Source organism: Mesonia ostreae, assembly GCF_031845265.1.
In the GTDB taxonomy this organism is placed as follows: Bacteria; Bacteroidota; Bacteroidia; order Flavobacteriales; family Flavobacteriaceae; genus Mesonia; species Mesonia ostreae.
The window spans coordinates 1-57671 of the sequence record NZ_JAVRBG010000002.1 but is presented as its reverse complement, the minus strand read 5'-3'; the positions used below and the strand labels follow the sequence as shown (position 1 = coordinate 57671).

The window sequence follows — 57671 nt, the reverse complement described above, 5'->3', positions numbered from 1 at the left end:
GCTCAGAGAAAACACCCGTAATCGTAGTTTTTCCAAACTGAAGCTGCGTTTTCACTCCAAATAAACTCTGCGCGCCCTGAATTAAAGAACTATTAAGCGGCATACTTACGTTACCCACTTCAATTTTTCTTACAATATCATCTTCATCTGGCGTGTAATCTAATTTAATTTGATTCTGAAAATCAAACGTAGATTCTGTATCGTAGTTTGCGTTTACCTCCAAGCGTGTTCCCACTTTTCCCAACAAACTCAAGCTAATACGCTGATTAAAATCGAAGGTAAAACTGCTTCGGTTACGAGGAGAAAGCGCAGGATTATCTTGCTTGGTATATAAAACCCCTAAATCTACTTCTACAGATCCTTGAGGAATTACTTCTATTTCACTTCCACCAAAAATGCTCTCAAAAAAGCTATTGTTTACATAGAAAATAGGCAACAAGTTTCTTTGCTCTTCTTCGGCGTTTTCAGTTCTTCCCGCAATAGCATCCGATTTTTGTTTAAAATAATCTTTCATCTGCGACTGCAAAATCAAGTCTCTATACTCGTCTGGAGTTAAAACCATTGGGTATTCTACATTTACCCGACCAATTTTTTCGGTATAAATATAGCGGTCTAGAATAGGATCATAGGTATACTTTTGCTCTATACTACTAGGATTTGGCAATTGCACATTTCCGGTAGAATATCCTGTTTTTGTAGAATCTTGAGAGGTTTCTTCTTGACTGAACACTAGGCTACAGCTCAATAAGAAAAAAATAAGTATATAAGTACTTCTATATCCTTTATGGTGGGAGTAAATATTTTTCAATTTATATTAAAGGTTTTTTAAAGCAAGCTTAATTATCGTTTCTACGGAAGCACTTTCATCACTTTTAATGATTTTCGAAACTAATTTTTCAGATTGTTTTCTGGTATATCCAAGTGTTTCTAATGCTGATAACGCTTCATCTTTATGGCTATTGCGTTGGACTGTAGAAATTTGCCCCGAAGCTTCAATTTCTCCCAACTTATCTTTCAAATCTATAATAACTCTTTGGGCTGTTTTTGCTCCAATTCCTTTAACGCTTTGAATCTCTGGCACATTTTCTGTCGTTATGGCTTCTACAATCTGGGCAGGACTCAAAGAAGAAAGCATGGTTCTCGCGATACTTGCTCCAATTCCCGATACAGAAATGAGCTTTTTGAACATTTCTCGCTCAGATTTTTCCATAAACCCAAATAGCGTATGCGCATCTTCTCTTACCTGTAAATAGGTGTAGATAAGAATATTCTCATTTTCTGGTAATAAAGAAAAAGTATGCAAAGATATATTTAAGAAATACCCAACTCCTCCGCATTCTACAGTTACATCTGTAGGATTTTTCTGGGTCATTTTTCCTTTCAGGTATTCTATCATAAGTTAAGCAAACGTTAAAACTTCAAATGTAGGAAATTTATTAAGATAGCGAAACCCTAATCTCTTAGTTTAACAATCAAATTACTCTATACTTAATTCGGCTTGCCTTTTTTTATCTTTTTCTTGTGCATCGATTACGGCAACAGCTGTCATATTCACCATCTCTTCTACACTTGCTCCCAATTGTAAAATATGTGCGGGCTTCTTTAAGCCCATCATAATAGGACCAATAGAATCTGCCTTATTAAGTTCTTTAATGAGTTTATAATTAGAATTAGCCGAATCTAAATTAGGAAAAATTAATGCGTTCACTTTTCTTCCTGCCAGTTTTGAAAACGGAAATTTGCTTTGTAGCATCTCCTTATTTAAAGCAAAATCTACTTGTAATTCTCCATCCACCAGTAACTCTGGACTTTTGGCATGAAGAATTTCTACAGCATCTTTTACTTTCCTAGCTTCAGGGTGATGTGAGGAGCCGTAATTGGCGTAAGAAATCATGGCCATTACAGGCTCCATTCCAAACATTTTAAGAATATAACTCGTCATCTTTGCAATACGTGCTAAATCTCCTGCGGAAGGATTAATGTTAATGGAGGTATCACTAATAAATAATGGGCCTCTCGAAGTATTCATCAAGTTCGTGGCTGCAATTCTAGAAACACCTTTAGCCATTCCAATTAAATCTAAAATGGGTCTTACCACGGTAGGATACGCCCTAGAATAACCAGATAAAAGTGCATCTGCATCTCCTTCATTCACCATCATCGCTGCAAAATAATTACGCTCTCTTAATAGTTTTTGAGCTTCGTATAAAGTAACTCCTTTCCGCTGACTCGTTTCCCAGTATTTTTCCGCGTAAGCGTTTACCTGTTCTTTTTGCTCATCAGATTTTGGATCGATAATCACAATATCATCTCCATTCTCAAATTCAATTTCTTGCATCAATTCAAGAATAACTTCTCTTCTTCCCAACAAGATAGGCTTACAAACGCCTTCATCTCTACTTATTTGAGCAGCTTTTAGCACATCTAAATGATCTGCTTCTGCATAAACCACCCGCTTCGGATTCATTTTAGCTCTATTGAGAAGCAATCTCGTAATTTTATTATCACCTCCTAAACGCTCATACAATTCATCCTCATAACGCTGCCAATCTTCAATAGGTTCTTTGGCTACACCGCTTTCCATTGCTGCTTTCGCTACCGCTGGAGGCACTTCTGTCAACAAACGAGGATCAAAAGGTTTGGGGATTATATATTCTCTACCAAAATTAAGTTTGGTTTCTCCGTAGGCGATATTTACCTGTTCTGGCACTGCTTGTTTAGCTAAATTTGCTAAGGCTCGCACTGCCGCTTTTTTCATTTCTTCGTTGATCTTACTTGCTCTCACATCTAACGCACCTCTAAAGATAAATGGAAACCCAAGCACGTTGTTTACTTGGTTAGGATGGTCGCTTCTTCCTGTAGCCATAATAAGATCTTTCCTCGTATTTACCGCCAAGTCATAATCGATTTCTGGATCTGGGTTGGCCATAGCGAAAACGATAGGATTATCTGCCATACTAAGCAACATCGCTGGCGTTACAATGTCTGCAACAGAAAGTCCTACAAACACATCGGCATCTTTCATCGCATCATCTAAGCTATCTATAATTCTATGAGAAGCAAACTCTCTCTTTTCATCTGTTAGATTTTCTCGATCACTCCTAATAACACCCTTACTATCAATCATGACCATATTTTCTGCCTTGGCTCCAAAAGATTTATACAATCTAGAGCAAGATACTGCAGCAGCACCGGCTCCACTTACCACAATCTTTACCTCTTCCATCTTTTTACCTGCCAGCTCTACTGCGTTTAATAGCGCTGCCGCGGAAATAATTGCGGTCCCGTGTTGGTCATCGTGCATTACAGGAATGTCTAACTCTTCTTTAAGCCTACGCTCTATTTCAAAAGCTTCTGGAGCTTTAATATCTTCTAGGTTAATTCCGCCAAAAGTAGGTGCAATGCGTTTTACTGTAGCTATAAATTCTTCTACATCTTTGGTATCTACCTCAATATCGAATACATCAATATCAGCAAAAATTTTAAACAAAAGTCCTTTTCCTTCCATTACGGGCTTAGAGGCTTCAGGACCTATATCTCCTAATCCTAAAACGGCTGTTCCGTTAGAGATTACCGCCACTAAATTACCTTTAGAAGTATACTTATAACTGTTATTCTTATCTTTTTCAATTTCTAAACAAGGTGCAGCCACTCCTGGGGAGTAAGCTAATGCTAAATCTCTTTGGGTTGCATATTTTTTGGTAGGCACCACTTCTATCTTTCCTGGTTTTGGCTTAGCGTGATATACTAATGCTTCTCTTCTCTGTCTTTCGTTGCTGGGCATCTCGTTATTTTTTTCTTTCCTACAAATATAGCAAGCTTTGTTTTTCGAGGTAGCTAAAAACAGAATACTTTTTACGAAATGAAGAGAAAGTGAGAGTATAGACTTTATATCAACTCGTAAACATACATGTGTAAGTCTTCATTCCGAAGAAAATATCACAAATACCTACTTTACGGAAGTCTTTCTCTTCCCAGAAAAAATGAATCCTGACTTCAAAGCAGTTAGTTTTTTAATCTTTCATTAACTCTTCCATATCTTCAATCGTACTTTCTAATCTCTCCAACAAGTTTCCATACATCATTTTATTACTAAGCTTGTAGCCAGAAATAGCAACGATAGAAAAAAACAAGGCCAAGCCTGCAACGAGCATCATAGCTAAAATAGAATCCATTTCTTGGAGCTTTATCATAACCTTGGTATCTTGAAAAAAGACCCAATAGGCGGGAATAATGACCATCGGAAAACCTAAGCCCGCTATCAAAGTGGAAGATTTTATAATCTTCTTGACTTGCTTTTTATAATTGAGAAGATAGTAGTAAGTGTTATCTTGTATGTTGATAGAATTAAGGTCTCTTAGCATTTTTTTATTGGCAAAGAACAAGGCTACAATTAATACGGCATTGTAAATAGCTAAAAAAAACTCTCCCATAAATACCAAAATGGCAGATATTATAAGAGCCACGGGAAGAAGACTTAAATTATCTTTTTTGGTGCGTTTATTAATCTTCTGCGTAATTAATTTAGATTTTTTATCGTAAAAATTGGCTATAGCAGGTGCGCTAAGTTTTGTTTCCGCCTCAAAACCTTCTTTCCAAATGTTTTCAATAGACTTTTCCATGAAGTAATGTTTTTAGTTTTTTCTTAATTCTGTTGATTTTAACGCCGATATTGATTGGAGATAATCCCATGATTTCGGCAATTTCTTGATAGGATTTTTCTTCTAAATAAAGTAAAATGATTGCGCGATCTACTTCTGAAAGTTTTTTGATGGCTTGGTAAAGCATTTTTAAAGACTCATCCTGAAAAGGATCTGATGCAGCCTCTACTTTATCTTCTATAGCTGGCAACTCTACACTTTTTTTACTGATTTTCTTATCTTTTCTCAATAGCGAGAGGGAAACATTAAGAGAAATGCGGTACACCCAAGTAGACCATTTGGATTCACCTTTAAAATTATCTCGGCTTTTCCATAGCTGAAGACATACCTCTTGGTAATAATCTTGAAAATCTTCTTCATTATCTGTATAAGCCCTACAAATTTTAATTATGATGCCTACATAAGGTAAAATAAACTGTGTATAAAAATCTCTACTCAAAACTTCCTTTTCTTAGTTAGTGATAGAAAGATGAATTTATTACAAGTTTTTTTGTAAATCTTTTTAATCGGGAGAAAATACTGTTGTATGATTTATCTAATTCTTCATGAGATCCTGAAATAAATTCAGGTTGACAGTTCTTTTCTAGAATTTTGTATCGAAACCTCGTTTTTCGTTTTTTGTTGTTGGTTTATAGTTTTTCGTGTATTCGTAATATGCGATCTTAAAATCATGGGTCAAAGAGTATTGGGTCGTGGGTCAAAGAGTCGTGATTCTAAAAGCACTTTCTCTAACTTAGTCTTTTAAAAAATCGATATTCCTTTTTAATCCTGAGAACTTTGTCCGCTTGACGGCAGATTTTTGGAAAATCTTCCCAAAAGTCTCTTGCGTGAGTTCTTCCCAATCCTTTTTATCCATCTCTAGTAAATCTGGATGCGGATCAAACAGCGGTTCATTGTGAGATTTAGAAAAGCGATTCCACGGACAAACATTCTGGCAGATATCACAACCAAACATCCAATCGTTAAACTTCCCTTGTTCTGAAACGGGAATTTCATTTTTTAATTCAATGGTATAATACGAAATACATTTGCTGCCATCTACTTTATAAGGCTCATAAATCGCATCAGTTGGGCAGGCATCTATGCAGGCGGTACAGTTTCCGCAATGGTCGGTTACTGGAGTATCATATTCTAAGTCTAAATCGATAATCAATTCGGCTACGCAATAAAAAGAGCCTGTTTTTTTTGACAATAACAGCGTGTGTTTGCCAACCCAGCCTAAACCACTTTTTGCCGCCCAAGCTTTATCCATTACGGGAGCAGAATCTACAAAAGCGCGTCCTCCCACCTCTCCAATTTCTTCGCGGATGTGGGAAAGCAAAGCTTTAAGTTTATCCTTAATTACAAAATGATAATCTCTTCCGTAAGCGTATTTACTAATTTTATACGTGTCGTCATCTTGTTGTTCTTCGGGATAATAATTCAGCAACAGCGACACCACACTTTTGGCTCCAGGTACGAGCAGAGTTGGATCTAGTCGCTTGTCAAAATGATTTTCTAACCATTTCATCTCTCCGTGTCTGTTATTATTCAAGTAATCTTCTAAACGTGGCGCTTCTTCTTCTAAAAAGCCCGCTTTGCTTATACCGCAAGACATAAATCCCAAGCGTTTTGCTTCGGCTTTAATGAGTTTAGAATATTTTTCGGTGTTAGACAAAGGTTTGAAATTTTTTGTGCTAAGTTCACAAAAGTACGGACAAATTTTTGGAATTTGAATTTACAAGCCATCTCCCTGAGTCAAATTTTGATGAATTCTATACGCTATAAAACTGCATATGTATTAGAAATGCCCTTAACCAATCATATAATCCTTATTGAATTAACTGTAAACAATCAAAATCGAGACTTTATGTGTATACGGAGCATAAAAAGTTAGTGCATCAACGTGAATGGCTTTCAATCCACAGCTTTTAGCAGACTCATAATTACTATGCATAAACTTGAGGAAGAGGTAAAATGAATGGTTTTTAAATCTTAATTAAAAACAGGCTACATCATCCTTACTTTTGTCGTGCCGCATTAATTTTACGATGTCAAAAAACTAACTTGCATATCTTTTACCATATTTATATTTTTTGCAAAGAAAAAAAATTTAAAAACTTATAACAGACTCGGATTATATTCTAGATTAATATCAATTTCTTCAGAAGTATTAGAGTTTACATAGATTTTAGAAGGATAATTGAACTCATTATAGTCGTAAGCAAAAGTTTTTACCACTATTCCATTAAGCTTGTATTCAATTGGATTGTTTTCATTTTGATGATTAAAATGAGGATAGTATTTAATTTTATCTTGAAATTGTTCCTCTAAATATAATAATCCCCCGCAATCTAAGAAACTATACATACTACCTCCCAATAAAAAACTAGAATAGGTATGCAAATTTTTCTTGTCATCATAGGAAATTACCAAGGTTTCTTCGTCTAACTTAATTTCAACAAGATTTCCTGCTGAATAAGTAAATGCCATCACGATAGTTTCTTGTGTTTCTAAATTGGTTTCTATAACATTTGTTAATCGATTATTATTCATTATAAAATTGATTGCTTTTTCATATATCAATTCTTCTGAGTAATCACCTCCAAATGTATTGATCAAAGTTTTAGACAAATTATAGGAATCATCGGTAAAATCACTAAATTCATATTTATTAAAAACATCTGAATCCCCTTCCCTTATTTTTATATCATTAAATTCTCCATTAGAATCAAAGAAGATATTAGCACGCGTAAATGAATTTAATTCTTGTACTTCTTTCAAATTGTTTTGTTCATTATAAAAATACTCATAACCTTTCCTAAAAATTGCAGGAACTGCTAAGAATTCTCGTCTTACCAATTGTTCATTTGTATTATATTCTAATTCTATAGTATCGTTAGAAGAGTTATTATGATTAAATATATATTTGCTTAGCACTAAATTCCCACTCGAGGAAGTTTCAAATTCCTTTTGAAGGCTTGAGGTCAGGTTGTTAACATTGTCATATTCCAAAACAACGGTATAGGATGTAGACGCACTCAAATCTTCTAACAAATAGGAGTTTTCAAAAATTTGATTTGATAATAATGAATCATTTAGATAAAGAGAATAGGGAGTACCCTCAAGTTTTTCTATTGTATTGACGGTCCAGTTAATTTGAGCAGAAGTAAAAGTGATGTCTGAAATTTCTAATTTCGAGGGTTCTATTGTAGTAGTGTCATCATTTACTACTGAGCCATTATCATCGTTACTACACGCATAAATACCTAAGCAACAAACAATAATAATAATTGATTTTGAAAAAAAATTCATAGTTATAAAATTTGGATTGTAAGTCACACATGTAACCGCAACGTTCAATACTAGTTTGTGTCTAGTAAATATAAGTTTTTTACTTGAACAATGAGGTTTATTCTCCTAGCATTTAAAGATGCTTGTCTTACCAATGGATTTACCTAATTTCAAGAGGCTGAGACTATCCAATTAAAGAAATAGAATTTATCAACATCAACGGATTCCAATCTATCGCTTTTAGTAGACTTGTCAAAACTATGCATGAGCTTGATGAAGAAGTGGAAGGATTTACATTTCAGCAAAAATGAAAGAAGAATTAGATGATCATTATTTTTATGAAGTAAAAACTGAAAATTTACCCAATCGCTTTTCTAAAACCTTCTATTTCTGAAACTCCCCCTTGTACGTAGAGTAAATCATTTTGTAAGATCTTCTCATCTGCTCCAATATTAGAGACCATTACTCCGTCTCGTGCTACCGCTATCACATTTATATTATATTTTGAACGTAAATCCAAATCTTTTAAACTTCTACCAACTGGGGAACCGCTGTCTTTATACACTCGCAAACAAGTGATATTAAAATCTGGAACTTGGTCACTTTTAAAAGTTCTTGGAACTTTAGCTTTATCTTGAAAAAGGTTATAATTATCTGATCGAATTGAATCTAGGAAATTAGTAATTTCATCTTCTGGAACTAAAAAATTATGAAGAATGCGCGAGAATATCTCAACCGCAGCCTCAAGTTCTTCAGGGATTACCTCGTCTGCTCCTATTGCTTTTAAATCATTGATTTCTCTAACGTATTTTGTTCTTACCAGTAAATAAATAGACTGAGTGATGTTGCGCACCGCTCTAACAATATCTTTAGACGTTTTCAATTCGGTTACAGCAACAACGATAGCTCGCGCGTGAAATACATCTACGTGATTTAAAATGTGATCGTCTGCGGCATCCCCAAAAATAATAGGAACTCCTTTCTCTGCTTCTTCTCGCACGGTTTCGGCATTGAGCTCTAACACCACATAAGGAATATTGCTAAATTCTGCAGCTTTGGCCAAACTTCTTCCATTAATACCGAAGCCAACAATAATTAAGTGATTTTTAAGAACCAAGGAGTCGTCTACTGGTTCTGGTTGCACAGTATTTTTTGTCTTAGACTTACCAGATAAAAATATTCTAATCAGGAAATTACTCATTTGCTCTGAATAAATGATGACAAAAGGAGTAAGCAGCATAGAACAGATAGAGATTGCCAAAAAGTATTGGTAAACATTATCGTTTAATAAGTTATTATCCATACCAATCGTAGCCAAGATAAAGGCAAATTCCCCAACTTGAGATAAGGCTAATGCGGTAAGCAAAACGGTTTTTATGGGATACTTTAAAACTACCACGGCAATGGCAGTCGCCAAAGTTTTTAACACCATCACTCCCACTACAAGCAGCAATACCATTGATACATTCTCTACAAAGAAGCCTATATTTAATAGCATTCCTACAGAGATAAAGAAGAAAGAAGTAAAAAGCTCTCTAAACGGTAAGATGATGCTTGTTGCCTGATGACTATATTCAGATTCTGAAATAATAAGCCCTGCCAAAAAAGCGCCTAATGCTAGAGAAAGTCCAGCCATAGAGGTTAAATAAGCAACGGCAAAACAAATAGTAATTGTGGTAAGTATAAACAATTCTTTACTTCTTGTTTTGGCGACCAAATACATTAATTTTGGAACTACATATCTTGCTAAAACATAAGTTATGGCCACTACAATTAGTGACTTTACTAACAAACCTATAATACTGCCTGTAATATCGTCAGAATTTCCAGCCATGATGGGGGTTACCAACATCATGGGGACCACAATTATATCTTGAAAAATGAGAATACCCAGCGCATTACGACCGTGAGCTGCAGAAATTTCATTTTTATCTTGCAAAACTTTTAATACAATAGCGGTACTAGAGAGAGAAACCAGAAACCCCATAAAAACTGCTTTATCCCAAGATGCTCCAAATACATTAGCCGCAAGGGCTGCTATACCAACTGTGAGACTCACTTGCAGAAGGCCTCCAATAAAAACTGTTTTTTTAATCAGTATTAATTGTTTGATAGACAATTCTAGACCAATCACAAATAGCAAGAGTATTACTCCAATTTCGGCAAAAATTTCTACTTGGTGAACTGCTGTCACCAAACTTAGTCCATACGGACCAATGATAATACCAGTAATCAAAAAACCTAAAATAGAGGGCAACTTCAGTTTTTGCAATAAAAATACAATCATGACCGAAAAGCCAAGTAGAATAAGAACGTCTTGAAAAAGGGTTGACTCCATGCAATTGTATTTTAGCTACAAAGATATTTTTTTTAATGGATTTGGAACGTTTCTCAAGGCATTTAGGTTTTATTTTGCGTTTTCTCTAGCAATAGATAGACTTGATATTTCGATTTAGGTTAAAACATCCCTATAAATATGACTTCTAATTTTAAAATATTTTCTTCGGAAGTAAAAATAGTTTGTAGCGCGAGGTTTATAGAATGATAAAACACTGCCAAATCCGCCTTCATTTCTACGATGAAATTTTGTCCCGTATAAGACGTTTAGAAAATGCCATCCTAATTGAATTTATTCTAGCAAGGAGAAGAAGAATAAAACAAAAACACTTCAACCCCAGCCAAACTTAAGTACCGGATACAATGAACATTTGCTATTGAAAAAATAAACCATCAACAAAACCTATAAATTATACTCCTAGTACAGCGCCGTAAAGCATTTGGTAGAAACAAGTTTTTATGCGGTAGATCTCTGTTCAAACTTTAACACCGCGTTCTTAGGTTTTAAGGTTATAAGTGGTAAGATCTCTATTGAGTTATTGGTAGGTTTAATTTTAAAACGAGAAACCACTTCCGCAATAGCTAAAACCATTTCATACATCGCAAAATTATTGCCTATACATTTTCTAGGTCCCGCTCCAAACGGATAGTAAGCGATAGATTTTTTGGTTTCTAAGGTCGAAAATCGATTTGGATCAAATTGCAATGGATTTTTCCAATAATTTTCATGTCTCTGTATTTCATAAACAGACAGTAAAATACTGGCATTTTTTGGAATAATCATCCCATTGCATTTGTCTTCTTCCAAACTAATTCTATCTATAAAATATGCAGGCGGATATAATCGCATGGCCTCTTCAATAACTTGTGCTGTATAGGGACTGGCTTGCAAAAAAGCCATTAAATCATTTTTTAGATGCGCGTTAGTCTTAACTTCTTCATAAATCTTTTCTTGCTCTTTAGGATGTCTCGCTAATAACTCACACGTAAAAGTTAGGGCATTTGATGTAGTTTCGTGCCCTGCGGTGAATAGAATAAGAATCTCATCAAGAAGTTGTCGTGTATCCATCTCGCTATAATCATCATAGCGAGTGTCTAAAAGCATGTCTAATAAATCATCTTCCCGCTTGCCAGAAGCTTTTCTTTTCTCTACTACTTTATTTAAAATCTCTCGTGCCTCTTCAGTTAATTTTAAATGCGCTTGTATTTGTCCGCTCCACCTAAACCACCATACTTTAAACGGTTGTCGTAATTCTCTTACCAACATTTTTTGTGCAGCTTCTGTAATATACTGGAGCCTATTTATTTCTTGTTGTCCAACTTCACTACTAAAAAGCGACTTCACCACCGTCTGAAACGCCAAATCATTAAAAATAGGAAAAACGTCTATGGGTTTTTCAGTAGTAATGTTATCAACTTCAGTAGAAATAGCCGTTTGCATAGTATCTAAGAGCAGCGCTAATTGCTTTTTATGAAAAGCAGGCTGAATCATTTTACGTTGCCTTGCCCATTGTTCGCCGTTGGTAGTTAAAAGTCCATTACCTACATACTTTGCCAAATCTTTTGTTTGGATTGGTGACTTATGGTAGTTCTTCTGATTTTTTTGTAAAATGTGCTGTGCTAGTTTAGGATCTCTAGAAAAAATCACATAATTACCTAAACCAATTTTTAACTTAAACGTATCCCCTAAGCGCTCAAAGTTACGCTCGTGGAACGGCAAAGGGTTTTTTAAAATTCTGCTACCGTGCTTTAGGAATTTTAAAAAAGAAACTTCTGGTATATTTTTGTAAACGCTCATCTAAAATAAACCTCCCTGAAGGTCGGTTTTGGTTCTTCCTAAATGCTTGTAAGCGGCATCGGTTACTTCTCTTCCTCTAGGTGTTCTTATAATAAAACCTTGCTGAATTAAGAAGGGTTCATATACTTCTTCAATAGTTTCTGAGCTTTCGCTAACTGCTGTAGAAAGGGTGGTAAGCCCTACGGGACCTCCTTTAAATTTATCGATAATCGTGGTTAAGATTCTATTGTCCATATCATCCAAACCGTGCGCATCTACATTTAAAGCATGAAGTCCGTATTTAGAGATTTCCATATCTATTTTACCGTTTCCTTTAATCTGCGCAAAATCTCTTATTCTTCTTAAAAGGGCATTAGCAATTCTGGGAGTTCCTCTACTCCTACCTGCTATTTCTATGGAAGCATCTTCGCTAATTGGAACTCTCAAAATTTCGGCACTTCGTTGAACGATACCTGATAACAATTCCGTAGAATAATATTCCAATCTGCTGGAAATCCCAAAACGGGCGCGCATAGGCGCAGTTAACAATCCAGAACGAGTCGTGGCACCGACCAAAGTAAAGGGATTGAGATTAATTTGAACCGATCTAGCATTGGGACCAGACTCAATCATAATATCAATTCTAAAGTCTTCCATCGCAGAATACAAGTATTCTTCTACAATGGGACTTAACCTATGAATTTCATCAATAAATAATACGTCTCGCTCTTCTAGATTGGTAAGTAATCCCGCTAAATCCCCAGGCTTATCCAAGACCGGACCAGAGGTCATCTTAAGACCAACTTCCAACTCATTGGCTAGAATGTGTGCCAAAGTAGTTTTCCCAAGCCCCGGAGGACCGTGAAAGAGCGTATGATCTAATGCTTCTTCTCTTAAATTTGCCGCTTGCACAAAAATTTGAAGATTTTCCAAAACTTTTTGTTGTCCTGCAAAATCATCAAAAGAAAGCGGGCGCAAAGCTCTTTCTATATCCAACTCCTCTGGCGTGAAGTTTTCTCCTGTAGCATCTAGATTTTCATTCATAAAACAAATATAAAGAAAAAGCCTTCTCTATAACTAGAAAAGGCTTTGTATCGTAAAGTAAGCAATCAATTAGTGATTTAACTCTTCTTCGTTCTTTTGCAGAGGTACGTTTTGTGGGATAAAATCTTGTCCCGGTATCACGTAATCTGTTCCGTCCTCATTCATTTTACTATAATCATAAGACCAACGGTACACAGCTGGGATTTCTCCAGGCCAGTTTCCGTGAACTGGATGAACTGGTGTAGTCCATTCCAAGGTGTTCGATCTCCAAGGATTTCGTGTTGATTTTTTCCCATAGAACATAGAATGAAAGAAGTTATACATAAATACTAATTGAACCAATGCGGTCATAATTGCAAACACAGTGATTAACACATTCGTATCTGCTAAATCATCAAAGTAAGGAAACGCCGTGTTGGTATAATAACGTCTAGGAAGTCCTGCCAATCCAATAAAGTGCATTGGGAAGAAAACCCCATAAGCTCCTACGACGGTAACCCAAAAGTGAATATAGCCTAAATTCTTATTCATCATTCTACCATACATTTTAGGGAACCAGTGATAAACACCAGCAAAGAACCCGTAAAGTGCAGATATTCCCATTACTAAGTGGAAGTGAGCAATTACGAAATACGTATCGTGTACGTTTATATCTAAGGTACTATCTCCTAAAATAATTCCTGTTAATCCTCCTGTAATAAAAGTAGAAACAAATCCTATAGACCACAGCATTCCTGTATTCATCTGCAGGTTACCTTTCCATAAAGTAGTAATCCAGTTAAAAGCTTTTACTGCGGAAGGAATTGCAATTAATAAGGTTGTAAATGTAAATACAGATCCTAAGAATGGATTCATCCCTGATACAAACATATGGTGTCCCCATACAATCGTAGAAAGAAATGCAATCCCTAAAATGGAAGCTACCATCGCTCTATAACCAAAAATTGGTTTTCTAGCGTTACTGGCCATCACTTCGGATACTAATCCCATCGCTGGAAGAATTACAATATATACTTCTGGATGTCCTAAGAACCAGAATAAATGCTCAAATAATACGGGAGAACCTCCTTGGTGCGCCAATACTTCTCCTTTAATATAAATGTCACTAAGGAAGAATGAAGTTCCAAAACTTCTATCCATTATCAACATCAAAGCTGCCGATAATAGTACTGGGAAAGATACCACCCCAATAATAGCAGTTACAAATAAAGCCCAAATAGTTAATGGAAGTCTAGTCATAGACATTCCTTTTGTTCTTAAGTTAATTACCGTTACAATGTAATTTAATGAACCTAATAAAGATTGTGCAATAAAGAACGCCATAGAGATTAACCATAGTGTCATTCCCATTCCAGACCCTGGAATAGCTTCTGGTAAGGCACTTAAAGGGGGATAGATCGTCCATCCTGCAGAAGCCGGTCCCGACTCTACAAATAAGGAAGAAATCATAATTATACAAGAGATGAAGAATATCCAATAAGATACCATATTAAGGAATCCTGAGGCCATATCTCTTGCTCCAATTTGTAAGGGAATTAAAAAGTTACTAAATGTACCACTTAGACCAGCTGTGAGTACGAAAAAGACCATAATTGTCCCGTGAATAGTCACTAAAGCTAAATATGCTTCGGCAGTCATTACTCCACCTGGAGCATATTTCTCTCCTAAAAACCATTCGAATATCATAAAGGATTCTTCCGGCCATGCAATCTGCATTCTAAATAAGACCGACATTAAAATTCCCAAACTACCCATTAACAGACCCGTAATGAGGTATTGCTTGGCAATCATTTTATGATCCTGACTAAATATATATTTAGTAATAAAGGGTTCTTTATGATGATGTCCATGATCACCATTATCGTGATGATCTTGAGCTAAAGTTGCGTTTGCAGTTACTGACATATCTATACTATATAACTTTTAAATAATTATTTTTTATTTATCCTTTTGCTTCGCCATAGTTTCACCAAAACTCTCTTGTTCGGCTAACCATTGCTTATAATCTTCTTCACTTTCTACAACAATTTTCATCTGCATATTATAGTGAGAAACTCCACAAATCTTATTACATAATAAGTAATATTCAAACTCATAAGGATCTAAAGCCATATCTCCGTTAGCCACTAGTTCTTCACTATTTTCTTTACGGATTTCATTGATGGTTTTAACCTTATCTATCATATAGTCTGTATTTCTCATCTCTTCGGAAGTAATAGTTGGTGTAAATCCGAATTGAGTAATCATACCAGGAACAACATTCATTTGAGCTCTAAAGAATGGGAAATATGCCGAGTGTAACACATCTTGAGATCTCATTTTAAAAAGAACTTTCTTATTTACTGGCAAGTGTAAAGAACCAACGATTTTGTCATCCATAGCGTAGGTATCACTTTCATCCACACCTACTGAATTTATACCTTTAATGAAACGAACATTTGCCTTACCCAAGGTATTATCTTCTCCTGCATATCTAGCTTTCCAACCAAATTGATAGGCATATAATTCTATAACTATAGTATCTTCGTCTTCCTCTACATTCATAATATCTGACCAAGTAAATAATCCGTAGATAATCAATCCTGATAAAACAAGAACGGGAAGAATAGTCCAAACAAATTCTAGTTTATCATTATCTGCGTAAAAGTAGGCTCTTCTACCCTTTTGGCCTCTGTAAATAAAAGTAAAATAATGCAGCAAGAACTGAGTAATAAATTGAACAAATATAATAATCCCTAAGGATAGGAACATTAGATTGTCAAATTGCACCCCATGGGCTGAAGCTGCTTCTGGCAAATAAAATCTTGAATATTCCCAGAAATTATATAGCATAAATAAATTAAACACGATGAGAAAACCCAACATCATGTACCCTTGGGTTTTGTTGTCGTTTTCTGTCGCAATGCTAGGATCTTCCGAGCTATGTGATTTAGATAGCTTTAAGATCTTTGACATTTGCCAAAGCGTAATTCCTAAAAGCGCTATAACTATGATAATTAAAAATACAGTCATTTTATATAATCTTCTTTAAACTAATTATCTTAATAATGAAATTGTTCACTTTCCTTTAAAAAAGGATTTCTTTTTGTTATTAAAGGTGCTTTGGTTAAGGCACTGAATACGATTAACAAAAATAAACCTCCAAAGAAAAGCAAAGCACTAATCTCAGACACTCCAATAAACCAAGATTTACCTACTGTTGCTGGCATAACCATGGTATAAATGTCTAAGTAATGACCAAATAATATAATAACTCCTGTCATTACCACAAACCAATTAATTCTTTTGTAATCGCTATTCATAAGCATCAGCACAGGGAAAATAAAGTTAAGTGCAACCATGCCAAAGAAAGGTAAATTATAATCTTCAATTCGGGTTATATAGTAAGTTACCTCCTCTGGAATATTTGAATACCATATCAACATAAATTGAGAGAACCATAAATAAGTCCAAAAAATACTCATTCCAAACATAAATTTAGCAAGGTCATGAATATGGCTATCATTTACCGTTGGTAAATAACCTCTAGACTTTAAAAACATAGTAACTAAAGCAATTACCGTAATTGCAGCAACAAACAAACTAGAGAATAAATACCAGCCAAATAACGTACTAAACCAATGCGGATCAAAACTCATAATCCAATCCCAAGACATCATAGATTCACTAACCATAAAGAATACCAAGAATCCAGCTGATAGTTTAAAATTTGCTTTATAATAACGATTATGATCTACTTCATCATGCCTTAAAGAATTTCTTCTTAAAAAGAATCTAAAAATATTCCATCCTGCTATATAGATTGCAGCTCTTATTAAAAAGAACGGAACATTCAAGTACGACTCCTTCGCTTGTATGATGGAATCATTTGCCACAACCTCTGGATCCATCCATATAAACAGATGATTTAAGTGCACTCCAGAAAGAACAAGTAAAACAAACATAATAATACTTCCTGGCAATAAATAAGCAGTAATAGCCTCCATTACTCTAAATAAAACTGGCGACCATCCTGCCTGTGCTGCGTATTGTACCGCATAAAAAGCCAATGTACCCAGAGCAATCATAAAAAAGAAGAATGCTGCTACATATGTGGCAGCCCAAGGTTTATTTTGCAATTGGTGTAACATATGCTCTGCGTGCGTATCCTCATCGCTGTGGGCATCAGATGCTTGTTCTCCTGTCGCAGCAACTACTTTTGAATTCTCAGCATCCACTCCATCAACCTGATGAGTCGTTTCTTCAGCTGCAGCGTGTCCTTCCCCGTGAGCTTCATGAGAGGCAATAATTTCTTTTACATCTTCGATGGAAGATGGAGCAGATAAGAAACCATAAATAAGTCCTATTGCCCCAACAATCATTAAGATTATTGCTGTTATTTTTAATTTACCAGATAGCGTGTACATATTAAAATATATAATGCGGTTGATTCTTAATTTTGTTCTTGGTTTAAGCTATTGCTCTCTTCCGTTTCTGTATTATCGACATCTACAGCATCCTCTTCCTCCACCATTTCAGTCTTCGTTAACAGAGACTCCATTTTCATCTTCTCTGCTTCTTCTTCTGTCAAAAATTCTCTTTTAGGATTTCCTTCCAATTCATCTTTCAAATCCATCACATAATGATCAATTTGCCAACGCTCTTCTTCATTGGTTTGTGAAGCGTAAGATCCCATAGTATTTCTTCCGTAGAACATCACGTGATATACAGAACCTTCTGTAATCGCTCTACCTTGATCATCATAAGAAGGCACACCCAGTATTTTTTCTCTTTCTACTAAAGTTCCTTTTCCGTCACCTTTATCCCCATGACAAATTGCGCAATATACTGTAAACAGAGCTCCACCTTTATTTACGTTATCTTCTGTGTAAGGAAGTGGATTCTTTAAATTGGCTTTAGCATCATCATATCCATCTAGATTATTTTCATAATCATATGGCATCCAACCCCTAGGAATAGAACCCTCCACAGGCAATTTGGCTTCCTGTCCCTCTACAAAGATATCGTACTCCCCATAAGTTTCATAACCAACAGATTCATACATATCAGGAAAATATTGATAATTCCTATCGTTTTCATTAAAACAGGATACTGCCAATAAAGACACTAAAGTTACACCTGCTATTCTAAATAAACTTTTCATAGGTTTATTTGTTTATTAAATTCACTTCTAAAGCGCCAGTGTCGCTTAGAAACTTAGACATTAATTCTACACTATGATTGGCCACACTCACTTCCATCAAAAAATGATCATCTGTGGTTCTTACATCTGGATTTTCTGCTTGCTTAAAAGGCCATAGTTTACTTCTTAAATAAAAAGTAATAACCATAAGGTGCGCTGCGAAAAATACGGTTAACTCAAACATAATAGGCACAAAAGCCGGCAAATTTTCCAAAAAACTAAAACTTGGTTTACCACCAATATCTTGAGGCCAATCTTGGATCATAATAAAATCCATCATCCAGATGGCGAACGCTAAACCTACCAAACCATATAAAAAAGAGGTAATTGCAAGTCGTGTTGGCTCTAATCCCATTGCCTTATCAAGACCATGCACCGGGAAAGGAGTATAAATCTCCTCAATGTGGTAATTGGCCTCTCTCGTTTGCTTTACGGCTTGCATAAGCAAGTCATCGTCCGTATAAATAGCGTGTATAACTTTTGAAGACATTCTTTACTTATTATAAGTTTATATTATTATCTGAGTCTGAATTTGCATCCTTAGCCTTGTTCTTCTCGTGGCTAATATTTGCTGCTGGCTTTATAATAGACCCTCCATACAATGCTACATCATCTCCATGTTGTGCTCTTAATTTTTTATACTTTTCTCCCGAAGATTTCAAAATAGTTTTGATCTCTGCTTGTGCAATTACCGGGAATGTTCTTGCATATAATAAGAATAATACAAAGAAGAAACCTATAGTTCCAATAAAAATTCCAATATCTACAAAAGTTGGAGAGAACATCGTCCAAGAAGAAGGTAAGTAATCCCTGTGCAGCGAAGTTACAATAATTACGAAACGCTCAAACCACATTCCTGTATTTACAACAATTGAAATAAAGAAAGAGAACATAATACTTCTTCTTAATTTCGGGAACCACATAAATTGAGGTGAAATCACGTTAAATGACATCATACACCAATATGCCCACCAGTAAGGTCCTGTAGCTCTGTTTAAAAATGCATACTGCTCAAATTCTACACCAGAGTACCATGCGATTACCAGCTCGGTAATATAGGCGACCCCAACAATAGATCCCGTAAGCATAATTACAATATTCATCAATTCAATATGCTGTACCGTAATGTAGTCCTCTAAATTAGACACCTTACGCATAATGATTAACAATGTGTTTACCATGGCAAACCCAGAGAAAATCGCTCCTGCAACAAAATAAGGAGGAAAAATCGTGGTATGCCAACCTGGTATTACAGAGGTTGCGAAGTCAAAAGATACAATCGTGTGTACAGAAAGTACCAAAGGAGTAGCCAAACCAGCCAGTACTAAAGATACTTCTTCAAAACGTTGCCAGTCTTTTGCTCTACCAGACCATCCGAAAGAAAGTATAGAGTAAATTCTCTTCTGAAAAGGTTTTACCGCTCGGTCACGAATCATAGCAAAATCAGGAAGCAAACCTGTCCACCAGAACACTAAAGATACCGAAAGATACGTAGAAATTGCAAAAACATCCCAAAGCAGCGGAGAGTTAAAGTTTACCCATAACGAACCAAACTGGTTGGGAATAGGCAATACCCAATATGCCAACCAAGGACGTCCCATGTGTATAATAGGAAATAATCCTGCCTGCACAACCGCAAAAATAGTCATCGCTTCTGCAGATCGGTTAATAGACATTCTCCACTTTTGCCGGAATAATAATAGTACAGCTGAGATAAGTGTACCAGCGTGGCCAATACCTACCCACCATACAAAGTTGGTAATATCCCAAGCCCAACCTACGGTCTTGTTTAATCCCCAAGTACCAATACCTGTTGCTACCGTATAAGTGATACATCCTAACCCCCAAACAAAAGCGATAAGGGCTATAGTAAATGCAATCCACCAAGACTTATTGGCTTTTCCCTCTACAGGAGCCGCAACGTCTAAAGTAACATCATGATAGGACTTATCTCCTGTAACTAAAGGCTTTCTAAAGGGTGCTTCGTAATGAGACATAATGCGTTATAATTAATTCTTTAAATAAACTATTAAACTTTTGAAGTGTTTCTAACTTTAGCGTGATAAAAAACGTTTGGTTTTGTACCTACATATTCTAACAAGTGATACATTCTATCGTCTTGTTTCTTCTCATACACCACACTCTCCTTATCATTGATATCGCCAAACTGAATAGCACCAGCACTACACGCACTAGAACAAGCGGTTTGGAATTCTCCATCTTTAATTTCTCTTCCCTCGCGTTTCGCATCAAGAATTGTTTTCTGTGTCATTTGTATACACATAGAACATTTCTCCATCACCCCACGAGATCTTACCGTTACATCTGGATTCAACACCATTCTACCCAAATCATTATTCATATGGTAGTCAAACTCCTCATTCTTGTTGTACAAGAACCAGTTGAAACGACGCACCTTATAAGGACAGTTGTTAGCGCAATATCTTGTTCCCACACAACGGTTATAAGCCATTTGGTTTTGACCTTGACGTCCGTGAGATGTTGCCGCTACTGGACAAACAGTCTCACAGGGCGCGTGATTACAATGCTGACACATTACTGGTTGAAATACCACCTGAACATTTTGGGTTGCAGCGTGCTCTAACTCTCCAAACCCACCTAACGAACCATTGTCTCCAAACAAGCCAGAAAAGTCATCTTTCTTATCTGTATCTTCTAAGAAGGTTTCTTCCGAAGAATAATAACGGTCAATACGCAGCCAGTGCATATCTCTACTACGTCTAATTTCAGACTTACCAACTACTGGCACATTATTCTCACTATGACAAGCAATTACGCAAGCCCCACATCCAGTACAAGCATTCAAATCTATAGAAAGATTAAAATGATGCCCTATACTTCTGTCGAAAGAATCCCAAAGATCTACTTCTGGAGAAGTCACTGGAGTTTCTTCATGATTTAAAGATACCATAGGAACACTATTCCATTCCTCCTTATCTTTGGTATTAAATATTTCTAATGTAGTTTCTTTAACAATTTCGCCTCTACCCATTAAGGTGTTCTGCAATTGCACACAAGCAAATTCATGTTCTCCTGCGGCTTTCTCTATCGTTACATCTTGTACATTATTAAAATTCTTATATAAAGGGTAAGCATTTACACCTACCTGCATTTCTTCCTGTATCGCTTCTTTTCTACCATAACCTAATGCTAGTCCAACAGATCCTCTTGCCTGTCCTGGCTGAATAATTACAGGTATACCATTTACCTCGGTATTTCCCAATTTGAGATTTACATAACTACCATTTAATCCACCATTAGCCACGTGTCTGTTACTCAATTCTAATGCATCCGCATCAGCTTTAGAGATGGTTAAATAATTATCCCAAGAAGCTCTAGTAATAGGATCTGGCATTTCTTGCAACCAAGGGTTGTTTGCTTGCTCTCCATCTCCTAAAGCCACTTTAGTATAAAGCGTTAACTCTAATCCTTTTGATTTTTCAGTCTGACTTAATTTCCTAGCGGAAGAAGAAGCAGATAAAGCTGCAGCTGAAGACTCCGTAGTACTGGAAGCAGTTGACACAGAAGTAGACTCAAATACCCCGTCGTGCAACGCACTAGACCAAGAAGTTGAACCTAACATTCCTTTCCAAGTTTCTTTAATATAGTCGTAATATGACTTATCGTTATCTGTCCAACTTAATAAGCAATCTTGAAATTGACGCGTATCGAATAATGGCTTAATTGTAGGCTGCATTAGACTAAAATTGTTTTTAGTCATTTGCACATCCCCCCAGCTTTCTAAATAGTGAGGTGTAGCTCCTACAAATTCTGCCAATACAGCAGTTTCGTCCATTTTTGAAGAGAAGGAAACCGTAAGATCTACCTTATTAAGCGCCTCTACAAATTCATCTGCATTAGGAAAACTGTATGCAGGATTCACTCCTACCATCATAATTCCTCCTACAGAACCACTATTCATATCTTCCACCAACTGAAGCGCTTCATTAGCATCTCCTTGACGAATCATTCTTGCATTGGCAGTATCCATCACAGCACTACCTAATTTTTCATTGATTGCCAATACTAAATTCTGCGCATCTATATCTTGGATTCCTGAAACCACAACAGCTCCAGTTCCCGCTTTTCTTAATTCTTCTTTAGCTTTAATAACTACATCGTCTAGTTTCGCTGACAAACCACTAGTAGTGGTTCCCGAAACATATCCGTAAAGAGCTGCTAAAATCATCTTTTGTTCCGAAGGAGTTACAGGTACACGCTTATCTGCATTTGCACCTGTCATAGACATATTAGATTCAAACTGAATATGACGAGACATTTTTCCGTTCTTCGGAATTCTTCCTTGAGCATATCCTGAATCGTTTCCCCCACCGTGCCAATCTCCCAAGAAATCTGCTCCTACAGAAACAATTGTAGTTGCCTTAGAGAAATCATAATTTGGAAGAGCTCTAAAACCGTATTTAGCCTCAAAAGCATCTAAAGCCGCAGTTTCAGAAACAGTATCATAAATCACGTGACGCACATTAGGATACTTCCCTTTAAACTCTTCAATTAATTTGGCTGTAGAAGGACTTGCAAAAGTTTGCGTTAACAAAACCAATTCTTTTCCGCCTAAAGCAGCGAGCCTCGCTTCTACCTCATCATCAAAGTCTCCCCATGAAACTCCTTCTCCGCCAATCGTAGGCCCACTCAACCTCTTAAGATCGTATAAGGATAATACAGAAGCGTGAACTCTAGCATTCGCACCTGAATTCACCTTTCCTAGAGTATTATTTTCTATTTTAATAGGTCTCCCTTCGCGAGTTTTCACAAGCACGCTAGAAAAATCAAAACCATCTGCAATGGTTGTAGCATAATAATTAGCTACTCCAGGCACAATACGCTCTGGCTGAACCACGTAAGGAATTGACTTTGTCACAGGACCTTCACAAGCCGCAAGTGACGCAGCTGCCGTACTAAAACCAACAAATTTAAGGAAATCTCTTCTGGAAGTTGACGAACTTTCTAAAGTCTCTTTGTCTCCCAAAAATTCATCTGTAGGAATCTCTTCTACAAATTCTTTTTGTTGAAGCGCCTCAACAATAGAACTATCCTCATTTAGCTCTTCAACACTTTTCCAGTATTTCTTGTTTGATGACATATGATATTATAGATATTAACTTCTTATTCTTAAAAAAACTAGTAGTGACATTTACCACATTCCAAGGCTCCCATTTGAGCCGCTGTTAATGTTTCAACGCCGTATTTCTTAGACAATTCTTCATGAATTTTATCGTAATACTTATTGCCTTGCACTTTTACTTTTGTGTCTCTATGACAATTGATACACCAACCCATTGTTAAGGGTGCGTCTTGACGCATTATTTCCATTTCTTGCACAGGGCCGTGACACTCCTGACACGCAATCCCAGCAACCGAAACGTGTTGCGAGTGATTAAAGTAAGCGAAATCTGGCAAATTATGAATTCGAACCCATTTCACAGGTTTCTCCTCACCAGTATAAGATAAAGTTTCTGTATCCCAACCTACTGCATCGTATAATTTTGCGATCTCTCCATCATAAAATTCTTTAGAATAATCGTCGGTAGCTGTTTCTGGCGCCACTTCTGATATAGATTTATGACAGTTCATACACACATTTAAAGAAGGTATTCCCGAATGCTTACTTACTCGTGCAGAAGAGTGACAGAACTTACATTCAATCTGGTTATCTCCCGCATGGATTCTATGCGAATAATGAATAGGCTGTACAGGTGCATAGCCCTGATCTACCCCTACCTGCATAAAAAAGCCATATACAAAAAACGCTCCTACCAACAATAAGAATATGGAAGACACCAATACTAAAAACTGGTTTTCAACAAAAGCTTTCCATATAGGTTTTCTTTTTTCAGAAACTACAACCGGAACACCGTTTACTTCGGCGAATCGATTTAAAGTTTTATTTACTAAAACTAAAATCACCGTAAGTAGCAATAACACGAAAGCAAGAATTCCCAATATAATATTGGTAGAAACACCGCCACCTCCAGAACCTCCAGAATTAGCTTGAGCGCTATCTCCTGCCGCTTGAGCGGGCTCGGCTTTTGGCTGCTCCACATAGGCCAAAATGTTATCGATTTCCTCATTAGATAACTGAGGAAACGCATTCATAGAAACCTCATTATACTCCTCGTAGATTGCCACTGCCTCAGGATCGCCAGAAGCAATCATCGCAGCACTGTTTTCTATCCACTCGTAAAGCCATTCTCTATCGCGCTTTTCGGTCACCCCGTGTAACGCAGGTCCAATTCCTTTTTTATACGGTTTATGACAAGCAGCACAAAGAGAGTTAAATAAATCTTTTCCCGCGGCCACATCTCCTTCGACATCTCCCGCACCAGAATCAGATTCTTCTGCCGCAGCATCTGCAGCGCCAGAATCTTCTTGAGCGAAAGAAGTTTGCGAGAATGAAAATAACACTACCATAGAAAGTAGTAGCGTTCTAAAAATTGAATGGCGTATATTCACCTTTTTCATATTACAGCTGAATTAACATCTTAGTTTGGTATGGTTTTTATAGTGAAGTAGTTAGCTATATTAACATATCTTAACACTCCAAAATCCAAGGACAAAAGTAATACTTATAGATGATTTTAGGGATGTTAGGGAAGTGTTAATGGCTAATTTATACTATTTCTAAATAATAAAATCAGTACAACTATAGTTATTTAATTATACTTTTGTAAAAAACACTTCGTACCATGACCATAAACAAATCAGTAATATATTTATTCTTAGCGAGTTGCATTTTTAGTGGATTGCGCTTAAACGCTCAAGAAAACAAATCTAACATTACCGCAGACCCATTAGTACAAGAAATGTTAGTTCTGAAATCGAAAATGACAGAGAGCAATGAACTAAATGAACGCTACAAAATTCAGTTGTTTTCTGGCTCTACGCTAGAAGAAGCTAATAAAATAAGAGATAGGTTCAAGCAAAAATACCCAAAACATCCAGCAAGTATCGAATATCAAACTCCTAACTATAAAGTATGGGTGGGGGATTTTAGAGATCGCTTAGAAGCGGAAAGAATTTTTATCGCTATTAAAGAAGATTTTAAAAGCTCTTTTGTTTTTAAACCGAGATAGTGATTTCTCTCTTTTTTAAAAGTCTTTTTTACGTGATAATTAAACAAAGCATTGTCACAATAAATGAATAAAGAATAATCATTTATAAAAATAAAATTCTCTAATTTCAATACATTCGTTTTGAAAATAAGAAATATACTAATACCAACCTCTGCAATTCTCAAGCAGAGGTTTTTTATTTAGCATTACTATTATTCAAGCTTCAAGTCTCAAAAATATCAAATATGCACTTAAGCAATCTTATGGAAAATTTCTTTAAATTTCCTCAATAGATTAGCGTAGCAAAGCTGAAAACATCCAAATAGAATCTAGATTTTTAGCATTTACGCTTTCTGTCTTCCCATAATTGAAAACAAATTAATTCAGGACTCTTAAACATCTAATTTGAGCCATTTTTAAGGATGCTCCATAACTCTATCAAAGTTAGCTGTCTTCAGTACAAATCAGAAGAAAAAGGGTTTAAACCCCTTAACTAATACGATACTAAAGCAAGAATTAAACTCTGCCGCATTACCAAACACCTTCATGAAAAAAGGCAGCTCCAATGGAACTGCCTTTTTGTTTATTCAGAAGTAAATTTACTTTTCTTATTTCAATTTCTTCTTCACTGCTACTTCTTGGAAAGCTTCTACAATATCGCCTTCCTTTATATCGTTGTAATTCTTCACTTGAAGTCCACAATCGTATCCTTTAGAAACTTCTTTCGCATCGTCTTTAAAACGTTTCAAGGAAGAAAGTACTCCAGTATAGATTACCACTCCGTCACGAATTAATCTTATATTACTATTTCTATAGATCTTACCATCGGTTACCATACATCCCGCAATCGTACCCACTTTAGAAATCTTGAAGGTCTCTCTTATTTCTGCGTTACCCGTAATCTCTTCCTTCATTTCTGGAGAAAGCATCCCTTCCATCGCATCTTTAAGATCGTTGATGGCATCGTAGATAATTGAGTAAGTTCTGATATCGATTTCTTCCTTATCTGCTACCTGACGCGCATTACCTGCAGGTCTTACGTTAAATCCGATAATAATCGCTTCAGATGCTGAAGCTAATAATACATCGCTTTCCGTAATTGCACCTACTGCTTTATGAATGATATTTACCTGAATTTCTTCCGTAGAAAGTTTTTGGAAACTATCTGTCAATGCTTCTACAGAACCATCTACATCTCCTTTAAGGATAATATTTAATTCTTTAAAGTCTCCCAACGCAATTCTACGTCCAATTTCATCTAAGGTAATGTGACGTTGCGTTCTTACACTTTGCTCTCTTTGCAACTGTGTTCGTTTGGATGCAATATCTTTAGCTTCACGCTCATCTTCCATTACAGAGAATTTATCTCCTGCTTGTGGCGCTCCATCCAATCCTAATATTGAAACTGGAGTTGCGGGACCTGCTTCTTTAATAGTGTTCCCACGCTCATCGTGCATCGCTTTGATCTTACCACTAGTGGTTCCTGCGAGTACGTAGTCTCCAATTTTTAAAGTTCCGTTTTGAACTAAAATAGTAGACATATATCCTCTACCTTTATCTAAGTATGCTTCTACTACCGTACCAGAAGCTTTTCTAGAAGGGTTCGCTTTAAGCTCTAAGATTTCGGCTTCTAATAATACTTTTTCTAATAATTCTTTAACACCAGCTCCTGTCTTAGCAGAAATATCTTGAGATTGTACTTTACCTCCCCAATCTTCTACCAAAAGATTTAAGGCCGCTAACTTCTCTTTAATTTTCTCTGTATTTGCTGTAGGAAGATCTGTTTTGTTAATCGCAAAAACTATAGGAACTCCTGCCGCTTGTGCGTGAGAAATTGCTTCTTTTGTTTGCGGCATCACATCATCATCTGCTGCAATTACAATAATTGCGATATCTGTAACTTGCGCTCCACGTGCACGCATCGCCGTAAAGGCTTCGTGTCCTGGAGTATCTAAAAATGATAGTTTATTACCATTTTCTAACTCTACGCCGTAGGCTCCAATATGCTGTGTGATTCCTCCACTTTCTCCTGCAATTACATTTTCTTTACGGATGTAATCTAGCAAAGAAGTTTTACCGTGATCTACGTGTCCCATTACGGTAACAATAGGCGCTCTTTCAATTAAATCTTCTTCATTATCTACAACTACTTCCATTGACTCTTCAATATCGGCAGTTACAAAATCAACCTCAAAACCAAATTCTTCAGCAACAATAGAAAGAGTCTCGGCATCTAGACGCTGGTTCATCGTTACCATCATTCCCAATGACATACAAGCTGAAATAACCTTGGTCACACCAACATCCATCATCGTAGCCACCTCACTTACCGTAACAAATTCTGTTACTTTAAGTGTTTTGCTTTCCTGATCTTGTTGTGCTTGATCGTCTTCCGTTTTTTGACGGTGTTGATCTCTTTTATCTCTTCTATATTTTGCTCCTTTACCTTTAGAGGATTTCCCCTGAAGCTTTTCTAGCGTTTCTCTAATTTGCTTTTGTACTTCTTCTTCTGTTGGCTCTTCCTTAGTAACTGCAGGTTTACGCGTTTTATTGGCGCCTCCTCTTTTAAAAGACCCTCCACCAGTTCTTCTGTTACCTCCAGAAGCAGTTCCGCCACCAGTAGTACTTTTACTTATTCTTCTACGTTTCTTCTTTTTGGCTGCAGTGCTGTCTTTAGCATCTTCTTTTTTCTTCGCAGGCTTTTTCTTAAACTGACTTAAATCAATTTTTTCTCCTGTGAAGTTAGGGCCATTAAGCTTTTTGTATTGCGTTTCTAGACGCTCTTCTTCTGGCGCTTTTTCCTCTTCCTTTTTCTCTGGAGCGGCACCGGCTGGTTTCTTTAATCCAGAAGTTTCATCTTTTTTAGACGGCTCTTCCTTCTTAGTTTCTTTAGGCTTCTCCTGCTTCTTAGGCTTAGGACTAGGCTTATTCTTAGATTTATCTTTTTCTAAATCTATTTTACCCACTTGCTTAGGGCCGCTTAAACTAGCTTTAGCTTTCACTATACGAGCCTCCTCTTCTTCTTTTTCTTTCTCCTTCTGTCTGCGCTCCTCTAGCTTACGCAATTTCTCTTCTTGCTCTTTCTCTCTAGCCAACCGAAGATCTTCCTTTTCTTTCTTTCGCTCTTCACTCACTTCTTTTGACGCTACTTTCTTACTCTTATCGGTTTGAAACTTCTCAAAAAGCACCTGGTAAACTTCCTCGGAGATTTTTGCAGTAGGACGCGCCTCAACATCATACCCCTTAGAATCTAAAAATTCTACAGCACGGTCTAATGAAATATTGAATTCACGTAATACTTTGTTTAATCGCATTGTTCTTGCTTCAGCCATAAATTGCCTCTAAATTAACCTCTTTATTCTTATTATATGATTAAAAATTTCATAAAAACCTCTAATCTTCAAATTCTTCTTTTAAGACCCGCATCACATTTTGAATGGTTTCCTCTTCAAGGTCTGTAATTTTAACCAAATCTTCTATGTCTTTTTCCAAAACACTTTTCGCAGTCTCTAATCCTACTCTAGATAACTCTACAATTACCCAATCTTCGATCTCATCAGAAAACTCAGACAATTCTACATCTTCTTCTCCTCCTTCTCTGTACACATCAATCTCATAACCTGTTAACTGTCCCGCCAATCTAATGTTATGACCGCCACGCCCAATAGCTTTAGAAACCTCTTCTGGTCTAAGCATCACTTGCGCTGTTTTCTTTTCTTCGTCTATTTTTATAGATGTAACTTTCGCCGGACTTAAAGACCGCGTAATTAACAACTGCGTATTGGTTGTGTAATTAATTACATCTATATTTTCATTTCCTAACTCACGCACAATTCCGTGAATACGAGAACCTTTCATCCCTACACAAGCTCCAACAGGATCAATTCTATCATCGTAAGAATCTACTGCTACTTTAGCTTTCTCGCCAGGAACCCTTACCACTTTCTTTACGGTAATCAATCCGTCGAAAACTTCTGGGATTTCTTGCTCAAATAATTTTTCCAAGAAAACCGGTGCAGTTCTCGACAAAATAATCGTGGGTTTATTCCCTTTTAATTCTACACTTTCAATTACTCCTCTTACATTTTCTCCTTTACGGAAAAAATCTGAAGGAATCTGTCTATCCTTAGGCATCACTAGCTCATTTCCTTCATCATCTAGCAAAATTACAGTTCTATGTCGAATATGGTGAACTTCTGCGGTATAAATTTCTCCTTCTAAGTCTTTAAACTGCTTATAAATATTGGTATTATCGTGTTCGTGAATTTTAGAAATTAGATTTTGCCTTAATGCCAAAATAGCTCTTCGTCCTAAATCTATCAATTTTACTTCTTCAGAAACGTCTTCACCTACTTCAAAATCGGGTTCGATTTTTCTAGCTGCTGAAAGGGAAATTTCTTGGTTATCTATCTCCACCTCACCATCGGCAACCACCACTCTATTTCTCCATATTTCTAAATCTCCTTTATCTGGGTTAATAATGATATCAAAATTGTCGTCTTCTCCAAATTTTTTCTTCAGAGCATTTCTAAACACATCTTCTAAGATCGCCATTAAAGTCACACGATCTATTAATTTATCATCTTTAAACTCTGAAAAAGAGTTAATTAAATCGATATTCTCCATATCTAATTTCTGTTAAAATGTTATCATCACTTTTGCTTCTAAAATATCGGAATAGGCTATGACGGCTTCTTTTTTCACCGTTACCTTTCCTTTTCCTACCGTCTTGGGCTCTCTAGCCTTCCAATGCAGTGTAATTTCTTTTTCGTTAGCGTCTTTTAAATTGGCCTCTATAGCTTCATTTTTCGTCTTCACCGCCAATTTTCTACCTATATTTTTCTTGTATTGCCTGGGAAGTAATAAGGGTGCAGTTACCCCCGCAGAAGTCACTTCTAAAGAAAAATCTTCCTCTTCTCGGTCTAAATTATGCTCAATTGCTCGGCTAACATCAATGCAATCATTCACAGAAACACCTTGATCTCCATCAATCACTACTAAAATTTGATTATCTCCCTTCACTTCAAAATCTATTAAAAACAAGCCTTCTTTTTCCTCTAAAGCCTTATCTAACAAATCCTTAACCAGTTCTTGTCGCATTAAAATTTTTATAAAAAGAGGGGACTTAAGGTCCCCTCTATCAATTATTTCTTCTTTCCGATGCAAATATAGTAATATTTTCTTACATATTTAATTAGATGTCCAATGAAATTATTTGTAACTTTAATTTTCGTACTAATTAACCAAAACAAACCACCCAAAATGAAAAAAATTCTTGTACCTACAGATTTCTCTGAACAAGCAGAAAATGCCTTAAAAGTGGCAGCGCAATTTGCCAGAAAATACGATAGTGAGATCTATCTTCTTCATATGCTAGAATTGCCTATGCAAAATACCGACCCTGCGATGACCTCTGGAAATCAAATTCCAGAAGCCTTATATTTTATGAAATTAGCTCGCAATCGTTTCGAGGAAGTTTTATCTAGAGACTATTTGGAAGGAATACGAGTTTACGAAACTGTGCAATTTCACCAAGCTTTTGATGGGATTATGGAATTTACAAAACAAAATGATGTAGATTTAGTAGTTATGGGCTCTCACGGAGCCACTGGAATGAAGGAAATTTTTATAGGCTCTAATACCGAAAAAGTAGTACGAAATTCAGATATTCCAGTATTGGTGGTTAAAAATGAATTGATTATTTCTGAAGTAGAGAATATGGTGTACGCTACAGATTTAATGAAGAAAAATAAAGAATCTTTTACCGAGGCAGTAAAGTTTTCTCAAATGCTAAATGCCAAGATGCACGTGGTGTACATCAATACGTCTAGCAAATTTAAAACCGACGATTACCTTATAGATAAATCTACAAAATTTTTGGAAGATTTAGATACCAGCAACCTTACTTTTGAAGTCTATGGTGCAGAATCTATAGAAAAAGGAATCTTAAAATATGCCGCTAAGAAAAAAGCGAATTTAATAGGTATAAGTACCCACGGAAGAAAAGGACTTGCACATTTCCTTAACGGAAGCATTAGCGAAGATCTAGTAAACCACGCCAAAACCCCAGTGGTTACTTTTAGAATTAAATAAATATCTTTTTTAAACCAGATTGAAGACAAGACCAAAAATAATTCCAAAAAGATTTGGTCTTGTCTCTTTTTACTTGTCCTACGTTTTGAGAAACTCCTCCCCTTTCTGAAGAGTTTTTTACCATCATATTTGCAATAAAACTAAGAATCTTATTTTTTCGCTGTCGGTCTTTTTTGAGAATATGAAATTTAAGCTTTTCATAATTTAATTTTAGATCTCCCGAAGCTACATTTTTATCTCCGCTAAAATTATAATAAATCTGCTCTATTCCGCCTTCTGCCTCTACATTAAATGCTGGTGTAAAAAAGGAATTAATGGATGTATCTGGAATCCTATACGCAGAGCCATTTACCCTAAATCTATCTAAAGTATCATTTATTTTAAAATTCCAATTAAAATTTAAGCTAGACTTCCCCATAAATTGAGTTTTAATTTTCACTTTAGTCGTAGGAAAATCTTCTCTTTTTAGGTCCAAATTCGATACGTCGCTAATTTCAGCATTGAGCTCATCAAAAAAAATAGCTGCAGCCGAACCTGGTTTTTTAATCTGTTCCTCATAGGTAAGCCTACTAGAACGTATACGCATAGAATCTATCTTGACTCCAAAATCTAAATTCCGCAGCATCTCGCTATACATTTCCTTTTTTGTGATATCATCTTTTACCGTCTTATCTCTAAAGACGTCAAAATTCATATTTTTAATCTCTATAAGCGGACTATAAAACTTATTTTTCTCCTCTAGATCTAGTTCATATTTATTCACTGTCAACTCCTCTATTTTTAAATCCATCCAATCTTTCTCATATGAAATATGCTTTATGTAATCCTTTTTAGAGTATTTCGGACTCATATACAAGTCGGTAAGAGAAATCTTGTCCTTAAAAAGATGCAATTCTTTCACTCGTAACTCTTGCAAATCATTCATATCAAAAAAGACCTCTCGCGATTTTAGCGTATAATCGCCATAAGTAAAAGGAATTTGTTCCGTTCTTTTATCTTTACTAGATAACATATCCTCAATGTCCAACTCAAAAGACTTCAGTTTTACTTTTTCTATGCTGTCCTTCTTAAAAACAAAAGACCCCTTTTCTAGCCGTAAATGCTTCAGAATAATCTTTTTATCAAAATTTTTGCCGTTTTTTTCCGAAGAATACTGCGTAGAATCTGTTACTTTATGAAGAAATACATGAGGCTCGCTTAGTGAAATGCTATGAATTTGAATGTGATCATCAAATAGTAAAGCTTTATAAGAAACATCTTTAACAGACAAGTAGGCAACTTCAAAGCGGGATTCATTCTTATTGCTCTTCCAAGTTAGCTTTGTTAGATTTACGCTTCCGCGGAATAAACTCAGATCCAAATCTTCATAGGTAGCTACTCCGTAAAGCACTGGCTCTTCCAAAAAAGATTCTATTTTATCTTTTACAAAAAAGTAGGTGAAAATATATCCGCCAATCAGCAGGACTGCCATTATAGAGAGTACTTTTAAAAATGTTTTCAAGCTAAAGTATTTTTTGTTGTTAAAAATAAGTATTTAAAACATAGATAACTTCATCCTTTTTAAAGATTTAACAACGTACAGATATGAATTTTAAATATATCGTTAAAATTAAACTAATTGTATTTTTTTTAAAGCTTAGCGAGATACTTTAAATCTATATTTGTGGCATAACCAATTTAAATACTTAAATGATTCTAAAGCTTATTTTCTTAGCCCTCTTTCTTATTGCAGAGATTGCGTTAGGTATTTACAGCTTTTTACATACCGATAGTTTATTAATAAAATTTATCTTTTTTCTGCTAACTACACTTATTGTTTGTATTTTAATCATTCAGGCTACAAATATAGCTCTACCTACGGATGAGGAATTGGAAAAATAAATTTCTTTAATACCACATAATTTGTTTATCATTACGGCATGAAACTAGTTTGCATCGCTGATACCCACACTCGCGAGAAACGTTTGCATATCCCGTTTGGGAATGTACTTATTCATGCAGGAGATTTCTCTGAAACTGGAACATTAAGAGAAACTAAAGCTTTCCTTACTTGGTTTACCAGTCACAATCATCACCACAAAATATTAGTTCCAGGAAATCACGATTTTTTTCTTCACAAAGAAAACCTTGAAAAACTTACAACTTATTTAAAAGACGTTCATCTTTTAATCAATACTTCTGTTATAATTGAAGGATACCATTTTTGGGGCTCTCCAAATACTTCTTTGGGTAAACCTTGGGCTTTTGGATTAGAACCAAGTGAAATTGAGCAGCATTGGAAACAAATTCCGCGTCAAGCGAATGTGATTATCACCCATAATCCACCATACGACATTTTAGATCACACCAAGAATCATCGCGTAGGTTGTCCTTATTTAAAAAAGGAAGTACAAGAGATACAACCCAAATATCACATATTTGGTCACGCCCACGACAACTACGGAAATATAAAACTAGGAAAAACTACCTACATCAACGCCACTTCTTTTGACGATAAATTTACTACGCCCAATGAACCTGTTGTATTAGAATTGTAAAAATTGAAGTTGAACGTCAAACTACAGTTGAAATTGATGAAGAGTTGAAAAATATCTAACTACAATAAATTTCCCCCAAACAAAACCCACCTAAGAGCAACATTCCCAATTTTTTGTAGTACTGATATTTTTTATTAGCCTATTAAGCTTTACTAGTCCTAAGTCTAAACGTCATGGTTCCAAGTGTCTTTTGCATTCTATCACAACCAAGAGATCCTGAATAAAACCCTCCCACCCATACATGTTCGGACAAGCCTTATCGTCAAATTTTTTCAGGATGACATTCGCTTACCGTCATACAGAGTGAAGCGCTGCGAAACGAAACATCTTTTCGTTAAGAAAGCATGAGATTTCTCCTTTCGTCGAAATGACAGAAATCATTTGGCTGCGCTCAGCATAAACTTCTCGCCAATTTCTTTATAAAATGAAAAAATCCCCAACTCTATTAAGAATTGAGGATTTCTGTTGGCCCACTAGGGCTCGAACCTAGACTCTTCTGTACCAAAAACAGACGTGTTGCCAGTTACACCATGGGCCATTGCAGTAATGCGAGTGCAAATTTAAAAGAAAGTTTCATTATTCCAAACAAAAATTAAAAAATTATTTTTAAAAAATATTTGCTTTCAATTAAAACCTTCAATACAGCAACTATCTAGGTGATGAAAGTGAGACGCGCAGCCTTACTTTTCACATTCGGCTCATAATTCCAAAATAAAATATCATTTACAAATTAAGGTTTTATTTACTAGTGAGTTAAAATTAAATCTAACTTCTATTTTCTAAAAGCAGAGCGGTCTAATATCTTAATCGATCACGATTAAAAAAATATTTTTATCTCTTTCTCGTTCTATAATCATTCGGCATTTATTCTTAAATTCGCCAAATTGCTAGATAACATCATCAATACCTATGAGAGACTTTAACTTTAGTAAGTGGAATAAAATAACGGGATGGGTAGTTTTTGCCATCGCATTGATCACTTACACCTTAACTGTAGAGCCTACAGCAAGCTTTTGGGATGCAGGAGAATATATTTCAACCTCTGCCAAATTGCAAGTAGGCCACCCTCCAGGAGCTCCATTATTTCAAATGACAGGTGCATTTTTCTCTACCTTCGCTTCAGAGCCAGATCAAGTGGCGCTCATGGTAAATATGGTATCCGTATTTTCTAGTGCTTTTACCATCTTATTTATGTTTTGGTCTATCAGTTTATTGGTAAGAAAAATAGCAGGACACGAAGAAATACTTTCCACTTCCAAAAAATTAGCTGTTTTAGGAAGCGCGCTAGTAGGGTCTCTAGCATTCACATTTACAGATAGTTTTTGGTTTAGTGCCGTGGAAGCTGAAGTGTATGCTATGGCAAGTTTCTTAATGGCCATCTTGTTTTATGTTGGCTTGCTTTGGGACAGAGATATGTTTAAACCGCGTGGAAACCGCTGGCTTATCTTAATCGCCTTTATTATTGGCTTGTCTTTTGGAGTGCACTTTATGGCGCTGCTTACCATTCCGGCAATCGGGTTTTTATACTTTTTTAAAAATGTAGAGAAAGTAACCGTAAAGAATTTTATTATTGCCAATGTCGTAGTGGTTGCTATTCTTATGTTTATCTTTAAATTGCTACTTCCTTATTCGCTGACTTTTTTCGCTGAAGCGGAAGTATTTTTTGTCAACAGCCTTAACTTACCCTTTAACTCCGGTACTATTATCGCAGCCTTAGTCTTAATCGCTGCATTTTATTACGGACTTACGTTTACACGGAAGAAAAACTACATTCACGCCAATACCTTAATTCTTTCCACCTTATTTATTTTTATAGGATTCTCTTCCTGGGTGATGTTACCTATACGTGCCAATGCAGAAACGGTAATCAATGAAAATAGTCCAGATAATGCCAGAGAACTTTTGGCTTATTATAACCGAGAACAATACCCAGAAACAAAATTATTTTACGGACCGCAGTTTACAGATCTTTTTGGCGGATTAGATGCAGATCAACCCTATTTAGACGACAAGCCTAAATATGAGGAAGATGAAGCCACCGGAAAATACATTATTGTCAACAATTGGAAAAATGCCAAGCAAAATTCTAGCGCAGAACATAAAACTTTCTTACCTAGAATGTGGAGTACAGACCATATGGCGAACTATATGCAATTTACGGGACCCATAGATTTTTCTATTCTGCCAGAATATCAACAAGAAGATCAATTGGTTTCTACGGTAAATCAGTTTAAGAAAGAATATGCGCTAGGAAAGCTCACCAACGAAGATTACATTAGTTTTTTACAACAGTTTGGCGCCTATCTTAAAATAGAAAAGCCGTCTACCGCTTCTAACTTTCAGTATTTATTTCAGTTTCAAATGGGATATATGTATTGGAGGTATTTTATGTGGAATTTCGTAGGAAGACAAGACGATATTCAAGGAAAATACGATGACCTTCACGGAAATTGGCTTAGCGGAATCGATTTTATTGACGAGATGAGATTAGGTTCTCAAGACAATCTCCCCAGCGATGTAAAAAACAATAAAGGAAGAAATACCTATTTCTTCTTACCGCTTATTTTGGGGCTTATTGGCTTGCTGTTTCAGTCCAAAAGAGATGTCAAAACCTTTTGGGTGTTATTGGTATTTTTCCTCTTTACGGGTATTGCTCTAAAAATTTACCTCAACGAAAGACCTTTTGAGCCTCGAGAAAGAGATTATGCTTTAGTCGGCTCCTTTTATGTCTTCTCCATTTGGATAGGATTTGGAGTGTATGCGATCTATAATAAAATTAAAAGCTTTTCTAATCTCAAGATTATAGCTCCCGCAGTTACTCTTTTATGTTTAATTGCCGTTCCCGGAATTTTACTGTCACAAAACTACGATGATCACGATAGGTCTGGAAGATATACGGCTAGATCTATGGCGAAAATGTATCTCGATTCCGTAGATGAAAACGGAATCTTATTTACCATTGGAGATAATGACACCTTTGCGCTGTGGTATGCGCAAGAAATTGAAGGCTACCGCACCGATGTACGCGTAATTAATACCAGTCTCTTTGCTACAGATTGGTATATCGATCAAATGCGAAAAGCGGCTTATGAAAGCAAAGCGGTGAAAACCATTTTTGAGCATAAAGATTATCTCTATGGAAAAAATGATTATGTACGATTTATGGAAGATCCGCGCGTTAAAGACACTCTTTTACTTACGAGTTGGTTAAAATACATTCAAAGTGATCACGCCAGTACGCAAGCAGAATTGCCCAACGGACAAACCGTAAGCACATTCCCTACCAAGAATATTAGAGTTCCGGTAAATGCTACCAACGCGATAAATAGTGGCATTGTTAAAGCAGAAGAGAAAGATAAAATCGTTCCTTATATAGATATTAAATTAGAAGGAAATGCGATGTACAAAAACCGCATCTTAATGCTAGATGTCTTGGCGAATACAGATTGGAATAGACCCATTTACTTTACCGGTGGAAGCTTTGGAAATGATGATTATTTATGGATGAAAGATTACCTTCAGCTAGATGGAGTTTGCTATAAATTAGTTCCTATTAAAACGCCTATCAATCCTAGAGATCCTTACACTATGGGAAGAATAGATACCGATAAGATGTATAGTATCGTAAAGAACTGGGAATGGGGCAATAGCGGAAGCGATGATATTTATCATGATGTAGAAACTAGAAAAAATTCTATCACCTATAGAAGCAACCTAGCGCGTTTGGTAGAAAATCTTCTCAAAGAAAAGGATTCTGTGAGAGCTAAAGAAATTCTAGATTTAGGAATGGAAAAAATGCCTGTAGACAAATTTGGCTATTATCCGCTTTTAGAACCGTTTATCGATGGTTATTATGAAATTGGTGAGAAAGAAAAAGCACGTGAAATTTGGGACCAAGTGGCTACTAAATACCAAGAAACCGTCACCTATTATAGCACATTGTCTCTAGAAAGACAATACAATATTGGCGATGAAATCATTACCGATATTGAGCGTTATAGAAGTTTAATCGACTTGTTAGTTCTTAATCAAGATGATGAATTGGTAAGAGAAAAGGCAGATGAGTTTAACAGCTACCTCAAAAAGTTTAAGCACTTTTATAGAGACGACGAAAACTATGATGTAGAGGAAGAAATGCCAATGCAAAATATGCCTAACTTAAAAAATGAACTTAAGCAGGAGGAAATTTTGCAACAGGATAGCATCTTAAGCACTCCGCCATTATAATATGGCGGACCTTATTCCTTTTCTCGGAAAGCTATTTTACCCGCATAGAATATGGCACGCCTCCAGAAAAGAGAAAGTGCTTTACCTCACTTTTGACGATGGTCCTATTCCTGAAGTGACTCCGTGGGTCATAGAACTTCTGGATAAGTTTAAGGCGAAAGCTACCTTCTTTTGTATTGGAGAAAATATTCAAAAGCATCCAGCTGTTTTTCAGTCTATATTAGATAAAGAACATCGGGTAGGAAATCATACACTTCAACATGTAAACGGTTGGAAAACTTCTTCGGAAGAATACTTAGATCAGATTCATAGTACGCAAGAAATTATCAATACATATGTTTCTACTTCCGCGAAAGCCTTATTTAGACCACCCTACGGAAAAGCAACTTCTTCGCAAGCCAAAATGATTTTAAAAGAATATGAAATGGTGATGTGGGACGTGTTGAGCAAAGACTACGACGCTCAACTCTCCAAAGAAAATTGCTGGAAAAGAGTACAAAATTACACTAAAAACGGAAGCATTTTGGTTTTTCACGACAGCTTAAAAGCAAAAAAAAACTTGCGGTATGTGTTACCAAAAGTTTTGGCACACTACAGCAAGTTAGGATATAGATTTGATGCGCTTTAAATATGCTTATTTACGATAGCGATTAAACTTTCGGCATCTTGTTGGCCGCTTTGGCGCCACAACATTTCACCTTTTTTATACAAAATAAAGCACGGCAGATTTTCTACACGTAAGGAACCTGCAAGTGCTCTATTCTTATCGACATCTATTTTAATCACTTTAGCTTTATCGCCTAAAGCCGAAGCAACATCTTTAAGAATTTGGTGGGTAGAAGTGTCTTTTTCACTCCATTCGGTATAGAAATCTAGTAAAACAGGCTTTTCTAAATCTATTAATTCTCCGAATTTTGACATATAAGTACTTTTTAGAAAATAAAAATAGAAAAGCACTTGCTACCTACCAAACAATTAGGAAATTGTTAAGACTTGAACTTTAGTCTAAGGATAAACTTAATGAATATGCTCTAATCGTACTTCTATTTCCAGAAATCACTTGTCCAAAAACTCTAACATAATCACCTGGATCTAAGACAATAGTTCCTGCAATTGGTACAGCACGTACACTATTATTGTTTACTTCTTCATAGACCTCTGTTCCTAAAGGTATATCTATCGTAGCTCCATTACTATCATATCTCCTTAAGTAAAATGCATGTATTGTACTATTAAGATTTGTAGTTGTTTGTGTAGCTTGATACGAAAGACTACCTGTTACCGTAAAAGTTCTGGTTTTATTTCCATTATATTGAAGCACGTTATCATTCAATCCATTCGCAGTACTCGACATTCTAAATAAGTTACTGGCATCCGTGATTCCTTCAATTGGAGCTCTAGTAGCAATACTAAATGTAGGATTATTATTTGTAGAGTTTCTTTGAATATAAATTGTTCCTGTGGCGAGATTATCGCTCTCACTTTTTATTCCTGGAGAGTTAACCGTCCAATTATTACTGAAATTAAAACCTTCATAAATTTCTGCTCCAGCAGTATACGGCGCCACGTAAGTTCCTCCGCCAGCAAAAACAGTCCCAAATAATGTACCAGTACCAACTGATGGATTTGCACTTACATCTAATCCCACTGCACCAGCTGAAACGGTAGTAAAACCACTTGCTTTTTGAATAAATCCAAAGCTTCCTGTGAAAGTTTCATAAGTACCTGTATTGCTCGCCTGCCAGCCCATGTTATTCAAGAGCAAGTTGCCAATGTCTGTATAAGTAATACCATCCGAATTACCTATGTATTGTACTACATTGAAGAAAACTAATCCGTAACTTGATACAGTACCTACAGAACTAAAACCATTAACCACTACACTTTGAGCAATTAAACTATTTGTAGGTGAAGCTGCAAGATTGAACAAATTTCCTGTTCCTGAATTATTAAATGTTATATTTCTAAAACTGGCAGTGGCAGAACCTATAAATAATGAGCTAGAACCTGTATAGTTTAAAATATCTTCATTTGTATCTTTACCTATTAAATAAGCTCCATTTACATCGATAGATTGATTAGTAGTAACAGTACCGTTTACTTCATAGAGTGTATTTTCGTCTAAGGTTATAGTCGCACCATCTTGACCTCCATTAGGAAAATCTTCTACGCTCTTAACTATAACATAGTTATCTCTTTGGGCATCTTTAGAAAGAAACGGAGTCCAGTTTGCCGTTGTAGCATCTCCTGCATTGTAATAATACGCATTCTCATCGGTATCAAAAACCATAAGAGATTTTGCTGGCTCTGCAATTGCTTCTCTCTCTATAGAAGTCATTCTGGGGATTAATATTCCGCTGTCTTTTGCAACAATATCCAATGCTGCACTTGTGTCTGGATCTATTGTGTTTATTCCTACTTGCGAAAACCCAAAATAGCAAGAACTAAAAATTAAAAGTGTCGATAATATATATTTCATCGTAGTGATTTTAAATAATTATCGGCAAAGATACACACAATTAAGGTTTAAGAGCGAATAATATAGATTAAAATCATATTTCTTTCCTTTTTATAAGTTTAATCACGGTAATTTCTGGCCAAATCCCCACTCTTCCTGGATAACCTAAATAACCAAAACCTCTATTTACATTAATGTAGCGACCAAATTCCTTATAAATTCCTGCCCAATTCTCATAACGATATTGAATAGGACTCCATTTTATCCATCCAGGGATTTCAATACCAAATTGCATTCCGTGCGTATGTCCGCTTAAGGTGAGTTGATAATGTTTCTCGTCAGATTTTATCTTCTCTTGCCAATAGGAAGGATCGTGGCTTAATAAAATTTTAAAATCCTCTTTCCTTAAACCTTCTGCCGCTTTATCAACATCGCCATGTTTTACAAAACCACCTTTTCCCCAGTTTTCTACGCCAACAATATTAATTTTATCTTCTCCTCTCGTGATAGAAGTATGCTCGTTAAGTAGCAACTTCCAGCCCATTTGAGCCTGAATTTCTTTTAATCTATCTAAGTTATCTACCTTTTCTTTTGCACTTGGCCACGTCATATAATCTCCATAATCGTGGTTTCCCAAAATGGAATACACGCCGTCTTTTGCTTTTAATGTGGAGAAAAGATCACTCCAATTGTCCATTTCGGCAGCTAGATTATTTACCAGATCTCCAGTAAATAAAATCGTATCACTTTTTTGCTCGTTAATAAGATCTACTGCATATGCTATCTTCTTATGATTGTCAAAACTTCCGCTGTGGATATCGCTAATTTGCGTAATTCTATACCCATCAAAAGCCTCGGGCAAATCATCAAACTCCAAGGTATAACTCAGCACTCTAAAATCATACTTTCCTTTAAACATTCCGTAGATTAAACCCGCAAAAGGAATCGCAGCAATTCCTATAGCTAGTTTTCCTATAAAAGCTCGTCGCGAAGGAAGATGGAACGACGAATCTGGCGTAAAAAACCGATGGTAGGTCGCAGAAAATAGTCGGATAATGTCTTCTCCCAACATAAAAACGACCAGAATCAATTCCGCAGAGACAAAAGCCAATACAAAGCCAAGCGCATAACTTTTAGAAGGGCTTAGCACTTTCCCTACACTAGGCTGCACCCAATGGTATACAAAATTACCTAACACCAAAAAGGACATCGCAATGAGAAAATATTGAAACCAAACCGACTTAAAAGCAACTTTTACCGCCTGATGGCTGTAGAAAGTCATTAACACATATAAAACCACAAAGATTACCCAACGCATATTTTTATATTTAGCGGTGCAAAACTACACAAAACGAGATCCTTAGCTCTTCATTTTTATATTATTTAACGTGAATAGAAGTGGCTGTAATTACGCTTGCGCGGAATAAAAACTGCCACAAGAACTACAATTTTCACATAAAATCTTGTAGATTTGATACCTTTACATTCCATTTTCAATATCAGTTTCATGGCCAATCAAAAAAGACTTTTTTTACTCGACGCTTACGCTCTAATTTTTCGTGGATATTATGCGCTAATCAAAAATCCTAGAATCAATTCAAAAGGAGAAGATACCTCTGCCATTATGGGCTTTACCAACTCCCTTTTTGATGTGATTAAAAGAGAGAAACCAGATCATTTGGCGGTGTGTTTCGATAAAGGAGGAAGCCAAGCGCGTACCGAAATGTTTGAAGAATATAAAGCCAATCGGGATGAAACTCCGCAGGCTATTCGAGACGCAATACCGCATATAAAAAGTATATTAACAGCGATGCACATTCCTTGTATTGAGTTAGAAGGTTTAGAAGCCGATGACATTATAGGAACGCTAGCCAAACAAGCCGAAAAGGAGAATTACCAAGTCTTTATGGTGACACCAGATAAGGATTTTGGGCAATTGGTTTCTGAAAATATTTTTATGTATCGTCCTGCACGTATGGGAAATGCCATTGAAATTTGGGGAATCCCAGAAATACAAAAGCGTTTTGGCGTAGAACGTCCAGAACAAGTGATTGATTATTTGGGAATGATGGGAGATGCTTCAGATAATATTCCCGGTTTACCAGGAGTGGGAGACAAAACCGCAAAAAAATTCATCACGCAATTTGATAGTATGGAAGGTTTATTGGCCAACACCGATAAGCTGAAAGGAAAAATGAAAGAAAAAGTAATCGCCAATGCAGAGTTAGGCCGTCTTTCACGAAAATTAGCTACCATTTTTACAGATTGTGATGTAAAGTTTAATGAAGAAGAGTACGAGCTTTCTAAACCTAATGTAGAGGAAGTTGTAGAGATTTTTAAAGAATTAGAATTTAGAAGACTTACAGATCAGTTTATAAAAATGTTTAACGAAGGTGGAGAATCTGGCGGCGGATTAACAACTCCCGCAGCGACTGCCGAAAAGAAAAAAGAGGCCAAATCTACCGCAGGTGCAGGTCAGTTTTCATTATTTGGGAACGACACTTCAAAAAAAGACGTTTCTGCTGAAAGTTTTACAGGATATCAAAATTTAGAAAACACTTCCCACCTCTATCAATTGGTAGAACCCGGAATGGCAACACAGCTTTTCTTAAAAAAGTTACTGGAGCAAACTTCGGTTTGTTTTGATACCGAAACCACTTCCCTCGACACTTTTGAAGCCGAATTGGTAGGAATTGCCTTTAGCTGGGAGAAAGGAAAAGGATACTACCTTGCTTTTCCCGAAGATCAAGATGAAGCAAAAAGCATTTTAGAACTTCTAAAGGACTTTTTTAACAATCCCAAGATTCAGAAAATAGGGCAAAACTTAAAATACGATATTAAGGTATTGGCAAATTATGATATAGAAGTGTCTGAGCCGCTTTTTGATACGATGTTAGCGCATTATGTGATCAATCCAGATATGCGTCATAATATGGATGTGTTGGCAGAGACTTACCTCAACTATTCTCCAAAACCCATTACAGAACTTATCGGAAAAAAGGGTAAGAATCAAAAAACGATGCGTAGCGTAGCTTTAGAAGAACAGAAAGAATACGCTGTGGAAGATGCTGATATCACCTACCAATTAAAACAATTATTTGACAAAGAGCTGGAAGAAACGCAAACCAAGAAACTTTATGAAGAAATTGAACTTCCGCTGCTAAAAGTTTTGGCAGAAATGGAGTTGGAAGGGATACATGTAAATCGTGATTTCTTAAAAAGTCTTTCTGGTGCTTTAGAAACCGATATTCTTAGTCTGGAAAAAACAATTTATGAAGAAGCGGGAGAAGAATTTAATATTGGCTCACCTAAACAATTGGGCGAAATTCTCTTCGGAAAGTTAGCCTTGGTAGATAAACCAAAAAAGACCAAAACAGGTCAGTTTTCTACAGGAGAAGAGGTGCTTTCTTATTTAGCAGACGAACATAAAATTATTAGAGATGTGCTAGCTTGGCGCGGATTGGTAAAATTGAAAAACACCTATGTAGATGCTTTACCCGAACAGATTGAAGCGAAAACAGGTCGCATTCATACCGATTATATGCAAACGGTAGCTGCTACGGGAAGGTTGAGTTCTAATAATCCTAACTTACAAAACATTCCTATTCGTACTGAAAGAGGTCGTGAAGTTAGAAAAGCCTTTATTCCTAGAGATAAAGACCACATTTTACTTGCAGCAGATTATTCGCAGATAGAACTTAGAATCATTGCAGCTCTAAGTAAAGAAGAAACGATGATTAAAGCCTTTAAAGACGGAGAAGATATTCACGCTTCTACGGCGGCAAAAGTTTTTGATGTTCCTTTAGAGGAAGTCACTAGAGAGCAACGAAGTAATGCAAAAACGGTTAATTTTGGAATTATCTATGGAGTTTCTGCTTTTGGATTAAGCAATCAAACCGATTTAAGCCGAAATGAGTCTAAAGAACTCATTGAAACCTATTACAAAACCTACCCTAAGCTAAGAGATTTTATGGACGAGCAAGTGAATTTTGCTCGTGAACATGGGTATGTAGAAACCGTGATGGGCAGAAGAAGATACTTAAAAGACATCAATGCCAAAAATAATGTGGTACGCAGCGCTGCCGAACGTAATGCCGTGAATGCTCCCATACAAGGAAGTGCTGCCGATATTATTAAAGTGGCAATGATTAATATTCAGCGTAAGCTAAAAGAAAAATCGTACCGCAGTAAAATGTTATTGCAAGTGCATGATGAATTGATTTTTGACGTACATAAAGAAGAACTGGATGCGCTTCAAAAAATGGTGAAAGAAGAAATGGAACATGCTTTTGAGTTAAGCGTACCGCTAGATGTAGAAATAGGAACGGGCGAAAACTGGCTAGAAGCACACTAGTAAATTCATCCCTTTCTAAATCCTCCCCAGTGAAGAGGACTTGAATAACATCATTTTACGAAAATAGAAAAGGCTGTTTAAAAAGTTAATTTCTGTCAACCTGAACTTGCCCGAAGTGAATTCATTCAGGCGGGCTTGATTCAGGTTCTTATATTCGTCCGTGAATCAATACGGTGAGATTCTGAAATAAATTCAGAATGACAGTTTTCAAGACTTTTTAGACAACTTCTCCTTATTAACGCGTTTCCACGCTTATAAGAAAAAGCAACTATTCGTCTTTCCCTAAATATTCATCCACAATTTCGACTATTTCTTGCTTTTCAGCGAGTTCTAATAAGCCTAAATTTACTTCGTTTACCAATTTACTTTCTAAGGGAAACGCCACACCGTAGCCTTGCTTATAGTATTCCGCTTTAGCGATATAAATCTCTTCTTCTAAACCATTTGTTTGAAAATAAAGCAATTGTGGTCGGTCGTAAATTACCGCATCCACTTTTTTCTCATCCAATAATTTCATAGCTTCCTGAAGGTTATCTACCATCACTGGTTTAGACTTATGTTCTTTTATAAAACCAACGGCGGGAGAGCCTGTAACGGTTGCCGTTTTCTTTCCAGATAGTTCTTCAATATTACTTACGGTAGAAGATCCCAAACCAGAAAGCGTTAAAGTACTTGCAATCCCAGCAACCATAGAAGTCGCAAAAATAATAGTAACTACCATCCAAATACCAGCAATAATACGACCTCTAAGACTCACTGGCGCCATATCTCCGTATCCTGTAGTACTCATGGTAACGATAGCAAGCCACATACCGTTTCCTATTCCCTTAACTGGGTCTTTAGGAAACTGTTCTGGAGAATGCCTTCTTTCTGCCAACCAAAATAGAGTTCCTACAATAGATAAAATAAATACAAATATGCCTACTGCAATTAATAACTGCATACTAAAAAAGGGTTTTATTCTTCCCCACAATCCTGCATCTTCTACTCTAGATGCGATAGCCAAACTAGATTGGTAGTAAGGTTGTGAAAATATATAATGTTTTGCGCGTTGTGAGGTAATACTAATAGGCCCAACCATTAAATCTATGTCTCCTTTCTTCATTGCTTGCAGCCCTTTATTTACTGAAGGGTAAGAAACATAATTAAAATCCCAGTCTTTTTTACCTGCTACCTCATTCCAAATTTCTACGGCAATTCCTTCAGAATCTGCATTGGCAAACACAAAAGGTTCGCTACCGGCAACTCCTACTCTTAAAACTTTAGGAACGGAATCTGTTTGAGAGGTTTGTGCATTTACTTCTTGTCCTGAAAGAGTGAAGTAAAGGATAGAAAGAAAAAATCCGTATAGGAAATTTTTGGAAGTCATATAATTAAATCGTTTTTTAAAAATGTGATTGATTTGTTATGCCAAAACATCTTCTCATAAAACCAACGAGATCATTTTGACAGGCTGCAAAATAACGAAATTTATTAAAAAGTGTCTATTTCTCTAGATTTATGGAAGAAAACTCTCCTATTTTTAATTCTCTGAACAATTTTCTTACACTTTCTTAAATTGGGTTGGGTGGTCTTATATGTTTTTATCCCAAAACGAATCCTTTTTTTTATTTGCTCAAAGTTATGAATTGACTTCCCTAGATTTTATTAAAGAAATATTAATACTTTTATCTTTTGATCGCATTCTTTCTTTACGGAAGTGATATTCCGTATTATTGTATAGTTTAGAAGCACAACCAGAAACAGATGAAATTTAGTCTAGAATTTAAAGAAGCCGTATTACAACTCTCCGAAAAAGAGAAAGACAAACTTTTAATTAGGCTTTTAAAGAAAGACCACAATTTGGTGAATCGTTTATTTTTTGAGCTTCTAGACGATAAAAATGTAGATGATCACCGCGCTATTATGGAAGAGCACGTATTAACACGAGGTAAGGAAATTACGTCTTATGCGAGATCACTACAACACTTAAAAGTACTTACCGGTTTTCTTAGTGGGGATATTGCCGAACACGTGCGCGTGACCAAAGATAAATTTGGTGAAGTCTCCCTCAACCTTTTGATGCTGAACACGGTTTTAAAATCTTCAGATTCCTTGTTCCAAAAAACGAATCGAAATCATGCTAGAAAGTTCTGTCTGTATGTTATAACCAGAACGTTTAGGTGCTTGGTACTCATTAAAAAAATGCACGAAGATTTACTCCTAGAATTTGAAGCGCCTTTAGAGGAATTAGCCGATTTGATTAGCGAGAAACCATTACTAATGCAAACCGCTATCAACCACGGATTGGACTTGAATTGGCTTAACGCCGAAAACATCCCAGAGGATATCGCACAAATACAAAAACAGATAAAAGCACAAGGGTTTTTGAGGTGAATTGATGATGTGGTAATGTGATGATGAGATAATTTGAAAATCAAAAATCTGACTGACATCCTGAACTGGTTTCAGGATCTTAGACTTAAGAACCTTTTACTCTCTTTTTATTACCAATCTGATTATTGAACTTTAGCAAAAGAGAACTATGAGATTGCCTTTTTTCTTTTTCACTCTATTAATTATCTCTTACTTTACTGAACAGAAAAAGATTAAAATTAATTTAGTACAAATGATTTAGCAAAGTGCCAAAACTCTTGCTGCAATAACTCATAAATAATCAGCTATTTAATTGAATTTAAGACGTATTAAAAGCCGTCATAAATAATTTACCTCCTCATGAAATTCTTAATGATATTGCTGTTATTATTATTTTTTAGCAGTTGTTCTGAAGTAAACACTACGCAGGCAAATGAAGTTTATAAATACTGGTCGGGTTCAAATCCACCAACCGATTTAAAACTCATAAAAGGGCAGTATTGGCAATCGGCACATTGGACAAAGGAATATATGATGTCGCTAAAAATGAAACCCACTAAAACTTGGTGGAATACATTTATCGTCCAAAACAAATTGGAAGTAGATACCTTACAGTAGACAAAGCCTAGTCATTTACCTAAATGGTTTAATCCCTCCAAAAATTCTGTGCGATATAAAAGAAGTGGAAAGTTTGATCAAGGTTCAAGATATTTTCTTGAAGAATCAACGATAGAATGTTACCTGCATGAAATTCAACTTTAAACTATAAGAGGTTGATCATAGTTAGTATAAACTCTTAAAAATAGAAGCTAAGAAAATAGAAAACATATAAAAATTCTTCGACTCAATCTTGAATCTCAGCAACCTTAATTCGGTTTTATTGACTACTTTCGCCCGCTAAATTCAATATGATTAAGTTTAATCGCAACTTCCCTATGAAAAAAATAGTACTACTTCTTGTCTTGTTTTCAACAAATTTATCTCAGGCTCAGTTTATTAAAGAAAAATCGATTAATGCTATGATTGGCTACGGACTTAGTTCTCCTCACGAAAGTGAAGGAGATATTAGCAATCAAGGTGTATTCCTGCAAGCTGAATACGTAATGAAAGCTGCCTCTTGGATAGATTTTAGGCCTTACTTGGGTTTTATTTATACGAGCTCTAATGGGAAAGATATAGACGAGAATCCTACGTACGAAAAAGCCGAAACAACAGCGGTTTTATTGGGAGGGAAAGCAAGAATCCTAGCCCCTATTCCTTATGTGGCTCCGTACATAGAGCTTGGAATAGGCGCTTCCATTGGGAAGTTCGTTACCTACACCGCATTTACAGATATTGATAAAACTGGCGTTTTCTTTCACGTCCCTTTTTCTTTTGGTTTAGCATTGGGACGAACGCATAATGTAGATTTAGGCTTTACCTATTATTTTCAACCTAGTGTAGAGCAAACCTCTGGCGCTGTGGCAGTAGGTCTTTCATTTCCTTTAAAAAGTTAGAGATTATCCTGCGGTAATTCTTCCGTAGAAACAACATTTTTTTAGTACCTTCCAACGTATATAAAAGTTGAAATCTTTAAGCAACAAGTATAAGTCATAAACGTAAATTTCTGCAAAAGATCCACCAATCCAACTGGATGGGAAAAGAGAAAATTCTGAAAAAGATTATCCAAAGGAAAATAATTTCTATAAAGTGAAAAATGATGAGTAAGATGAGAAAAGTTATCTATAGTATTCTCTTTATTCTAGGCGCACTATTGGCCATACTGTCCCTACTTTCTATCTTTAGAAATGCAGAAATACGTTACCTAAAAATGCTCGACTTTCCACGGATTCAATTTTTTATCGCCGCTATTATTTGTTTTTTGTTATTAGCCGTGATTATAAAAAAATGGAAATGGCAAGACTATCTATTAAGTTTAGCTTTGTTTATTGGCATAGGAGTTCAAGTTTTTTTTCTTATCAATTACACCGTCTTGGTTCCTGTTGAAGTGCCCACAGTGAAACAAATTGCCGAAAATGAAGAGAAACTGAGTATTTTACTCACCAATGTAAAAATGAAAAATAGAACCTCTCAAGCCTTGCTGGATTTGGTAGCGCATAAAAATCCAGATATTATATTGGCGATGGAAGTGGATACCTGGTGGAAAGAACAACTTAAAGTTTTACAAAACGAATATCCTTATACGCAAGAATCTATTAATGAAGTCACTTATGGACTTATTTTGTACAGCAAGTTTCCGCTAGAAGTTAAAGAAATAGATTATTTAACTCACGACCAAGTCCCATCCTTTGAGAGCTTGATTACATTACCAAACGCTAAAAAAATTAGTTTTCACTCCATTCATCCAGTTCCGCCTACGCATTTTGAAGATTTACCAGATAACGCTGGTGAACAGGAAAATGCACTCCTAAAGTTAGGCAACCGCATTGAAGACAATAAATTTCCCGCCATTGTAGCTGGAGATTTAAACGATGTGGTGTGGTCTTACCTAGATGATTTAACAGGCACCAAAGATCTTCTATACGATTTGCGGGTGGGCAGAGGTTTTTACAACAGTTATAACGCACAAAATTTATGGATGAGGTGGCCCTTAGATCATATTTTTGTGAGTGAAGAATTTAAGCTAAAAACACTTCAGCGTCAATCTAGTATAGGCTCAGATCATTTTCCTATATATGCAGAACTAGTGCTGTAAAACGGTTTCATTGCTGTGTAAATTCTTATAAAAAAATAGCAACGCATCTTATATCCATTCAAAAAATCGTATCATTTTTAAGTCTGTAGAGAAAAATTATAATGATTAGGAGCACAAAAGACATTACTTCTAGTTAGAGCAGTTTCCCGCTTTCCATTACAAGTCCTCATTTCGCTAGCGCTCACTGCGGGCTTTTCATTGCAATCGGGGCTATGAGAATGGTTTGGCAACAAATCAATATACTCCAAGAGGTTTTAAAATTATACACTACTAAATATTCCTATTAAAACTAAAAACCCGGGAGCTTGTCCGGGATTTTATCTTTCAGTTTTTTTAAGTGCAGTACCGAAGCTTTTTGTTTGGCTGGGCACTATCTACCTGCAAATCAATCAAAATTTATCCACTTATATTTTTTTTACTTAAGGTAAGTCATTAAAAATGATTTTTTTTGCATAAAGCCTTTTGGCATATTGAAGGCTCACGCGGTAGCGTGAGAATTTTGTAGATATGCTTCGGGGGCTTTTTGCATATTATACAATTTCAATCCCATCAATCTTCTTCATCAACCTATCGGTTTCTGTTAGGGCGACGATTATTTTTTGGTAATGTAGAATGTCCTCAAACTTTAATTCGCGGCCTTTTCGATCTTTTAGCCATTTTTGGGCGGGTTGGTAACCGCCAATATAAAATTCCCAGGCAATTTTGGGTACTTTATCAAAATACTGTGTGTCGTTAATCCAAACTTTTCCCATTCCCTCCTCTAATTCTCCAGAAGGTGGGAGATTTTTTCCGACCTTGCTCTGGTTCTCGACTCCGCTCGAACTGACAGCAGGCTCAAAACCCGGACTCGTTTTCGTGATTTTTCTAGTAATAATGTTATCGCCATCTACAGGATATGTTGTGATATACTCTTCGGTTTTATCGCTTTCCAGTAAATGAAGTTGGCGAAGCTCGCCACCTAATTCTACCATCTTCCAAAACTTTGCTTTGTCTTTTGGATAAGGAACACGTGGAAAATCTATTTTTAAAAATTCTTTATAGGTTTCACGGTAAGTAGGCGAATGCAAGACCGCGTAAATATAATCCAGCAGGTTTAATGGCGTAAAATAGCTTTTGAAATCATCGCGCACCTCCCGACTTTCCGCAAAACAGACTTCGCCGGACTTTGGTTCTTCGGATAAAAACTCCAAACCAAGGCTTTTTTCTATTTCCGACAGTATTTCTTTGTCTAAATTTGGCACGCGTCCAGCCTGGGTTTCGGTGCTTTGTTGATCGGTGGTTTCTGGGTAAAGGTAGAGGGGAGATATGAAATAATTACCACAAACTAAAGAACCTTTCTCGCACATTAAATCTGTAGCCAGAATAACAAATTTTTCATTTTCAAAATTTTGTCTTAAATGTATTAAACCAAAATTTCTTTTTTTGAGAAAGTTTTTTGTTATGGGTGTTCTAGGATATGCATGAAAACCTTTTGAATTACCAGTAAAATAAGTAAATCTAAAATCAAAAGGTCTATATATCAATTTCAAAAGAGTTTTATCATTACTTAAATCTTCTTTCGCAAGTTTTAATTTCCAATCTCTTCCATCCTTTTTTTCATTATAATTTTTTCTGAAATCTTCGACGTCGGAGTTCTTTAAATCCTCAGTAATACCGTATAGCTCCTCTTTACTAAATTGAATTGTTATATTATCTCGTTCCGTTTTAATTCCTGTCGAACCTGAGTTAAAGAATTGATTTGTACTAAATCCCTTTTGATAATCTTCTTCCGCTCCATAATTCTTTTGAATCATAAAATAATTAGGGGCTTTATTTGGCAATTCAACAAAAGGTATTTGAGATAAATCATTTTCTGTCAGAAAATGATATTTTTTATTTCGTGTTCCATAACAATCGAAATGAAAAACTCGACCTAATTTGTCTTTCTTTTTTTGTCCGGTTTTTACTAAAATGTTAATGGATACACCTTGCTGTATATCAAAAACATTTTCATCCTTACTACCATCGGGAGCGGTTTCTTTCTTTTTAGAGTTGCCATGTAAGTCCAAAATGTAAATTTTATCAAATCCCTCTAAAAGATACTTTCGCATTTGCCGAAATACAATGCCATCAATGAAACTATTATTTGAAATATAAGCCAAAACACCACTACCATTTTTTTCAATATAATGTTGTCCATAGCGAATGAATTTCACGTAATCATCAGAAAGAGAATTATAACTTTTTTCGTTCAACTCCTTTTTGTAATCAGCAATCAGGTTATCAATCCATTCACCTTTATTTGTACTACTCACCGCATAAGGCGGATTCCCAATCACGCACATTACCGGTGTATCGCGTTTAATATGGTTGGCTTCGTTGGCTTCGGTACTTAACCAGTTGGAGAAAAGTGTTCCCGTGTCTTTATGGTGTTCTTCTAAAGAGTTGGTGAGGTACACATTTAAGCGTTGGGTGCTATCTTCTTTATAGCCAGTTTCGCGCAAGAGCATTTCCAGTTTTAAATGCGCCATGGCGTAAGAAGCCATCAACAACTCAAAACCATTAAGCCGCGGGATTAAGTGTTGCTCTACATAACCGCTCCACGCGCCTTGCATCGCTTTAAACTTTTTGCTGTAAATGTAATTCACAACTTCTGCCAAAAAGGTTCCCGTACCGGTTGCGGGATCTAAAATTTGCACTTTATGAACTTCTTTTTCTACTTGCTTGTAACCCGTTGCAGAACGTTTGTCGGCCACATCTGTATTTACTTTTATTTTGGTTTTAGAAGTATCGGCTAGGCCTTGCGTTAGGTTAAATTCGGTTTTTAGCACATCATCTACGGCGCGAACAATAAATTTCACTACGGGTTCTGGCGTGTACCAAACTCCGCGTGCTTTTCGCAGTTTTGGGTCGTATTCTGCCAAAAAGGTTTCATAAAAATGAATAATGGCATCTTGGGTTTGGGTGCTTTTTCCGAAGTTTTTTAAAAGCTGCTCCACATTGGTGGCCCTAAACACATCGGCAAGGTTATCTACGGTGGGTTTTATGCGCTCGTCAATATCGGGGCCTGCCACATAACCAAATAATTTCCGAAGAAAAGGGTTAGATTTTGGGATAAGTTCGGCCGCTTCTTGCCGGCTAAAATCTTCTAAAGTGGGGTCGTGTAAACGGGCGGCGAACATTCCGTAGGCCAAAGTTTGCGCATAGATATCGGCAAAACCTTTAGGCGTTAAATCGTGGATAAGGATTTCTTTAAAGGTTTGAAATTGTCCCTGTAAAGAAGTGTTTTCCCGGGTATGCTCATCGGAAGTAATGGCATTTTCCAGGATATTTTGCAATAAACGGGCTTTTGCGGCCATCATTTCGGCGAGTTTTTTAGCCGATTTTATGCTTTGGCTTATAAAACTGCAAAAGTTTTTGATGAGGTTTTCAAACTGCTGAAAATTTTCTGGAAGTGGAACAAGTTGATTATCTTGAATTTCGGCCAATTTTATTTCGTGCACCAATTCTCCATTCTGATAAAACTGAAACCATAGATAATCTGTAATAATTAAATTATCTAAGGCATTTTTGTAGCGCGTAAATTGTTCTTTATAGCTTTTTGAATTGAGGTCTTTACCTACATCTTTAGCTTCAATATAACCTACCGGAATTTTACCATTCGTTAAAACATAATCTGGGTTACCACAATCGGTTACATTGGCCGGTTCGTTGGTAATATCTATGTTGGTTAAAATGCTACGGAGTAAATTTTCTAAATCGGCTCGGTAAGAATGTTCTCTAGAAATCCCCGAACCGTAACGTTTGGTTACGATTTCTAAGTACTGCGGTATGGTCATAAACTGTTAGTTAGAATCTCAAAGATAAGAGAATAATTAAAAGTAAACCTGATTGAATGAGGAAGAACTAAGACTTGAAGCTAAGAAAACAAAAGTTGATACTATATAGCGAGGAAAAACCCCTCCATCTGCTGAAAATAGCAGACACCTCCCCTTTTAGTAAGGGGAGGAGCGTTTTAGGGGAAAATGAAAAATAGAAATGAAAACTATAATTGTTAAAGTTGCTCCCTTTGTTTAAAGGGGAGCTGTCCGCAGGACTGAGGGGTTTTTTTAAGCCTAAAACTCAAAAATCACCAACTAAGCCCCCCGCGTTAGGGATTGCAATGGAAATCCTTTTTTAATCTTTGCGAGAGCAAAAGATTAAAAAAGATTGCAGTGTAAAGCCCGGGCCGCAGGCAACGCCCAAATTCTAGTTTTGCCAACATTTAAAAGTTATTCTTGCTTAGCTTTGAAGTTCAAATAGTTGGATGCGAGAAGTATTGGTTAAAAAATTAACTTCTCCCCCTTGCTCAATAAATTAAATATTGTATTTTTGCAGCCCGTTTCCCGTTTTGGGAAAGGGAATGGAATGTTTAATTATTAAATACAATTAGTGTGGACACATTAAGTTACAAAACAGTTTCTGCCAACAAAAACACCGTGAATAAGGAGTGGGTTGTGCTAGACGCTGAAGGACAATCGTTGGGTCGCCTTTCATCTATTGCTGCAAAGTTTATTAGAGGAAAGTACAAGACCGATTTCACCCCACACGTTGATTGCGGAGATAATGTTATTATTATCAATGCAGAGAAAATCAACTTAACCGGTAAGAAATGGGATGCCAAAGAGTATATCCGTCATACAGGTTACCCGGGTGGTCAAAGAAGTTTAACGGCTTCAGAGTTATTTGGTAAAGACCCAGTGAGGCTTATCGAAAAATCTGTAAAAGGAATGTTACCTAAAAATAAATTAGGAGCAGTACTTTTCAAAAATTTAAAGGTAAATGTAGGTTCTGAGCACAATCATGAAGCGCAAAAACCTAAAACTATTAACCTAAACGAATTAGTGTAAATGGAGACAATTCACAAAATTGGTCGTAGAAAGACTGCTGTTGCGCGTGTTTACCTTTCTGAAGGATCGGGAAACATTATAGTGAACAAAAAAGAGCTTAATGATTACTTTACTACTGGAACGCTTCAGTATAAAGTAAACCAGCCTTTAATGTTAACTGGAAACGAAGGAAACTTCGATTTAAAAGTAAGCGTATTAGGAGGAGGAATTACTGGTCAAGCAGAGGCTGTTCGTCTTGCTATCTCTCGTGCAATGTGCGAATTGGATGCAGAAAACAGATTAACGCTTAAACCAGAAGGTTTATTAACGAGAGATCCTCGTATGGTTGAACGTAAGAAATTCGGTCAGAAGAAAGCTCGTAAGAAATTCCAATTCTCAAAACGTTAATCAATTATTGGTTTGGAGGATACTCCCCCAACCTTTTAAAAAAGTATTGTTGTTATTCGTTCGCAAGAGCGAAGTTAGTTTAGCATCTAAATAAATAAGGCCGTGTTTTACGCCACTTATTTATTGCTATCTCAACGAACGTAAACTATTACAAAAATGGCAAATAAAGTAGAAGTAAAAGAATTACTTGATGCAGGTGTACATTTTGGTCACCTCACAAGAAGATGGAATCCTAATATGGCGCCTTATATTTATATGGAGCGTAATGGTATTCATATCATCAATTTATATAAAAGTGCTGCAAAAATGCAAGACGCGGCAGACGCGCTTAGCAAAATCGCAGCCAGTGGTAGAAAAATCTTATTTGTTGCTACCAAGAAACAAGCAAAGGAAATTGTAGCCGAAGAAGCTGCAAAAGCAAACATGCCTTATATTACTGAGCGTTGGCCTGGTGGTATGTTAACCAATTTCGTTACCATTCGTAAAGCGGTAAAGAAAATGGATATGGTAGATCGCATGAAAAAAGACGGTAGCTTTAATTCTCTTTCTAAAAAAGAGCGTTTACAAGTAGATCGTATGAGAGCTAAGTTAGAGAAAAACTTAGGTTCTATTTCAGATATGACTCGTTTACCGGGTGCATTATTTGTAGTAGATATTACTCGTGAGCACATCGCAATTAAAGAAGCACAAAAATTAAACATTCCAATCTTCGCGATGGTAGATACCAACTCAGACCCAAGAGAGGTAGAGTACGTAATCCCATCTAATGATGATGCTTCAAAATCGATCAAAAAAGTAATCTCTTATGTTTCTGATGCGATCGTAGATGGCTTAAGTGAAAGAAAAGCAGATAAGGAGTCTAAGAAAGAAGCGAAAGCTGCTAAAAAAGAAGACGAGCCTAAGAAGAAAAATGCTGAGCCTAAAGCAGAAAAGAAAACCGAGTCTAAAAAAGACGTAGAAGTTCCTTCTAAAGATGCTGAAGACAAAAAAGCAATGAAAGAGGCTAAAAATGAAGTAATTCTTGAATCTAAGGAAGAAACTTTAGAAGAAGCAAGAAAAACTACTAACAAAGAGGAAAAATAAAATAAGTATTTTATACAACTCAAAAGCAAATCGTTTAGTGATTTTATTGTAAAATAGAGTTTTCTAAACGATTTTCTTTTTAAATTAAAACCAAACAACATGGCAAAAATAACTGCTGCTGAAGTAAATAAATTAAGAAAATCTACCGGTGCCGGTATGATGGATTGTAAAAAAGCCTTAGTAGAAGCTGAAGGTGATTACGATAAAGCTATTGAGGTTTTACGTAAAAAAGGACAAAAAGTAGCTGCAAAAAGAGCCGACAGAGAGTCTTCTGAAGGTGCTGCTGTAGCTAAAGTAAATGCCGACCAAACCAAAGGGGTAGCAATCGTTCTTGGTTGTGAAACAGATTTTGTTGGAAAAAATGACAACTTCTTACAATTAGCGAGCGAATTAGGTGACTTAGCTTTAAACTATGATTCTAAAGAAGCATTTTTAGCTGCCGATTTTGGCGGAATGTCTGTAGAAGATAAATTAGTAGAGCAAACTGGAGTTATTGGTGAAAAATTAGACATCAATGCTTTTGAAATAGTAGAAGCTGCTTACGTTGGTGCTTATGTGCACATCAACAAAATTGCTGCTATTGTAGGTTTCTCTGCAAAAGTAGACAATGCTGAAACCCTTGGAAAAGACGTAGCAATGCAAATTGCTTCGATGGGAGCAACTTCTTTATCTTATAAAGATTTTGATTCTGCTTTTGTTACTTCTGAAACGGAAGCTAGAATTGCAGAGATTGAGAAAGATAACATTGAGTTAGGGCGTTTAGGAAAAACTAAAAAGAATGTACCTCAATACATTTCTATGTCTCAAATTACTCCTGAAGTATTAGCTAAAGCGGAAGAAGATGCTAAAGCTGAATTACAAGCAGAAGGTAAACCAGAGAAGATTTGGGATAAAATTTTACCAGGTAAAATGGACCGTTTCTTATCAGACAATACTACTTTAGACAAGGAGCAGGCTTTATTAGATCAAACTTTCATTAAAGATGACAAAAAGAGCGTAGCAGAATACGTATCTTCTTATGGTGAGGTAACCATCACTTCATTTAAAAGGGTTGCTTTAGGATAAGCAATCTCTTCATAAATTTAAAAAACCCGCTTTCATTCCTTTGAAAGCGGGTTTTTTTATTACTTTAATCCGCTTAAATAAACTACCTCGGGGCAAGCCCACGAGGTAATAAACTACCTCGGGGCAAGCCCACGAGGTATTAAAATAATTTGAGCTGTCCAGAATAGATTTTCTTATAATCTTC

41 protein-coding genes and 1 tRNA gene (1 of these 42 running past the window's edge) are annotated in these 57671 nt (G+C 36.1%); 14 read left to right on the top strand and 28 right to left on the bottom strand.

The annotated features are described in order from the left end of the window. The 18 genes from sov to RLT85_RS02180 form a co-directional block, all read right to left on the bottom strand. Positions 1–808, bottom strand: the 5' portion of a protein-coding gene (gene sov, locus RLT85_RS02265; RefSeq protein WP_311400428.1) for a T9SS outer membrane translocon Sov/SprA. Its footprint begins 6494 nt before the window's first position; 808 of the gene's 7302 nt are visible here — the first part of the coding sequence; the start codon lies at positions 806–808; the stop codon falls past the left edge of the window. Between the two features lie 6 nt (positions 809–814). Beyond that, positions 815–1396 (bottom strand): Holliday junction branch migration protein RuvA, encoded by a 582-nt coding sequence (gene ruvA, locus RLT85_RS02260; protein WP_311400427.1) that lies wholly within the window; start codon positions 1394–1396, stop codon positions 815–817. Between the two features lie 81 nt (positions 1397–1477). Beyond that, entirely contained in the window at positions 1478–3784 is a 2307-nt protein-coding gene (locus tag RLT85_RS02255) for an NADP-dependent malic enzyme (protein WP_311400426.1), read from the bottom strand. 229 nt (positions 3785–4013) lie between these two features. After that, positions 4014–4622 (bottom strand): hypothetical protein, encoded by a 609-nt coding sequence (locus RLT85_RS02250; RefSeq protein ID WP_311400425.1) that lies wholly within the window; start codon positions 4620–4622, stop codon positions 4014–4016. Then, positions 4606–5100 carry an RNA polymerase sigma factor gene (locus RLT85_RS02245; RefSeq protein ID WP_311400424.1) on the bottom strand — a complete coding sequence of 165 codons (495 nt, stop codon included), beginning with the start codon at positions 5098–5100 and terminating at the stop codon, positions 4606–4608. Before RLT85_RS02245 ends, RLT85_RS02250 begins: the two co-directional genes overlap by 17 nt. Before the next feature lie 294 nt (positions 5101–5394). Beyond that, positions 5395–6318 (bottom strand): tRNA epoxyqueuosine(34) reductase QueG, encoded by a 924-nt coding sequence (gene queG, locus RLT85_RS02240; RefSeq protein WP_311400423.1) that lies wholly within the window; start codon positions 6316–6318, stop codon positions 5395–5397. 443 nt (positions 6319–6761) lie between these two features. Further along, positions 6762–7955 (bottom strand): fibronectin type III domain-containing protein, encoded by a 1194-nt coding sequence (locus RLT85_RS02235; RefSeq protein ID WP_311400422.1) that lies wholly within the window; start codon positions 7953–7955, stop codon positions 6762–6764. Positions 7956–8292: 337 nt separating this feature from the next. Next, positions 8293–10272 carry a monovalent cation:proton antiporter family protein gene (locus RLT85_RS02230; protein WP_311400421.1) on the bottom strand — a complete coding sequence of 660 codons (1980 nt, stop codon included), beginning with the start codon at positions 10270–10272 and terminating at the stop codon, positions 8293–8295. Positions 10273–10728: 456 nt separating this feature from the next. Further along, a complete protein-coding gene (locus RLT85_RS02225) occupies positions 10729–12069 on the bottom strand; it encodes a cytochrome P450 (protein ID WP_311400420.1) in 1341 nt (446 codons plus the stop codon). Next, complete coding sequence (ruvB, locus tag RLT85_RS02220; RefSeq protein ID WP_311400419.1) at positions 12070–13092, bottom strand: Holliday junction branch migration DNA helicase RuvB; 1023 nt, start codon at positions 13090–13092, stop codon at positions 12070–12072. Between the two features lie 69 nt (positions 13093–13161). Continuing rightward, the gene (locus RLT85_RS02215) at positions 13162–14997 is read right to left on the bottom strand and encodes a cytochrome c oxidase subunit I (protein WP_311400418.1); all 1836 of its coding nucleotides are present in this window, start codon (positions 14995–14997) and stop codon (positions 13162–13164) included. A 33-nt stretch (positions 14998–15030) separates the two neighbouring features. Further along, positions 15031–16104 (bottom strand): cytochrome c oxidase subunit II, encoded by a 1074-nt coding sequence (locus RLT85_RS02210; protein ID WP_311400417.1) that lies wholly within the window; start codon positions 16102–16104, stop codon positions 15031–15033. A 29-nt stretch (positions 16105–16133) separates the two neighbouring features. Then, a complete protein-coding gene (locus RLT85_RS02205) occupies positions 16134–17498 on the bottom strand; it encodes a quinol:cytochrome C oxidoreductase (protein WP_311400416.1) in 1365 nt (454 codons plus the stop codon). Between the two features lie 26 nt (positions 17499–17524). Continuing rightward, positions 17525–18235 (bottom strand): c-type cytochrome, encoded by a 711-nt coding sequence (locus RLT85_RS02200; RefSeq protein ID WP_311400415.1) that lies wholly within the window; start codon positions 18233–18235, stop codon positions 17525–17527. Between the two features lie 4 nt (positions 18236–18239). Beyond that, entirely contained in the window at positions 18240–18764 is a 525-nt protein-coding gene (locus RLT85_RS02195) for a DUF3341 domain-containing protein (protein WP_311400414.1), read from the bottom strand. Between the two features lie 10 nt (positions 18765–18774). Further along, positions 18775–20271, bottom strand: a complete 1497-nt coding sequence (gene nrfD / locus RLT85_RS02190) for an NrfD/PsrC family molybdoenzyme membrane anchor subunit (protein ID WP_311400413.1) — start codon at positions 20269–20271, stop codon at positions 18775–18777. Between the two features lie 32 nt (positions 20272–20303). Continuing rightward, entirely contained in the window at positions 20304–23396 is a 3093-nt protein-coding gene (locus RLT85_RS02185) for a TAT-variant-translocated molybdopterin oxidoreductase (protein WP_311400412.1), read from the bottom strand. A 38-nt stretch (positions 23397–23434) separates the two neighbouring features. After that, a complete protein-coding gene (locus RLT85_RS02180; protein WP_311400411.1) occupies positions 23435–24775 on the bottom strand; it encodes a c-type cytochrome in 1341 nt (446 codons plus the stop codon). A gap of 224 nt (positions 24776–24999) precedes the next feature. Here RLT85_RS02180 and RLT85_RS02175 point away from each other — a divergent pair, with 224 nt between their 5' ends. After that, a complete protein-coding gene (locus RLT85_RS02175; protein ID WP_311400410.1) occupies positions 25000–25386 on the top strand; it encodes an SPOR domain-containing protein in 387 nt (128 codons plus the stop codon). Between the two features lie 587 nt (positions 25387–25973). On the opposite strand, the gene infB is transcribed toward RLT85_RS02175, so the two are convergent. The 3 genes from infB to rimP form a co-directional block, all read right to left on the bottom strand. Further along, on the bottom strand, positions 25974–28697 hold the full coding sequence (gene infB / locus RLT85_RS02170) for a translation initiation factor IF-2 (RefSeq protein WP_311400409.1): 2724 nt from the start codon (positions 28695–28697) through the stop codon (positions 25974–25976). 61 nt (positions 28698–28758) lie between these two features. Beyond that, a complete protein-coding gene (nusA, locus tag RLT85_RS02165) occupies positions 28759–29991 on the bottom strand; it encodes a transcription termination factor NusA (protein ID WP_311400408.1) in 1233 nt (410 codons plus the stop codon). Between the two features lie 12 nt (positions 29992–30003). Next, positions 30004–30465 carry a ribosome assembly cofactor RimP gene (rimP, locus tag RLT85_RS02160; protein WP_311400407.1) on the bottom strand — a complete coding sequence of 154 codons (462 nt, stop codon included), beginning with the start codon at positions 30463–30465 and terminating at the stop codon, positions 30004–30006. Between the two features lie 162 nt (positions 30466–30627). On the opposite strand from rimP, the gene RLT85_RS02155 reads away from it, so the two are divergent. Further along, complete coding sequence (locus tag RLT85_RS02155; RefSeq protein ID WP_311400406.1) at positions 30628–31458, top strand: universal stress protein; 831 nt, start codon at positions 30628–30630, stop codon at positions 31456–31458. Here the strand turns inward: RLT85_RS02155 and RLT85_RS02150 are convergent. Then, on the bottom strand, positions 31451–32959 hold the full coding sequence (locus RLT85_RS02150) for an AsmA family protein (protein ID WP_311400405.1): 1509 nt from the start codon (positions 32957–32959) through the stop codon (positions 31451–31453). The two genes, RLT85_RS02155 and RLT85_RS02150, sit on opposite strands and share 8 nt — an antisense overlap. A gap of 418 nt (positions 32960–33377) precedes the next feature. Here RLT85_RS02150 and RLT85_RS02145 point away from each other — a divergent pair, with 418 nt between their 5' ends. After that, positions 33378–33995: a metallophosphoesterase gene (locus RLT85_RS02145; RefSeq protein WP_311400404.1), complete on the top strand. Its 618-nt coding sequence runs from the start codon at positions 33378–33380 to the stop codon at positions 33993–33995. Positions 33996–34460: 465 nt separating this feature from the next. On the opposite strand, the gene RLT85_RS02140 is transcribed toward RLT85_RS02145, so the two are convergent. Next, a tRNA-Gln gene (locus RLT85_RS02140) sits at positions 34461–34533 on the bottom strand. Positions 34534–34904: 371 nt separating this feature from the next. Between RLT85_RS02140 and RLT85_RS02135 the strand changes: the two genes are divergently transcribed. Both RLT85_RS02135 and RLT85_RS02130 read left to right on the top strand, forming a co-directional pair. Further along, positions 34905–38222 (top strand): glycosyltransferase family 117 protein, encoded by a 3318-nt coding sequence (locus RLT85_RS02135; RefSeq protein WP_311400403.1) that lies wholly within the window; start codon positions 34905–34907, stop codon positions 38220–38222. Position 38223: 1 nt separating this feature from the next. Beyond that, entirely contained in the window at positions 38224–38850 is a 627-nt protein-coding gene (locus tag RLT85_RS02130) for a polysaccharide deacetylase family protein (RefSeq protein ID WP_311400402.1), read from the top strand. Here RLT85_RS02130 and RLT85_RS02125 read toward each other — a convergent pair. The 3 genes from RLT85_RS02125 to RLT85_RS02115 form a co-directional block, all read right to left on the bottom strand. Next, positions 38847–39143, bottom strand: coding sequence for a thioredoxin family protein (locus RLT85_RS02125; RefSeq protein ID WP_311400401.1), 297 nt, complete (start codon positions 39141–39143; stop codon positions 38847–38849). The two genes, RLT85_RS02130 and RLT85_RS02125, sit on opposite strands and share 4 nt — an antisense overlap. 79 nt (positions 39144–39222) lie before the next feature. After that, positions 39223–40701, bottom strand: coding sequence for a phage tail-like protein (locus RLT85_RS02120; RefSeq protein WP_311400400.1), 1479 nt, complete (start codon positions 40699–40701; stop codon positions 39223–39225). Between the two features lie 73 nt (positions 40702–40774). Further along, entirely contained in the window at positions 40775–41998 is a 1224-nt protein-coding gene (locus RLT85_RS02115) for a metallophosphoesterase (RefSeq protein WP_311400399.1), read from the bottom strand. Positions 41999–42187: 189 nt separating this feature from the next. Here RLT85_RS02115 and polA point away from each other — a divergent pair, with 189 nt between their 5' ends. Then, positions 42188–45034 (top strand): DNA polymerase I, encoded by a 2847-nt coding sequence (gene polA, locus RLT85_RS02110; protein WP_311400398.1) that lies wholly within the window; start codon positions 42188–42190, stop codon positions 45032–45034. A 268-nt stretch (positions 45035–45302) separates the two neighbouring features. Here the strand turns inward: polA and RLT85_RS02105 are convergent, their stop codons facing one another. Beyond that, positions 45303–46403, bottom strand: coding sequence for a transporter substrate-binding domain-containing protein (locus RLT85_RS02105; RefSeq protein WP_311400397.1), 1101 nt, complete (start codon positions 46401–46403; stop codon positions 45303–45305). Positions 46404–46780: 377 nt separating this feature from the next. On the opposite strand from RLT85_RS02105, the gene RLT85_RS02100 reads away from it, so the two are divergent. From RLT85_RS02100 to RLT85_RS02085, 4 genes are all read left to right on the top strand, one after another. Continuing rightward, positions 46781–47410, top strand: coding sequence for a hypothetical protein (locus RLT85_RS02100; RefSeq protein ID WP_311400396.1), 630 nt, complete (start codon positions 46781–46783; stop codon positions 47408–47410). Between the two features lie 339 nt (positions 47411–47749). Then, positions 47750–48007, top strand: a complete 258-nt coding sequence (locus RLT85_RS02095) for a hypothetical protein (RefSeq protein ID WP_311400395.1) — start codon at positions 47750–47752, stop codon at positions 48005–48007. 317 nt (positions 48008–48324) lie between these two features. Beyond that, positions 48325–48885 carry a hypothetical protein gene (locus tag RLT85_RS02090; RefSeq protein ID WP_311400394.1) on the top strand — a complete coding sequence of 187 codons (561 nt, stop codon included), beginning with the start codon at positions 48325–48327 and terminating at the stop codon, positions 48883–48885. A gap of 212 nt (positions 48886–49097) precedes the next feature. Next, the gene (locus tag RLT85_RS02085; RefSeq protein ID WP_311400393.1) at positions 49098–50084 is read left to right on the top strand and encodes an endonuclease/exonuclease/phosphatase family protein; all 987 of its coding nucleotides are present in this window, start codon (positions 49098–49100) and stop codon (positions 50082–50084) included. 530 nt (positions 50085–50614) lie between these two features. Here the strand turns inward: RLT85_RS02085 and RLT85_RS02080 are convergent. Next, positions 50615–53902: a type ISP restriction/modification enzyme gene (locus RLT85_RS02080; protein WP_311400392.1), complete on the bottom strand. Its 3288-nt coding sequence runs from the start codon at positions 53900–53902 to the stop codon at positions 50615–50617. A gap of 594 nt (positions 53903–54496) precedes the next feature. Between RLT85_RS02080 and rplM the strand changes: the two genes are divergently transcribed. From rplM to tsf, 4 genes are all read left to right on the top strand, one after another. Beyond that, the gene (rplM, locus tag RLT85_RS02075) at positions 54497–54952 is read left to right on the top strand and encodes a 50S ribosomal protein L13 (protein WP_311400391.1); all 456 of its coding nucleotides are present in this window, start codon (positions 54497–54499) and stop codon (positions 54950–54952) included. Next, positions 54953–55339 (top strand): 30S ribosomal protein S9, encoded by a 387-nt coding sequence (gene rpsI, locus RLT85_RS02070; protein ID WP_311400390.1) that lies wholly within the window; start codon positions 54953–54955, stop codon positions 55337–55339. Positions 55340–55495: 156 nt separating this feature from the next. After that, positions 55496–56422 (top strand): 30S ribosomal protein S2, encoded by a 927-nt coding sequence (rpsB, locus tag RLT85_RS02065; RefSeq protein WP_311400389.1) that lies wholly within the window; start codon positions 55496–55498, stop codon positions 56420–56422. A gap of 99 nt (positions 56423–56521) precedes the next feature. Continuing rightward, complete coding sequence (tsf, locus tag RLT85_RS02060) at positions 56522–57487, top strand: translation elongation factor Ts (protein ID WP_311400388.1); 966 nt, start codon at positions 56522–56524, stop codon at positions 57485–57487. Positions 57488–57671 lie beyond the last annotated feature (184 nt).

Excerpts from the sequence above, each read along its gene's own strand:
- ruvA (WP_311400427.1), bottom strand. The coding sequence starts at position 1,396 with ATGATAGAATACCTGAAAGGAAAAATGACCCAGAAAAATCCTACAGAT.
- RLT85_RS02255 (WP_311400426.1), bottom strand. The coding sequence starts at position 3,784 with ATGCCCAGCAACGAAAGACAGAGAAGAGAAGCATTAGTATATCACGCT.
- RLT85_RS02250 (WP_311400425.1), bottom strand. The coding sequence starts at position 4,622 with ATGGAAAAGTCTATTGAAAACATTTGGAAAGAAGGTTTTGAGGCGGAA.
- RLT85_RS02235 (WP_311400422.1), bottom strand. The coding sequence starts at position 7,955 with ATGAATTTTTTTTCAAAATCAATTATTATTATTGTTTGTTGCTTAGGT.
- RLT85_RS02230 (WP_311400421.1), bottom strand. The coding sequence starts at position 10,272 with ATGGAGTCAACCCTTTTTCAAGACGTTCTTATTCTACTTGGCTTTTCG.
- RLT85_RS02225 (WP_311400420.1), bottom strand. The coding sequence starts at position 12,069 with ATGAGCGTTTACAAAAATATACCAGAAGTTTCTTTTTTAAAATTCCTA.
- ruvB (WP_311400419.1), bottom strand. The coding sequence starts at position 13,092 with ATGAATGAAAATCTAGATGCTACAGGAGAAAACTTCACGCCAGAGGAG.
- RLT85_RS02215 (WP_311400418.1), bottom strand. The coding sequence starts at position 14,997 with ATGTCAGTAACTGCAAACGCAACTTTAGCTCAAGATCATCACGATAAT.
- RLT85_RS02210 (WP_311400417.1), bottom strand. The coding sequence starts at position 16,104 with ATGACTGTATTTTTAATTATCATAGTTATAGCGCTTTTAGGAATTACG.
- RLT85_RS02205 (WP_311400416.1), bottom strand. The coding sequence starts at position 17,498 with ATGTACACGCTATCTGGTAAATTAAAAATAACAGCAATAATCTTAATG.
- RLT85_RS02200 (WP_311400415.1), bottom strand. The coding sequence starts at position 18,235 with ATGAAAAGTTTATTTAGAATAGCAGGTGTAACTTTAGTGTCTTTATTG.
- RLT85_RS02195 (WP_311400414.1), bottom strand. The coding sequence starts at position 18,764 with ATGTCTTCAAAAGTTATACACGCTATTTATACGGACGATGACTTGCTT.
- nrfD (WP_311400413.1), bottom strand. The coding sequence starts at position 20,271 with ATGTCTCATTACGAAGCACCCTTTAGAAAGCCTTTAGTTACAGGAGAT.
- RLT85_RS02185 (WP_311400412.1), bottom strand. The coding sequence starts at position 23,396 with ATGTCATCAAACAAGAAATACTGGAAAAGTGTTGAAGAGCTAAATGAG.
- RLT85_RS02180 (WP_311400411.1), bottom strand. The coding sequence starts at position 24,775 with ATGAAAAAGGTGAATATACGCCATTCAATTTTTAGAACGCTACTACTT.
- RLT85_RS02175 (WP_311400410.1), top strand. The coding sequence starts at position 25,000 with ATGACCATAAACAAATCAGTAATATATTTATTCTTAGCGAGTTGCATT.
- infB (WP_311400409.1), bottom strand. The coding sequence starts at position 28,697 with ATGGCTGAAGCAAGAACAATGCGATTAAACAAAGTATTACGTGAATTC.
- nusA (WP_311400408.1), bottom strand. The coding sequence starts at position 29,991 with ATGGAGAATATCGATTTAATTAACTCTTTTTCAGAGTTTAAAGATGAT.
- rimP (WP_311400407.1), bottom strand. The coding sequence starts at position 30,465 with ATGCGACAAGAACTGGTTAAGGATTTGTTAGATAAGGCTTTAGAGGAA.
- RLT85_RS02155 (WP_311400406.1), top strand. The coding sequence starts at position 30,628 with ATGAAAAAAATTCTTGTACCTACAGATTTCTCTGAACAAGCAGAAAAT.
- RLT85_RS02145 (WP_311400404.1), top strand. The coding sequence starts at position 33,378 with ATGAAACTAGTTTGCATCGCTGATACCCACACTCGCGAGAAACGTTTG.
- RLT85_RS02135 (WP_311400403.1), top strand. The coding sequence starts at position 34,905 with ATGAGAGACTTTAACTTTAGTAAGTGGAATAAAATAACGGGATGGGTA.
- RLT85_RS02130 (WP_311400402.1), top strand. The coding sequence starts at position 38,224 with ATGGCGGACCTTATTCCTTTTCTCGGAAAGCTATTTTACCCGCATAGA.
- RLT85_RS02125 (WP_311400401.1), bottom strand. The coding sequence starts at position 39,143 with ATGTCAAAATTCGGAGAATTAATAGATTTAGAAAAGCCTGTTTTACTA.
- RLT85_RS02120 (WP_311400400.1), bottom strand. The coding sequence starts at position 40,701 with ATGAAATATATATTATCGACACTTTTAATTTTTAGTTCTTGCTATTTT.
- RLT85_RS02115 (WP_311400399.1), bottom strand. The coding sequence starts at position 41,998 with ATGCGTTGGGTAATCTTTGTGGTTTTATATGTGTTAATGACTTTCTAC.
- polA (WP_311400398.1), top strand. The coding sequence starts at position 42,188 with ATGGCCAATCAAAAAAGACTTTTTTTACTCGACGCTTACGCTCTAATT.
- RLT85_RS02105 (WP_311400397.1), bottom strand. The coding sequence starts at position 46,403 with ATGACTTCCAAAAATTTCCTATACGGATTTTTTCTTTCTATCCTTTAC.
- RLT85_RS02100 (WP_311400396.1), top strand. The coding sequence starts at position 46,781 with ATGAAATTTAGTCTAGAATTTAAAGAAGCCGTATTACAACTCTCCGAA.
- RLT85_RS02095 (WP_311400395.1), top strand. The coding sequence starts at position 47,750 with ATGAAATTCTTAATGATATTGCTGTTATTATTATTTTTTAGCAGTTGT.
- RLT85_RS02090 (WP_311400394.1), top strand. The coding sequence starts at position 48,325 with ATGAAAAAAATAGTACTACTTCTTGTCTTGTTTTCAACAAATTTATCT.
- RLT85_RS02085 (WP_311400393.1), top strand. The coding sequence starts at position 49,098 with ATGAGAAAAGTTATCTATAGTATTCTCTTTATTCTAGGCGCACTATTG.
- RLT85_RS02080 (WP_311400392.1), bottom strand. The coding sequence starts at position 53,902 with ATGACCATACCGCAGTACTTAGAAATCGTAACCAAACGTTACGGTTCG.
- rpsI (WP_311400390.1), top strand. The coding sequence starts at position 54,953 with ATGGAGACAATTCACAAAATTGGTCGTAGAAAGACTGCTGTTGCGCGT.
- rpsB (WP_311400389.1), top strand. The coding sequence starts at position 55,496 with ATGGCAAATAAAGTAGAAGTAAAAGAATTACTTGATGCAGGTGTACAT.
- tsf (WP_311400388.1), top strand. The coding sequence starts at position 56,522 with ATGGCAAAAATAACTGCTGCTGAAGTAAATAAATTAAGAAAATCTACC.